The organism is Nonomuraea cavernae (assembly GCF_014646355.1).
In the GTDB taxonomy this organism is placed as follows: Bacteria; Actinomycetota; Actinomycetes; order Streptosporangiales; family Streptosporangiaceae; genus Nonomuraea; species Nonomuraea cavernae.
The window spans coordinates 449,131-504,232 of sequence record NZ_BMNH01000003.1 but is presented as its reverse complement, the minus strand read 5'-3'; the positions used below and the strand labels follow the sequence as shown (position 1 = coordinate 504,232).

Sequence of the window (55,102 nt, the reverse complement as noted above, 5' to 3'; positions counted from 1 at the left end):
CGGCACAGCGGATCCAGCAGGTCGCGGGCGGCGGCTTGGTCGCACGGGGCCGGCTGGGTGGAGGCGGGTGCCGCGTGCGTCCCAACGGCGGCTCTCCACTCGGCGAGCGCTTCCTCCGGCGAGGCGAAGACGGCAGCGTGCACGACCCGGTCTCCGGTGCAGCGGTCGATGTCCCAGCAGTACCAGTGCGGGTCTTCACCGCCCCAGGAGAAGGGGGCGAGGAGCGCGTACCGCGAGCCGTACTCGTCGGCCAGCAGCAGCGGCTCTCCGGCCGGAGTGGCCCAGAGAATCTCACTCGGCCACGCGGGAGCGATGCCGGCCTTGGCCAAGGCCGTCGTGGTGTCCTTGATGGCTTCGCGGACTGCGAGGCCGGGGTCACGGCGCAGCATCTCCCCGCTGGACGGCGGGGTCATCGCGGCGAGCCCGTGCAGCATCCGCCACAGGTCGTCCGTCTGCCCGCCGGTGCGCGCGGCGATCTGGATCTCGTCGTGGACGAGGTCGGCCAGGGAGGCCAGGTACTGGTCCCAGTGGAAACCCATGGTCTCGGTCTGCATGCGCGTCCACAGCTCCTCGCCGACCAGGTCCACGACGGCGTTCTCCAGCCGCAGCGGCGAGTGAGCGGGCAGGTCAGCGAGGCGCTCGATGATCGTATGCTGGGAGTCTGGCCACCACTGATCCCCAGCGGTCCCCAGCAGCGACTCGAAGAGCCCAGAACGAGAGTCGGGCGAGGGCTGACGGGCGGCGAGCTGCTGCGCGCGCCGGGCAGGATTGCCGCTGACTCCCCGCGTGGGGTTTGCCTTCGCTCTACGTTTCTTCGCCACAGCACCTGAGCCTACGGGTGTCTCATGGGCCAGAAGGACTCGTTCGCGATGCGGGCAGCTGAGGCCGGACGCCGCGCCATACTCTGAACGCTATGCGGGAAAAGTTGCGAGCGTTCACCGAGTGGGTGGGCGAAGGCCGGAAGCTGACCCAGACGGGGAACCTAACGCTGTCGGACGCGCGGGCGCTCGTAGCGCTGCTGGAGACCGGCGACGAGATCGACCCGAAGATCGGCGACCGGGTGTTCAGGACGAAGAGCAGCACCGAACTGCCCGGATTGAACCTGATCGTGGAATGGGCCAAGGCGGCTGGGCTGGTCCGGGTGGTCAAGGGGCGGCTGCTACCTGTGAAGAAGGCGGCGCCACTGCTGAAGGACTCGGAGCGGTTGTGGGAGGCGTCGTTCACCGCGTTGGGAAAGATGAGCGGGGCGCTCTTCCCTCAGAGCTACTGGTACACGTCGCTGGTCGGCGAGGAGTTCACGCTCATCTGGCCGGCGCTGCTGCGCAGGCTGTACGGCGGGCCGGTGCCCGTCGCGGATCTGCGTGAGCTGGCCTGGGAGATCGCGTCGCCCTACTACGAGATGCGCGACCCGCGATCGCAGCGGCGGATGACCGACCAGGACATCGATCGACTGCTGACCGTTCTGGTCCGGCTGGGCGCGGTCGAGCTCACGGAGGAGACGGCGGCTCTGACGCCGGTGGCGGTGAACGCCGTGCGGCGCAGCCTCGGTGAGGCCGCGCCGGGAGAGCCGATCTATCAGATCCGGGTGACGCTCCAGGAGAGTGCGGATCCGGTGATCTGGCGGCGCCTGCTCGTCTCCCCCGGGATCACGCTCGGCAGGCTGCACGCCATCCTGGTCGCGGCGATGGGCTGGGAGGACTGCCATCTCCACCTGTTCACAGAGGGCGGTGTCCTGTACGGCGAACCGTCACCCGAGTGGGATCTGGACATGGTGGACGAGAAGAAGACCTCGGTGGCGAAGGTGCTCGCACAGGTCGGGGCAGCCATGGAGTACGAGTATGACCTGGGTGACAGTTGGCGGCATGACATCGTGCTGGAGGAGATCCGCACCGCGGAGGAAGGGGTCCGTTACCCGGTGCTGGCGGACGGGGCGGGCGCTTGCCCGCCAGAGGACGTCGGCGGCATCGGAGGCTACGAATACCTCCGCCTGGTGCTGGCCGATCCCGGACACGACGAGCATGACGGATATGTCCACTGGGCGGGTCTGGAGAGCGCGCAGGAGTTCGACCCGGCCCGGTTCACCGTTGAAGCCGCCCGCCGAGCGCTGGCCTCGGCTGGGTGATCAGAGCCGCATCCATGGAGACCCGCGTGGAGACGGTATGGAGACGGCCCGCGCGCTGATCGCCTCCAACCCGGACGTGCTCGTCGTGGACGTCCGGACCCCCGCCGAGTTCGAGACCGCGCACATCGCCGGGGCGATCAACCTGCCGCTTGACCAGGTCGACACCCATCTGCGGCAGATCGTGACCGACGCCGGCGGCCGCATGCTGCTCATCTGCCAGTCCGGCGGCCGGGCCAGGCATGCGCACAAGAGGCTCTGCGACGCCGACAGCGATGGAGCCTGGAGCGTCAGGTTCGCGTGGTCGCCGGCTGCATCGTGCTGACGTCCATCGTGGCCGACCTGTGGCTGCCCGGGGCGCGCTTCGTCGGCGCCTTCGTCGGCGCGGGCCTGGTATTCGCCGGGCTGACCGACACCTGCGCCATGGGCTCACTGCTCGCCCACCTGCCGTACAACCGCGGCACGGGCGCCGACATGGACGCCGCGCTCGCCTGTATCCGCCGCCCCGGTCGCAACCCCGCCTGACGGGGCGGGACGAACGACATGACCGCTCTCATTCTGATCGGCGCCGTCACCGTCGGCCTGACCCTGGGCCTGTTCGGCGGTGGAGGATCGATCCTGACCGTTCCCTTGCTCGTCTACCTCGCGGGCGTCGGTGCGGGCGGCGGCTTCCTGGTCGTCCCCGCGCTGGTCCTGCTCGGCGGCATGCCGATGAGCATGGCCGTCGCCACCTCCCTGGTGGTGATCGCGATGAAGTCGTTCGCCGGGCTGGCCGGCTACCTGCAGACGATCCCGGTCGACTGGTCGATCGCCCTGCCCGCCACCGCGGCAGCGGTCGGTGGCTCGCCGGGCGCGTCCCCGCCGACCGCCTCCGCAAGGGATTCGGCTGGTTCGTCCTCGTGATGGGCGGCTTCGTGCTCATCCAGCAGGCCCCGCCCGCACTGTTCCACTCCACGTGGAGCATCGACTCCCTGCTGGCCGGCGCCGTGGCCGCCGCAGCGTGGCTCACGTACCTGCTCGTGCGCAGGGGACGGCCGTACGCGGCCGCCCGATACGGCATCGAGGTGCGGCTGCAGTCGGAACTGATCGCGATCGACGGCACTCGGCGACAACTGACCATCAAGGACGACACGACCGGCACGGATCGGGTCCTCTCCTACGACGTTGATCTCGGCCATTCAGTCGGGATTCACTGCTGAAGATCGGCGCCGTGGCCGTGCATACTGTCTCAATGACTGCTGAGTACGCCCAGAGTGACCAGTTCCGCGGTGCCCGCATCCACCTGTGCGACCTTGCCGGTCTGGAGATCCGCGATTGCGAGGTCAGCGGTCTGAAGATCGTCGACTGCTACGGGAGCGACGTCTATCTCGGTGGCGACTTCGAGCGTCTCGTCGTCAACGACGTCGACGTGACCGCCTACGTCGAGGCCGAGCTCGACCGCCGGCACCCCACGCGGGTGCTGGCGCGTGACGCCGCGTCCCCAGACGACTTTCGGGCTGCTTGGGATGCCATCGAGACGCTGTGGGCGGCGACGCTCGACCGCGCCAGGCTGTTGCCCGAGGCCAAGTTGCACGAGCAGGTCAACGGCGAGTGGTCGTTGGTCGAGACCCTGCGGCACCTGCTGTTCGCCGGCGACGCCTGGCTCGGCAATGCCGTGTTGGAGGAGAAAACGCCGTACCACCCGTTGGGCCTCCCTGCCGGCGGGATGCCGTCCGAGGCGATGGCGAAGCTTGGTCTCGCCCTCGACGCCACCCCGACGCTCGACGAGGTGCTCGCGCCGCGGCTCACCCGCATGGCCACGATGCGGCGGGTCGTCGACGGGCTCACCGAGGCCGAGCTCGATCGGGTATGCGGTCGCAAGCCAGCCGACCCGTATCCCGACCAGGAGTACCTCGTGCGCCGCTGCCTCAAGGTGGTGCTGAAGGAGGAGGCCGAGCATCACCGCTATGCGATGCGCGACCTCGCCGTGCTCGAGGCGGGCCGTCTTCCATCACGCGCTTGAGTACGCCGCGGAGCTGGAAGAGCTTACGGCGAATCCGCTGCACAAGGTCAAATTCTGCAAGGCCGAGGTGAGCGGCGAGATCGATCGGCGCTCGGTGGTCAGCCCCATCCCCCCGAACTCGTGGCCACCCTGCGGATCACATCGCGGCGTTCGGAGTCTGCGGGGATGACCGGCTCTTCCGTACGCGCACGGACGGTGCGATGTCGGGCTCGGCGTACGCGAAGGTCTGGCAGGAAGCCCGGACGTACGCCTTCACACCTGACCAGGTCGCCTCTCCCCTGGCGGACCGGCCGTACGATCTCCGGCACGCGGCTGTGTCGCTCTGGCTCAACGCGGGTGTGCACGCCCCAGAAGCGGCCGAGAGAGCGGGACACGGCGTGGACGTGATGCTCCGCGTCTACGCCAAGTGCATCGACGGCCAACAGGAGATCGCCAATCAGCGCATCCTGGAAGCACTCGCGGCGTGACACACGAGCCGTGGCAGGACCCCGGGACACCTCGGGGTCCTTTCGCCGTTCCGAGCTTCCGAACCCCCGCACTGACCTGGGAAAACGCGGCTGTGAGCATTCCGCGTATGTTCCGTGAACAGTGGCACAGGGCTGCTTTCGGTCGCCTCCCGCTGCCTACGGGGCAACCGGGCCGATCATGCAAAAGACCAGGTCAACTCGTGGATTGCTTGGTCTCGGTTGCGCGCCCTGCAGGATTCGAACCTGCGACCGTCGGATTAGAAGTCCGGTGCTCTATCCAGCTGAGCTAAGGGCGCCTGATGGAGTTGTGAAGGCGGACGACCAGGCGGGGACCCCGCACGGAAACGTCGCGCGCACGCTAAGGGTAAAGCATGCGATGCCAGGCATGCGCGCACCCCAAACAGGATAGATCACCACAACCCTGACGGCCCACTCGATTACCGTCTCTGGCCTGGGAGTCGCCGACCGGCTCCGGACGCCGCTGCGCGCCTACCGGGAACATCATTCCACGTCCCACCTTCGCGACACGCACCCCCGCCGGGGCAGGCCCAGAGGGCTCGTGAAGCCGCGAAGGGTTGACCGAAACTCCAGGCGGGAGCGGTACAAATAGGTCTAAGCTCTCGTCCCATGGTCGCGACGCTCCTGCATGAGATCCCCCTGCAGGGCGGGGACGTGACAGACGGTGTGGTGCGCGTGGGTGACACCGTGCGCCGGCCCGTCAGCCCGTCCACCCCCGCCGTGCACGCCCTGCTCCGCCACCTCGAAGCCGCGGGCTTCGAGGGCGCGCCACGCGTAGTGGGCATGGACGGGCTCGGGCGCGAGGTCCTCACCTACCTCCCCGGCACGACCGGGGTCACCCGCACGACCGTCACGGACGAGGCGCTGGTGGAGCTGGCCGGGCTGCTGCGCGGCTTCCACGACGCGACGGCGGGCTTTCCGCTGGGCGGCGACGGCTGGGAGGGCGGGTCGAACGACGACGCGCCGCCCGAGGTCATCGGTCACTGCGATCTGACCCCGGACAACGTCGTGTTCGAGGGGGCGACGCCGCGCGCGCTGATCGACTTCGATCTGGCGCGGCCGACGACCAGGCTGTTCGACATCGTCACGACGCTGCGGCACTGGGTGCCGATCGCCGATCCGGTCGACCTCCACCCGCTGCAGCGTGGCCTGGACGTGGGGGCGCGGGTGCGGCTGTTCTGCGACGCGTACGGCGTTCCGCCCCGCGAGCGGCGGCGGTTCGTGGAGCTGTCCAGGCTCCGCCTCCACCGCTCCTACGCGGTCATGCGCGACCGGGCGGCGGCGGGCGGCGGCTGGGGCAGGATGTGGGCGCAGGGCGCGGGCCAGCGCATCCGCCGGGCGGCCGCGTGGCTGGACACGCACGAAGATGAGCTGCATGCCCATCTGGTCTGATCATCCCCGCGCGCTCGGCCTGGCGATGGGCGTGGCGCTCGACGCGCTCGTCGCCGACCCGCGCGCCGGGCATCCGGTCGCGCTGTTCGGCCGGGCCGCCTCCCGGGTCGAGGAGTTCCTGTACGGCGACGCGCGGCCGAACGGAGTCGTGCACGTGCTCCTGTGCGTGGGCGGCGCGGCCGGGATCGGCGTCGCGGCCGAGCGCGTGGCCCATCCGGCCGGGCGGGCGGCGCTGACGGCGGTCGCCACCTGGGCCGTGCTCGGCGGCACCACGCTGGCCCGTGAGGGCGCCTACCTGGCCGGGGCGCTGGAGGCCGGCGACCTCGACCGGGCACGGGCCCGGCTGCCCCACCTGTGCGGTCGCGACCCCTCGGGGCTGGAGGCCGCCGAGATGGCCAGGGCGACGGTCGAGTCGCTGGCCGAGAACACCTCCGACGCCGTCGTGGCGCCCCTCTTCTGGGGTGCGGTGGCGGGTGTGCCGGGGTTGCTGGCGTATCGGGCGATCAACACGCTGGACGCGATGGTCGGGCACCGGTCGGCCCGGTACGAGCGGTTCGGCTGGGCCGCGGCGCGGCTCGACGACCTGGCCAACTATGTCCCGGCCCGGCTCACCGGGCTGCTCGCCGCGGTGGCCGGGCCCGATCCGCGCCGCGCGCTGGCCGTGCTCGCCAGGGACGGCCACCGGCATCCCAGCCCCAACGCGGGGCGATGCGAGGCGGCGTTCGCCGGAGCGCTGGACGTCACGCTCGGCGGCACGAATGTCTACGGGGGCCGGACCGAGCACCGCCCGGTCATGGGCGACGGCCCCGCGCCCGAGGTGCGGGACATCCGCCGGGCCGTGCGCCTCACGAGGGCGGTGGGGCTGGCCGCCGCCGCCATCGCGGTGGTCGCGGCGTGGCGGCTGCGGCGCTGAGACAACCCCGGATGTGGGTGAAGCCCGGAACGAGGGCGGGTGGAGCTAAAGTTCCCGATCATGCATATAAGTCATGGCAGGCGCGGTCTCGGCTTAACGATGGCCGTCGTGTTGGCCGCCACGATGGTCTTCATAACGGCACGGCGCGCGGAAGCCGTCAGCACCTGGGTGGAGAGTCGGTCCAGCGGTCCGACCACCTGGGAGCTGACCTGGTCGGACGAGTTCTCCGGGGCGGCGGGGACACTGCCCCGGGCCGACAAGTGGAACTTCTACGAGGGCGGCGTCGGCAACAACGAGCTTGAGCGCTACGTGAAGCTCGGCGATCCCGACGGCGCCGCCCAGAAACACGCCTCACTCGACGGCGACGGCCACCTCGTCATCACGGCGTACAAGAACACCGATCCGAACCTGCGCTGCCCCAACCAGGAGAGCCCGACCGTCTGCGCCGCCACCTCGGCGCGGCTGGACACCTTCGGCAAGTTCTCCCAGCAGGGCGGGCGGTTCGAAGCCCGGATCAAGGTGCCGGACGGACGAGGGCTCTGGCCCGCGTTCTGGGCCAAGGGCACCGGGACCCGGGTGAACGAGATCGACGTCATGGAGCAGATCGGCAACCGCGGCAGCGAGGCCGGCCGGGCCCACAGCGCGCTGCACGGGACCGACGACCTCCACCTGAACGGCACCTACACCCTGCCCAGCGGGAAGTTCGCCGACGACTATCACCTGTTCGCGGCCGACTGGTATCCCGACCACATCAACTATTCGGTCGACGGCGTCTCCTACCACACCATCTACAGGAACGCCGTCGAGCAGTCGGGACGGAAGTGGCCGCTGGTCGAGGACTTCTACCTGATCCTCAACCTCGCCGTGGGCGGTGACTGGCCGGGCCCGCCGGACGAGACCACACCGTTCCCCAGCAGGATGTACATCGACTACGTACGGGTGTTCAAGGCGACCACTCCCCTCGTCGACGCGATCGGCGCGATCACCAACCACAACGACCAGTGCGTGGACGTCGCGGCCGCCGGCACCGCCGACGGAACCGCCGTCCAGCAGTACGCCTGCAACCGCACCGGCGCCCAGACCTGGACCCTGGCCACCGACGGCACCGTCCGGGCGCTCGGCAAGTGCCTCACCGTGCTCGGCGGCGCGGCGGGGAGCGGAGCCGAGCTGCGCACCTGCGCGAGCGGCGCGGACACCCAGCAGTGGCGGGTGGAGGCCGCCGCCCAGTCCGCCACCGTGAAGATGGCCCAGCTCTACCACCTCGCGAGCGCCAAGTGCCTGCAGGTCCCCTCGACGGGCAGCCGGCTCGAAGTCCGGGAGTGCGGCCCGGCCCTGGCGCAGGGCTGGAGTCTCCCGACCGCCCCGACCGGCCGGTGGAAGCTCGACGACGGCGCCGGGACCACGGTTAAGGACGCTTCCAGAAACGCCGCCCACGCCACCTGCGCCTCCGGCGTGACGTGGGCGAACGACGCGGCCCGGGGGACCGTGGCCCAGTTCGACGGCAGCCGGTCCTGCGCGACCGCGACCGGGCCCGTCGTCGACACCTCCAAGAGCTTCACCGTGTCCGCCTGGGTCAAACTCACCGCCACGCCCACCCGGAATGTCACCGCGGTGAGCCAGGACGGCGTTCAGCAGAGCGGCTTCTACCTTCAGTACTCCAGGAGCATGAACGCCTGGGGGTTCACCCGCATGAGCGCCGACGTCGCCAACCCCGCCAACAACACCAGCACGTACGGGACGTCCCCTCCGACCACCGGCTGGACGCATCTCGCCGGTGTCTACAACGCCACCGACAGGACCGTCCGCCTCTATGTGGACGGTGCGCCCGCCGGCACCCCGGTCACCGTCGCCAACGCGTGGAGCGCCACCGGCCCTCTGGCCATCGGGCACGGGAAGTGGAACGGGGCCAGGACCGATTTCTTCCCCGGCCAGATCAGTGACGTCCAGGCCTGGCCCGTCGCCCTCGGCCCCGAGGAGGTCAGGGCCCTCCGGCGGTGACGCCCGGACCGGTGGGCCCCTGCGCGGGCCTCGCCACGGCCCTCCCCGCGTTGACGCGGGCCCACCGGTCTTCTATGGTTCATTAGTAGAGTAATGAACCATAGAAGTAGGTGCGATGTTCGACGACCGGAGCCCCATCTACCGGCAGATCGCGGAACGGATCAAGGCCGACATCCTGAGCGAGACGCTGAAGGGCGACGAGCAGGTGATGTCGACCACCCAGTACGCCGCCTTCTACCGGATCAACCCGGCCACCGCGGCCAAGGCGTTCCAGCACCTCGTCGACGAGGGCGTGCTCTACAAGAAGCGAGGTATCGGCATGTTCGTCAGCCCCGACGCCAGAGACGCGCTCAGGACCGAGCGCAGGCGGTCGTTCTTCACCGACGTGGTCGACCCGATGGTGGCCGAGGCCAGGACCATCGGCATCCCGCTGGACGACGTCATCCGGCGCATCGAGGAGCTGAAGGCATGAGGGTCGAGGTCGAGGACCTGGTCCTGCGCTACGGCGACGTCACGGCGCTCGACCGGCTCAGCTTCACGCTGGAGGGCGAGAAGATCCACGGGTTACTCGGCAGGAACGGCTCGGGCAAGACGAGCCTGCTGTCGGTGCTGGCCGCCTTCCGCAGGCAGTCGGCGGGCACCGTACGGATCGGCGGCCGGCCGGTGTTCGAGAACGGCGCCGTCACCCGCGACGTCAGCCTGATCCGTGACGCCGGGGAGACCGTCGATCTGGGCACCGCCGAGGACGCCCTCTACTTCGCCGAATGGCTGCGTCCCCGCTGGGACGCGGGCTACGCCCGTTCGCTGATGGACCTGTTCGGGCTCAGGCCCAAGATGAGCGTCAAGGCCATGTCCAAGGGGCAACGCTCGGCCATGGGCGTGGTGGTCGGGCTGGCCGGCCGGGCGCCGCTGACCATGTTCGACGAGTCCTACCTGGGCATGGACGCCCCGTCCCGCCGGGCGTTCTACGACGCGCTGCTGGCCGACTACCTGGCGCACCCGCGCACGATCATCATGTCGACCCACCTCATCCAGGAGTTCGGCCCGCTGTTCGAAGACGTGCTGATCATCGACCAGGGGCGGCTCGTGGCCCACGAGGACAGCGAGACGCTGCTGTCCAGAGGCACCGAGGTCATCGGCCCGGCAGCCCACGTCGAGGCGTTCACCACCGGGCTGACCGTGCTCGATCAGAGGCGGCTCGGCCCGACCTCCTCGGCCATGGTGTACGGCGAGCTCGACGAGGCCCAGCGTGCGAAGGCCGCGGCGGCCGGCCTGGAGCTCGGCCCCGTCGGCATGCAGGAGTTGTTCATCCACCTGACCGGAGGCTCCCGATGAGGTTCCCCACCCGCCTGCTGACGGCGTTGTCGTTCTTCGGGGCGATGGTCTGGGCGGGCTTCTACGTCCTGGTCGTCGTGATCACCGTGGCCATCGCGACCTTCGGGACGCTCACGCAGAGCGTGTGGGAGCAGGCCATGCAGGTGCCCCGCTGGTTCGTACTGTCCGTCGGGGTGTCGCTGGTGACCCGGTTCATGCCGATGTACATCGCGAACGGGCAGACCCGGCGCGTCTTCGGCCTGCACGCGGCCGTCACCGCGCTGCTGCTCTCCGGGTTCTACGCGCTGCTCATGGTCGTGGGCTATCTGCTGGAGTGGCTCCTGTACGACCTGGCCGGCTGGACGCAGGCGCTCGACCGGCCCCACCTCTTCACCGAGCCCACACAGGTGCCGCTGGTCCTCGTCGAGTACCTGACGGAGTTCCTGGCCTGGACCGGCGCCGGGATCCTCATCGCGTCCGCGTACTACCGCTGGCGGGCCGGCGGCTTGCTGCTGTCGATCCCGCTCGGCGTCGGCCTGATCGCTCTCGCCGCGGAGGGGCTGGGCACCTACTACGGTCTGCCCTTGAACAACTTCAGGTTCGGGCTGAACCTCTCGCCCACGCCCGCGGAGGCGATCGGGGCCGGATGCGTGGCGTTCGCCCTCGCGCTGGCGCTCAGCTGGCCGATCATCCGCGACGTGCCGCTGCGCGACAGGCTCACCTAGCCCGCTCGACGCCCACGGTGATCTCGTTGCCCAGCTTGTGGTCGCCCAGCAGGCCGAGGTCGTCGCCGCTCCAGAACCTGCCCGGGTCGTACCAGTTGGGGCGGCGGCCGGCCGGCAGCAGCCCCATCTCCTCGTAGGTGACGGCCACGACCTCGGCGCAGTAGGCGCGCTCCAGCGTGTGCTCGCTGATGCGGCGGCGCATGCGGGGGACGCGGCCGCGGGCCCAGCGCGCCGCCAGCCGCGCCGTGCTGGGGAACGGGGTGCCGTCGAGCCGGGCCACCGTGCGCAGGGCGGCGTCCTCCATCTCGGCCGTCGCCTGCGGCTCCAGCTGGCGCAGCCAGGCGCGCTGGCCGTAGCGGTTGGCCCAGACGGTGACCGCGTCGCGCAGGTCGTGCAGCTGGACCCCGCGGTGGTGGTCGCCGGCCCACAGGTCGGGCAGCGACCTGCCGAGCTCGGCGTGCCACATCATCGGCGGCAGATCCTCGATCACGATCGCCATGCCCACATGGTTGACCGGGCTGTTGGTCATCGTCTGGATGGCGCGGTCGGGCACCGAGCGCCCCCGGAAGACCCACAGATCGCCGGTCCTGGTCAGGTTGACGGCCTCGTCGAGAGTCAGCACACCGCTAGCCTAGGCACATGCGCTGGTGGAAGATACTCGGTCTGGCCGGGATGGCGGGGGTCGCGGCCACGGGCGTGGCGATCGCGCGGGCCGAACGCCGCCGCCGGGCCTACACGCCCGAAGAGATCAGGCAGCGGCTGCGCAGCCGCGTCGAGCCGCCTCAGCCCGATCAGCCCGATCAGCCCGAGGGCCGCAGATCGTAGACGAAGACCACGTCCGGGTAGGCCGGGTTGTCGTCGTAGCCCTGGACACCGCCGAGGAACGCCCGGTGATAGTTGACCACCCAGGGCAGGGCCGCGGCGGCCTTCTGGTCGAGCACCCGGGTCGTGGCCCTGACGAAGCCGCGCTGCGCCGCGGCCCGGTCGGTCACCGAGAGCTGGGGCAGCGTGTCCAGCAGCTTGTCCGTGGCCGGGTCGTTGAGGTAGGCCAGGTTGAAGACGGTCGGCGACTCGCTGTGGAAGACGTTGCCGAACCACGAGTAGCCGTCGGCGTAGTCGGGCCACCAGTACATGAGGAAGATGTCCTGCCCGCGCTTCTTGCCGAGGTCCCACTGTTCGAGCCAGGGCATCGCCCGGGCCTCCAGCGTGACGTTCAGCTCCTTGAGCGTCTCCGTCAGCAGGGTGGCCAGCACCTCCTGGTCGGCGTCGCCCTCGGCGTAGGTGAGGCTGAGCCGTAGCGGCCGTCCGGCGGGGCCGTAACCGGCCCGCTCCAGCAGCCGGGTCGCGGCCGCCAGGTCCTGCTTCGGCGCCCGGTCGGGCACGTGCCCGAACAGACCCTCCGGGATGACACCGCTGATCGGCGCCGCCGCGCCCCGGAGCGCCTTGATGACACCCCGGTAGTCGATGGCCTTCTGCACGGCCCGCCGTACCCGAAGGTCGGCCATCGGCCCGCTCTCGGTGTTGAACAGCAGCATCGCGGTCTGGAACGACGGGCGCCGTGAGGTCCGCACGCCGGGGTTGGCCTCGGCCTTGGCCTGCAGTCGCGGGCTGAGCCGGTCCACGAAGCTGACCTCGCCGCGCAGCAGGAGGCGCCAGGCCCGGTCCTCGTCGGGCACGACGCGGTACTTCACCGTGCCGTAGTGCGGGCGCTCCCACCCTCCCCAGTAGTCCTGGTACGAGGTGAGCGTGAGCTCCTCCTCCTTGCCCTTGGCCCAGGAGGCGACGGTGTAGGGGCCCGTGCCGGCGTCCCGGCCGGCCTTGAACCACGTGCTCAGGTCGGCGGCGGCCTGGGTGTCGTAGATGTAGGCGGCGTAGCCGGCGGAGGCGACCAGATCCAGGGGGACCGGATACTTCAGGGTGAACGTCACGGTCAGCGGGTCGTCGGCCTTGATGTCGGACACGGCGTCCCAGATGTAGGCGGCGCCCTCGCCGAGCTTCATCGTGCGTTCGATCGACGACTTCACCGCCGCCGAGTCGAAGGGCCTGCCGGTGTGGAAGGTCACACCGGGGCGCAGGGTGAACATCCAGACCTTGCCGTCGCCGGACGAGCGCCACGAGGTAGCCAGGCGGGGGCTCGCCTTCTTGGTCACCGGGTTCCAGACGGTCAGGGTCTCGTAGATGTTCTGGTGGGCGATGATCTCGTTGGAGTAGGAGGTGGCGGGGTCCCAGTCGGTGATGACGTCGAGATTCTGCACGATGACGAACGCCGACTCCGCCTTCGGCGCCTGCGCGACCTCTGCGGGGGCTGAGCACGCCGCGATGGAGAGCGCCAGCGCGGCAACCGCTACGAGACGACGGCGCAACGCAACTCCCTCTGTGACGGATGTAGGCGAAACCTACTGCAAGATCATATTGGAGTGCTCAAAAGTCCTGAAAAATTAGGACTTCCGGAGATCGAATTGCTATTCTCGTCCCGCTAGCCGAGATCGTCCCGTCCGGGGTTCACGTGCAGGGGACCGACCGGAAGAGGTGCCATGGGTCGCAGCCGCACGATCCGCATGAAGATCATCGGCCTCCTGCTGGTCCCACTGGCCTCGATGGTGGTGCTTTGGGGGGTTCTCACAGTCGTCACGGCAGGTGAGGGCCTTGAATTACGCCAGTACAAGACATTCTGGACCAATCTTCGTCATCCCGCCTACCAGCTCACCGCCGAACTCCAGCGCGAACGTCTGGGCTCCGTCCAGCTGCTCCGCTCCGGCGGCTCGACCGGCGAGTCGGCCCTCACCGCGCAGCGCTCCCGCACCAACACGGCCGTCGATCGGTTCCGGCAGCTCTCCAGCCGCTCCATGAACACCTCCGAGGAGATCGGCACCTCGGTGGAAGCGGTGCTCACGCAGCTCAACCGCCTCGACGTGTTCAGAGGCGAGATCGACGCGGGCCTGTCCGACCGCATGCACGCGATCGAGGCGTACAACGGCATCACCGACGCGCTGTTCGGCCTGCACCGGCACGTCGCGTTCATCGACGACATCCCGATCTACGAGCAGTCACGCGTCGTGATCGACCTCAGCTACGCCAGAGAGCTGCTGACCCGGGAGCAGGCCCTCGCCGCGGGGCCCACCACGGAGGTCGAGCGCCGCCTGTTCACCCAGCTGGTCGGCAACCGCCGATTCCTCATCGACCAGGCGTTGACCGAGCTCGACCCCGGCCTGCGCAACACCCAGGTCTCGATCATCACCTCGCCCGCCTACCAGCGCATGCGGTTGATGGAGGACCAGATCAGCGCGGGCGGCACTCCGCGCGCCTGGCTCAGCACGACCGAGGAGCTCAGCAAGGCGTTCCTGGAGGCCCAGATGCGGGCCAGCGCGCTGCTGTCCGAGCGGGCCGAGCCGGTGGCCGACTCGGTGCTCACGCGCGCCTTCGTGCTGGCCGGCACCTGTTTCGTGCTGGTGATCGTGTCGATCGTGTTCTCGCTGCGGATGGGCACCCGGCTGTCGAAGGAGCTGGGCGCGCTGCGGCTGGCCGCGCTCGAGGTGGCCGAGAAGCGCCTGCCGCAGGTCGTGGCGAAGCTGCGCAGGGGCGAGGCCGTCGAGGTGCCCGAGCTGTCGGTGGCCAGCACCACGGCCGAGATCGACGACGTGGGCAAGGCCTTCTCCACCGTCCAGCAGACCGCCGTCGAGGCCGCGGTCGGCCAGGCGCAGCTGCGCGAGGGCGTCGGCCACGTCTTCCGCAACCTGGCCAGGCGGAGCCAGACCCTGCTGCACCGCCAGCGCATCCAGCTGGAGGGGATGCAGCACCGGGCCACGGACCCGCACGACCTCGACGACCTGTTCCGCCTGGATCACCTGACCACCCGGATGCGCCGCCACGCCGAAGGTCTGATCATCCTGTCCGGCGCCACACCCGGCCGGGGCTGGAGCAAGCCCGTGTCGCTGCTCGACGTGGCGCGCGGCGCGACCGCCGAGGTCGAGGACTACCAGCGGGTCGTCATCGAACCGATGCCCGGCCACCGTTTGGCCGGACCGGTCGTAGGTGACATGATCCATCTGATCGCCGAGCTCATCGAGAACGCCACCGTCTACTCGCCGCCGCACACCACGGTCCACGTGCGCGGCGAGGTGGCGGCCCGCGGCTTCGCCTTCGAGGTCGAGGATCGCGGGCTCGGAATGAGCTCTGAGGAGCTGGCCGACTTCAACGAGCGGCTGGTCAGCCCACCGGAGTTCGACCTGGCCGACAGTGACCGGCTCGGCCTTTTCGTCGTCTCCCGCCTGGCCGCCAGGCATGACATCCGCGTAACGTTGCGCGGTTCACCATATGGAGGGACCACCGCCATCGTGCTGATCCCGGCAGAACACGTGAGCGCTCCGCCTGCCGAGCCGACGGAGCCCGCCAAGGAGCCCGGCCGTCCCATGCGGGTGGTGCAGGGTGAATGACGAGCGCTGGCTGGACGAGGCCGCGGGGCCGATCGTCCCCGCCTACCTGCTGACCAAGGGCCGTACCATCCCCGCGAGCGAGTCGATCGACCTCATCGCGGTGATCATCACGTCCGGCGGGCTCACCCCGCCGGTCGGCCTCGGCCCCGAACATCTGATCATCATGCAGAAGTGCACGAAACCGACCCGGCTCGTCGACGTGGCGGCCGAGCTCAACCTGCCGATCGGCGTGGTGCGGGTGCTGGTCGGCGACCTGCACGCGCAGAAGCTCGTCCAGGTCGAGCTGCCGCCGCCGGCGCCCGACGCCACCGTGCTGCTCGAGGTGATCAACGGGCTGAAGGCCCTCTGAGCGCCGCTCAGCCGCCCAGCACGTCCTCCGCGCGGTGGCAGGCCACCTGACGGCCCGCCACCTCCCGGAGGGCGGGCGCCCGCTCGCAGGCCGCCGCGGCCAGCGGGCAGCGCAGCCGGAAGGGGCAGCCCGTCTCGGCCGGCCTGGCCTCCGTCCGGCCCCGTGCCACGGGCGGCGGCCCGCCCAGCTTCGGTACGGCGTCGCGGAGCGCGAGCGTGTAGGGATGGGCCGGCCGGTCGAGCAGCTCGGCCGTGGGCCCGGCCTCGACGACGCGCCCCGCGAACAGGACGTGCGAGGTGCGGCAGAGCCGGCCGACCACGGCCAGGTTGTGCGTGATGAGCAGGCGTTCGGTGTCCAGCGAGGCGAGCAGGTCGAGGATCCGCGCCTGGACGGTGACGTCGAGCGCGCTGGTGGGCTCGTCCAGGATGAGCAGCCGAGGGCCGACCGCGAGCGCCCTGGCGATCACCACGCGCTGGCGCTGGCCGCCGGACAGCTGGTGGGGCCTGCGCTCGGCCAGCTCGGGAGCCAGGCCGACCTGGCGGAGCAGCTCGGGCACCCGGTGCCGCTCGCCTCTGGACAGGCCCTCGGCGACCGAGCCGCCGATCCGCATCCTGGGGTCGAGGGCCTCGGCCTGGAAGACGGGCTGGACGTCCTTGCGGAACCGCCTTTGGTCAGCTTTTTTCAGCGTTTGATCGCCGTACCAGATATTTCCGGACATGGGGGTTAGGAGGCCGAGGAAGGCGCGCGCCAGCGTGGTCTTGCCCGAGCCGCTCTCGCCGATCAGCCCCACGCCGCCCTCGGTGATGTCGAGGGTGACGTCGTGGACGACGGGGGTCCCGCCGTAGCCGAGCGTCACGCCCTCCGCCCTGAGCATCGTCACGGCAGCGCCTCCAGCAGCTCGCGGGTGTAGGGGTGGGACGGCTCCGCGAGCACGACGGCCGCCTCGCCGGCCTCCACGACCTCGCCGTCCTTCATGACCAGCACCCGGTCGGCGATCGTCGAGACGAGCGCCAGGTCGTGCGAGACGAGCAGCAGGGCCAGCCCGCGCTCCTCGCGCAGCCGCCGCAGCACGCCCACCACCTCGGCCTGCACGGTCACGTCGAGCGCGCTGGTGGGCTCGTCGGCCAGGATCACCTCGGCGCCGAGCGCGATGGCCAGCGCGATGGCGAACCGCTGCGCCTGCCCGCCGGAGATCTCGTGCGGATAGCGGCGCAGGATCCGGTGCTCCAGCATGACCGTCTCCATGGCGTCCCGCATGACCTGCTCGATCCGCCCGCCGCCGACGCCGTGCAGCTTGAGCGCGCGCCGCATCAGGGTGCCGAGGCGGGTCGCCGGGCTGAGCGCGGCCTGGGGGGACTGCATGACCAGGGCGACCCGGGCGCCGCGGATCTCGCGCAGCCGGCGCGGAGCGGCCTGGAGCACGTCGACGCCGCAGACCCGGACGTGTCCCGAGACGTGGGCGCCCTCGGTGAGGCCCAGCAGCGACAGCAGGGTGGTCGACTTGCCCGAGCCGCTCTCCCCCACGATCGCCACGCACTCCCCCTCACGCACGTCCAGTTCGGGGACCCGGGCGACCGTCCGCTCGCCGTACCTCACCTGGAGGTCGCGCACCTCGATCATGTCCGTACGCTCCGGGGGTCCAGGGCGCCCCGCAGGCCCTCGCCCAGCACGTTGAACGCGAACGCCGTCACCAGGATGGCCAGGCCGGGGAAGGTGACGGCCCACCAGTTCGTGGTGAACAGCGTCTGGCTCTGAACCACCATCAGCCCCCACTCCGCCGTCGGCTCCTGGGCCCCCACCCCCAGGTACGACAGCGCGGCCGCGATCAGGATGACGCCGCCCGCGTCCAGCGAGATCTGGACCAGCACGGGGGTGAGCGCGTTGGGCAGCACGTGCCTGAGGATGATCAGCGGCGCGGGCACGCCCAGGCAGCGCGCGGCGTCCACGTAGCCGCGGGTGGCGATCGAGGCGGCCGTCGACGCGGCCAGCCGGGCGTACCAGGGCCACCAGGTGACCGCGATGGCCACGATCACGGTGGTGACGCTCGGCCCGAGCACCACGGCCAGCGCCACCGAGAGCAGCAGCGCGGGGAACGCCAGGAACACGTCCGTGATCCGCATGATCACGTCGCGGATCCAGCCGCCCGCGTATCCGGCGACGACTCCCAGCGTGACGCCGACGCCGGCCGACAGGGCGAGCGTCGCCACGGCGATGATCAGCGAGGTCCGCCCGCCGTGCATGACCCTGGTGAGCAGGTCGCGGCCCAGGCTGTCGGTGCCGAACCAGTGCTCGGCGCTCGGCGGCGACAGCCCGAGGACCGGATCCAGCCGGTCGGCGGGATAGGGGGCGAGCCATGGCGCGAGGACGGCGGCCAGCGTGATCAGCACGATGAGCACCGCGCCGAGCAGCGCCAGCCGATCGGTGATCCTCGGCAGCGTACGGCGCAGCGGCACGTCCACCGCCGGCCCGAGCGCCCCCCTCACCGGGCCCTCGCTCTCGGGTCCACCACGCCCTGCAGGACGTCGACCACCAGGTTGGCCACCACGTACATCACCGCGACGAGCAGCGTGACGCCCGCGATCGCCGGCGTGTCCGCGTGGCTGATCGACTGGACGGCGTACCTGCCGAGCCCCGGCCAGTTGAACACCGCCTCCACCAGGAACCCGTTGACGATCGCGTACGCGAAGACCAGGGCGATCAGCGACAGCACCGGGCCGAGGGCCGGCCGCAGCGAGAACCTGGTCAGGATCGACGTCTCGGTGAAGCCGAGCGCGCGCTCCAGCCGGGTGTGGTCCTGGCCGGCCTCCTCGATGAGCGCGGCCCTGGTCATCTGCGCGATCACGCCCATCGGGTAGGCCGCGACGACCAGGGTGGGCAGCACCAGGTGTTCGAGCGTGCTGGTGAAGATGGGCCAGTTGCCGGTGATGAGCGCGTCCACGATGGTGATGTTGGTCCACAGGGTGAGCGGGCTCGTGGTGTCGAGGACGCGGTCGTACTCCCCGGCGACGGGAAACCAGTCGAGGTGGCCGGCGAACACCGTCTGCAGGGTCAGGGCCAGCCAGAACACCGGGACGGAGACGACCAGCATGCTGGTGACCCGTACCCCCAGGTCCGGAAATTTCGCCTTATAGCGGGCGGCGAGCACCCCGACCGGGACGCCCACCACGATCGCGAGGAGCAGGGCCGCGCCGACCAGCTCCAGTGAGGCCGGGAACGCCTGGAACAGGTCGTCCAGGACCGGCTGCCGGGTCCGCAGGCTGGTGCCCCAGTCGCCGGTCACGAGATCACGGACGTAGTTCCAGAGCTGCACCGGCAGCGGGTCGTCCAGCCCGAACCTCTCCCGCGCGGCGGCGAGCTGCTCGGGCGTGGCCTTCGGCCCGGCGAAGGCCACCGCCGGATCGCCCGGCACCACCCGCATGATGACGAAGGTGAGCGCGACCACGCCGGCCACGACCAGGAACGCCTGGCCGAGCCGACGGGTCAGGTAACGCGGCATCGGTCAGCCGGCGGACGAGAGCTCGTGGAAGAAGACCACGTTGGGGTAGGCCGGATTGTCGGTGTACCCCTGCACGTCGGCCGACAGCGCGCGCTGGTAGGTCTGCACGTACGGCACCGCCACGGCGGCCTCGTCCTGGATGATCTTCTTCTGCAGGTCCGTGTACGCCTGGCTCGCGGCCAGCGGGTCCGTGGCCGACAGCTCCGGCAGCGCGTCGATCGCCTTGTCGATCGCGGCGTTCTTCAGGTAGGAGAGGTTGAACTGCGGCTTGTCCGCGCTCCTGAAGACGTTGAAGAACCACGAGAAGGCGTCGGCGTAGTCCGGATACCAGTACATGACGAACACGTCCTGGCCCTGCTTCTTGCCGAGGTCCCACTGCGCGTTCCAGGCCATCGGCTTGGCCTGCAGGGTCACGTTGAGCTGCTTGAGCGTCGTGCTGAGCAACGTCACCAGCAGCTTCTGGTCCTCGTCGCCCTGGGCGTAGGTGAGGGTCAGCTTCAGCTCCTTGAGGTCGGGGCCGTAGCCCGCCTCGGCGAGCAGCTCCTGCGCCCTGGCCAGGTCCTGCTTGGGCTCCAGGCCCGAGGAGTGGCCGAGCAGCCCCTGCGGCACCAGGCCGGAGCCCTTCTGCCCGGCGCCCTTGAGCGCCGCCGTCAGGCCGTCGTAGTCGACCGCGAGCTGCAGCGCCTGCCGCACCTTGACGTCCTTGGCCGGGCCTGCCGCCGTGTTGAACAGCATCAGCAGGTTCTGGAACGACGGCCGCTGCGCGGTGCGCACGCCCTCGGTCATGCCGGCCTGCTCGAACAGCTGCGGGTTGAGCCGCTGGACGAAGTTCACCTCGCCCTTCTGCAGCAGCTGCCAGGCGGTGGTGATCTCCGGAGTGACGCGGAAGGCCACCTTCCTGTACTGCTCGGGCTTCCAGCCGCCCCAGTAGTCCTCGTACGCCTTCAGTGTGAGCTCGGTCTCCTTGCCCTTCTGCCAGCTGTCGATGGTGTACGGGCCGGTTCCGGCGTCGATCTCGCCCTTCTCCAGCTTGTCGGCGACCGCGGTGTCGTAGATGTAGGCCGCGTAGCCGGAGGAGGCGATCAGGTCGAGCGGGACGGCGTACTTGAGGGTGAACTTGAGCGTCGAGGCGTCGACGGCGTCGATCTTGTCGACCGCGGCCCAGATGTAGGCGGCGCCCGCGTTCGTCTTGATGGTGCGTTCGATGGCCTTCTTGGCCGCCTCGGCGTCGAGCTTCGCGCCCGTGTGGAACGTGACCCCCTCGCGCAGCTTGAACGTCCACTCCTTGCCACCGGCGGCCGACGACCACTCGGTGGCCAGGCGCGGCTCGGGCTTCTGCGACTCGGCGTTGTACCTGGTCAGGCCCTCGTAGATGTTGGACATGGCGACGATCTCGTTGGAGTACGAGCTCGCCGGGTCCCAGTCGGTCACGACGTCGAGGTTCGGCGCGTAGACGAACGTGGCGTCGTTGGCCTGCGCGGCCGCGGACTGCGTGGTGCTGCCGCTCGGCTGGGGTGTGCCGCCGGCGCCCCGGACCTGGCCGCCCGCGCACGCGGAGGCTGCCAGAACCACGGCCCCGGTCACTCCGGCTACGAGCAGACGCTTGTGCCAGCGCATGGTGGGGGGATCCTTTCGATTCGTCACCGGGCGAGAGGTCCGGCGGCTTTGACGTGTACCCGCACGGCGGGTTCCGAGAGGTAGCTCAGCGGCACCTCGAGCAGGTCGACGATCTCGACCTGGCCGGGGTCCGCGCCGGCGGCGACCGCTCGGGCCGCCGCCTCCTCCTTGACCCTTTCGATCGCCTTCGACCGGCTTTCGCCCGCAGGCAAGATCGTATCGATTCTGCCGCTCGCCAGCGCGATCGCGGCCCCCACGGCATTGGCCACCTCGGCGTGCTCCGGCCGGACGACGCGGCTCGCGCCGGGGAGTTCCGCGGGCAGCAGGAAGGCCCCGCCCCCCACCGCCACCAGCGGCCGGTCGGCCCGACGCAGGGCCATGCGGTCCACCGCGTCGCCGACCATGCCGTCGGCGATCGCGATCGCCCTTTCCACAGTGTCTCTGAATATTTCCGACATGTCGGATATCTGGCCAGTCGGGGCACCGCCGGTGGCCGCCCTGGCGGCCACCCGCAGGCGCTCGCGCCAGCCGGACGTGCCGGGAGGGGTACGGCCGGCGGCCACGGCCACGTCCGTCATCGTGATCGTCGTCCCGCCGAACACCAGCGCCTCCTCGGCGATCCGGTAGCCCACGGAGTCAGGGCCGACGCCCTCCGGCCTGACCACGGTGCCGCCTCCCAGCGCGATGGCCAGGATGTCTGGCATGCGGAAGTTGGTGAGCACCCCGCCGATCTCCACCGCCGCCGCCGACTCCCTCGGGAACCCGCCGACCAGCACGCCCAGGTCGGTGGACGTCCCGCCCACGTCGGCCACGATCGCGTCGCCCACGCCCGACAGGAACGCCGCGCCGCGCAACGAGTTGGCCGGGCCGGAACCGATGGTCGACACCGGCAGCCGCGCCGCGTGCTCCACCGTCATCAGCGTGCCGTCGTTCTGCGCGAGGTACGGCCGCGCCGCCAGCCCGCGTTCGGCCAGCGCGGTGACCAGGGCCTCGGTGACGTGGGCCGCCACGCCGTACAGGGCCGCGTTGAGCACCGTCGCGTTCTCGCGCTCCAGCAGGCCGAGCGAGCCGATCTCGTGGCTCACCGAGACGGGCAACCCGTACTCCCGCCTGACCAGCTCCTCGACCGCCCGCTCGTGCTCCGCGCTCGCCGGGCTGAACACGCCGGTCACCGCGACCGCGTCCGCCTCCAGGCCGTCCAGGAACCGGCGGATCGCGCCGAGGTCGAGCGGCCCGATCTCGCGGCCGTCGACGTAGTGTCCGCCGGGGACGATCGCCTCCCCCGCCGACACCGCCGCGCGGAGGTCAGCCGGCCAGTCGCAGAGCGGCGGCACGGCCGTGGTGGCGGGGGCGCCGAGCCTCAGCACGGCCACCCGGCCCAGGTTCCGCCGCTCCAGGATCGCGTTGGTCGCGTGCGTGGTGCCCAGCATGACCCGCGAGACCCGCCCCCAGGAGCCGCGCGGATCCGAGGCGCCCTGTCCAGACCCGAGCGGGTCTAAGGCGGCCCGTCCGGACACGAGCGGATCCGAGGCGGCCCGTCCGGGCAGTTCCGCGAGTACGGCGTCCAGTGCGGCCCGCAGCCCCTCGGTCACGTCCGGGGTGGTCGGCCGCTTGGCCTTGGCCACCACCCGGTCGGCGGCGTCGAGGATCACCGCGTCGGTGTTCGTGCCGCCGACGTCGATCCCGATGCGCAGCGCCCCCTCAGCCACCCGACTCCTCCTTGGCCAGTTCCTCGATCGGCACGTAGTCCAGGTCGTAGCCGAACGCCCTCGGCCCCGCCGTGTCGAGGCCCTTCGGCGTGCGCCAGAGCGGATCGCAGGGCCAGGCGAGCACCGTGACGCGCTGGCCGTACCTGAGCCCCTCAGTCGGGACGGCGGCGGCCGTCTCGGTGTCGACCACCGTGATCAGGTCCGGCACCATGGCCTTGACCTGGCCGTCCTCCAGGGCGACGAGGTTCTCGTTCTGGAGTTCCAGGGTGAGGACGCGGTCGCGGTCGTCGCCGGTGCCGTCGATCGTGGCCGTGCCTCTGACGAACCCGCCGGCGGTGCGGCGTTCGACGTCGGTCAGCTTTCCGGTGATCAACCTGACGGCGCCGAGTTCGGCGCGCAGCGCGCGCAGCGGCTCCGCCGTACGCTCCGTGGATCTGCCGATGGCGATCGCGCGCGAGACCGTGCCCTCGATGACCGCGCCGCGTGCTCCGGCGGCGGTGAGCACGTAGTCGGCCATCAACGCGTGCGAACCGGCGGCCACGCAGACGGCCCGCGCCAGCCGTTCCGACCAGAGACCGTCGATGGGGCGGATCGTCACGACGTTCCCCACGATGTCCGACATGATGACCAGGTCGGCGGGGAGCCCGGCCACGTACATCGACACCATCTGCACCTCGGGGAAGGCCCGCCCCATGCCGTCGGCGTCCAGCAGCGGCAGGCCGAGTTGCGCGGCCCAGGCGACGGGCGCGACACCGTTCGAGCCACCGATCTCCGACGACATGACCGCGCTCGGCGGCCGGCCGAAGATCCGCTCGACCTCCTCGGCGATCCGCCGGGGCTCGTCCTCGCCGTGGATCATCTCCTGGCTGACGGTCGGCGCGCCGATGCCGGACAGCGGCACGACCAGCGCGTCGTCGGGCAGCTCCGCCAGCGCGACGAGCGGCACCTCCCCGTACGCCTGGATCGCCCGTTTCGCCGCCAGCGCTCCGGTGCGAACGTCTCCCCCGCCTCCGGTGCCCAGCACGGCGCATCCTCGGGCGAGCGCCGGAATGTCATCCACATCAATGGTGCTCATATGGCGACACAACCAAGCACAAACCAACTCATTACGCCAGTCGGGCAATCGCCCTCGGAGCCGACTTAAGCCCGTGAACTCCCGTTTCTCCGTCTGGGATGACCACCGGCTGGGACTCTTGTCAGGCCATGTCCGAAGCCAGTGACGCGTTCCGCCGGGTCGCGCTGCTCGCCGCCCACCACCACACCGATCTCGACGCCGCGGCCCGGCTCATGACCGCGCACGCCTGGGTCGGAGGCGGCGCGCCGCACTTCGCCGCCTCCCTCGCCACCCACCGCGGCTCCCTCCAGTCGGCGCTCACCCTCGCGCTCTCCTCCCTGTCCCAGGCCGTGACGCGAGCGGGCGCGCCGGCGCCCGCGATCCCGAACCTCGTCACCCGGCCGCCCCAGGTGGCGGTCGCCCCCGCCGCGCACGGGCCGTTCCGCGGCATCGACACCCGGGCCATGTCCGGCCTGGTCAGCGCGCTCGACTCCGCCGCCGATCGCCTCACTGCGGCGGGCGAGCGCCTCCGGGCCGAACTGACCGCCCTCGCCCTTCCCGCCTCCCCCGCCTGGACCGTCCTGCGGGCCGCCGAATGGTCGGCCACCCAGTCTCCCGACCTGCGCCGCCGCCTGGCGAAGATCCAGCGCACCCACCCCTGGATCCCCTCCGGCGTGGCCGCCCACGACCTCTTCGGCTCCCACTCCCTCCCCTGCGACGCCCTCCTGTCCAGGCTGGCCGCGGGAGACCCGGCGTCCCTGCCCGAGCTGCTCGCCGTCCGCGACGCCGCACTGCCCGCCCGGGTCAACGCCTGGTGGCACGCGCTCGCCCCCGGCACGCGGCTACGGCTCACGACCCTGCCCGGCTTCGGCTCGCTCGACGGCCTGCCCGCCGCCGTACGCGACCAGGCCAACCGCCACCGGCTCGCCACCGAGAAGGCCCGGCTCACGGCCCTGCTGGACACCGTCTACGGCCCGGCCGCCTTCGCCTCGATCGCCGCCGACCTGCGCGCCCTGGCCCCGCCCCGCGCCCTGCTGGCCCACGAGGAGGCGGCACGGCGCCTGGCGAGCATCTCCATGATCGAACACGCCCTCGCGGTGGCCGGTGCCTCCGGCCATCCCCCCGCCTACCTGCTCTCCTTCGACCTCACCGGCACCGGCCGGCTCGTGGTCTCCTGGGGCGACCCCGACGCCGCCGACATCACCGTCACGTACGTGCCCGGCCTCAACAGCAGGCTGAGCGGCTTCGCCGGCGACATCGACCGCGCCCGCCTGCTGTGGCAGCAGTCCCAGGCCACCGCCGGCGCCCGTACGATCGCCTCGATCGCCTGGCTCGGCTACGACGCCCCCCAGCTCGCCGGCACCTTCACCCCGGGCGCCTCGGTGGCCGGCGACGCCCCGGCCGCACGCGGCGCCGTCGAACTGGCCGCGTTCGCCGACGGTCTGACGGCGGCACGCACCTCCCCCGGGCGACACGTCGTCCTCGGCCACAGCTACGGCTCCCTCGTCACCGGCAAGGCCGCCCGGCTCCGGCCCGGCAAGCTGGCCGACGAGCTCATCTTCGTCGGCAGCCCGGGCGTGGGCGTCGACCACGCCGGCGAGCTGGGCGTGCCCCGCGGGCACGTATGGGTCGGCGAAGACGCCAACGACCCCGTCGCCAAACTCGGCCGTTTCGGCCGAGACCCCGGCTCCGCGGCCTTCGGCGCCCGCCACTTCCCAGTAGGCCGCAACCTCCTCCAAGACGCCCACTCCTCCTACTGGAACGTTGATTCGGCATCGCTTCATAATCTCGGCCGCATTACCAATGGACAGTATGGGAGCCTCCAGAATGCGCATTCGCTGCCCTCGGTCCCTCAAGTCCTCATGCCTCAACTGGATCCTCGGACCAAGGGATAGTGACAAGCCTCATACCACTGCAATTATCAGCCTTATCGCCCTACTAGCTACCGTGAGCGCCTGCATGTCTCCACACCCAGTCGACAAATCAGCCACCCAGACACAGGCCCTTGGGCGTGTTGAACACCTCATACGCGCAAGCGCCGACGCCCTGAAACCTAGACCGGACCTCGAACTCATCCCTTATTCCGTTCCCCCCAATCCATGCGCATACTCAGCGGATGGCATCCCGATACGTTTCACGATCAATCGGAAATACTACTTGCGCGGAATCGACACATCAGAGATCACTACAGTGGCACGAAAGATCCAACAGCATTGGGAAAATAGTGGTTATACCATCACGTCGGTCGGCGGCTTTGACGTAGGGCACCCGACCATCAACGGCATCTCTCAGCCGGACGGCTACACGCTGGCTCTGGTCTGGACCGAAGGGGATGGGCTTTATCTTGCCGCCACGTCTCCCTGCCTGTGGCCGGACGGCAAGGCACCGGACCCGGCGGGATAAACCCGTTGCCCCGCCAGCCCAGGCCCGGCAGGCTGAAGAGCACCAGCCCCCGAAAGGACCCCGTCATGACCGAGCGGCGAATGCGACGACGCACCGCCGCACCGGCGTGCCTGGAGAGCACTCGAAGCTGAAGTATCCAGGGACCCGGCGGGTGGGGGCGCTGGCGTGCCCGGCGGTTTCATAAGCCGCTCCAGGCGGGTTCGATTCCCGCACCCGCCACCAGGCCTTCGTGGCGCAGTGGATAGCGTGCCTGCTTGCGGAGCAGGAGGTCGCTGGTTCGATTCCAGCCGGAGGCGCGGGGAAGGGAAGACAGGCATGCGGATCGCGGTGGCAGCCGACAGTGTGGACGGTGTCGCGCGGCGGGTGGTCGAGAGGCTGCGCGACGGCGGGCACGAAGTGATCACCCATGGGGCGCTCAGCGCCGACGAGCGTGACGACTGGGCGTGGGCTTCCGAGGCGGCGGCCCGCGACGTGAGCGAGGGACGGGCCGATCAGGCGGTCGTGTGCTGCTGGACCGGCACGGGGGCGTCGATCGCGGCGAACAAGGTGCCCGGAGTGCGAGCCGCCCTCTGTGTCGACGCCTATTCGGCGGGCGGCGCGCGCAAGTGGAACGACGCCAACGTGCTGGCGCTCAGCCTGCGGCTCACCTCCGAGGTCGTGCTCGACGAGATCCTCGACGCGTGGCTCGCCGGCCGTCCGAGCACGGACGACGCCGATCGGGCGAACGTCTCCCACCTCGACGAGATCTGAGCTGTCCCCGGTGCTCCCCTGTGGGCGGGTCTATGCTCGTCCGGTGGCTGACCTACGGTGCACACACTGCGGCGCGAACGGCCTTGAGGCCGGGTTCATCATGGACTCGGGGGAGCACGGCAAGGGCTTCTCCCGATGGGTCGAGGGCCGGTTGGAGCGGGGCATCTTCGGCGGCGCCAAGCTGCTGGGTCGGACAAAGCGGGAGATAACCGCTTATAGGTGCCCGCATTGCTTCCATCTCGAGCTGTTCGCGGACAACCCGTCCTGAGCGATGGCCGACACGGCCGACCGTGTTTCGCGCCCAGCGGCGCGGGAGGCCGGGCAGGCAACGCGGATCCGGCTCGGCGGGGCATCGGAAATCGTCGGTGGCGCCCTTTAGGGTTCTCGGCATGACCGATGTGCTGCTGCGGGGCGGTCGCCCCTGGGGGCAGGAGTCCTCTGCCGACATCCTGATCCGTGGCGGGCAGATCGACCACGTGGGCTCCGGCGTGGACGCCCCCGACGCGAGCGTCATCGACATCACCGGCCAGCTGGTCCTGCCCGGCCTGGTCGAGGCCCACTGTCACCTTGACAAGACCCTCTACGGCGGGCCATGGGTGCCACACTCCGCCGACGACACGCTGGCAGGCCGCATCGGCAACGATCTGAGCCGCCGGGCCGAGCTGGGTGTGCCCAGCGTCGAGCGCGTCACCGCGCTGCTGCGGCGGATGAGCGCCTATGGCACCACGCAGGTGCGCACGCACACCGACATCGATCCGCTGGTGGGTCTGCGCGGAGTGGAGGCCGTCCGCGAGGCGGCGGCGGGCGTCCCGGTCGACGTGCGTCAGGTGGCGTTCCCCCAGCACGGCCTGCTCACCAATCCCGGCACCGCGGAGTTGCTGGAGGAGGCGCTGAAGGGCGGCGTCGAGGCGGTCGGCGGCCTCGATCCCGCGGGGATCGACCGTGACCCCGTCCGCCATCTCGACCTGATCTTCGGCCTGGCCGAGAGATACGGCGCCCACCTCGACATTCACCTGCACGACGGCGGCTCCCTCGGCGGCTGGGAGCTGGAGCTCATCACCGAGCGCACCAGGGTCCTCGGTCTGGGGGGCAGGGTGACGGTCAGTCACGCCTACGCGCTCGGCCAGCTCGACGACGCCCATCTCGACCGGTTGGCGCACGGCTTCGCCGAAGCCGGGGTGGCCCTGGCCACCGCCGCCGTCTACAGCTTTCCCGTGCCCCCGCTCAAGAGGTTGCGCGCGGCGGGGGTCACGGTCGCCTGCGGCCACGACGGCGTCCGCGACCTGTGGGGGCCCTACGGCAGCGGCGACATGCTGGAGCGGGCCATGCACCTCGCCTATCGCAGCACGTTCCGCGCCGACGACGACATCGAGCTGGCTCTGGAGGCCGCCACCTACGGGGGCGCGCGTGTCCTCGGGCTGGACGGCTACGGGCTCGCCCCGGGCGATCGGGCCGATCTCGTCGTGGTGCCGGCGAGCGGGCCGGCGGAGGCGGTGGTCGTTCACCCAGCGCGCACTCTGGTCATGAAGGACGGCACGGTCCTGCACAATTGACCGGCGGGACCATCGAAAGGCAGGCAAGTGCTCTCTATTCACCAGCGGATCGCGGAAGAGCTCGGCGTACGCGAGGGGCAGGTGCGCTCGGCGGTCGAGCTGCTTGACGGCGGGGCCACGGTTCCGTTCATCGCCCGCTACCGCAAGGAAGCCACCGACGCCCTCGACGACGCGCAACTGCGCACCCTCGAGGAACGGCTGCGCTACCTACGCGAGCTGGACGAACGCAGGGCGGCGATCCTCGAGTCGATCGAGTCCCAGGGCAAGCTCGACGATGAGCTGCGCGCGCAGATCATGGCGGCCGAGACCAAGGCCCGCCTCGAGGACATTTACCTGCCGTACAAACCCAAGCGGCGCACCAAGGCGCAGATCGCCCGTGAGCTGGGGCTGGAGCCACTGGCCGACCAGTTGCTCGCCGATCCCTCGCTCGACCCGGCGACCGTGGCCGAGGGGTTCGTCTCCGAGGGCGTGGCCGACGCCGGGGCGGCGCTGGAGGGCGCGCGGGCGATCCTGATCGAGCGGTTCGCCGAAGACGCCGACCTCATCGGCGGGCTTCGCGAGCAGCTGTGGAGCCGTGGGCGGCTGGTCTCCAAGGTGCGCGAGGGCAAGGAGGAGGCGGGGGCCAAGTTCTCCGACTACTTCGAGTTCGGTGAGCCGTTCACCAAGCTGCCGTCGCACCGCGTCCTGGCGATGTTCCGGGGCGAGAAGGAAGAGGTTCTGAGCGTCACGCTGGAGCCCGACGACAGCCCCGAGTACGAGCTGCGCATCGCGTCCCGCTTCGGCGTCTCCGATCAGGGCCGCCCCGCCGACCGCTGGCTCAACGAGACCGTCCGCTGGGCCTGGCGCACCCGCATCCTGGTGCACCTCGGCATCGACCTGCGGATGCGCCTGTGGCAGGCCGCCGAGGACGAGGCGGTGCGGGTGTTCGCCACCAACCTGCGCGACCTGCTCCTCGCCGCTCCTGCCGGCACGCGCGCCACCATGGGGCTCGACCCGGGCCTGCGCACCGGCGTGAAGGTGGCCGTGGTCGACGCGACGGGCAAGGTCGTCGACACGGCCACCATCTATCCGCACGAGCCCAAGCGGCAGTGGGACCAGTCGCTGGCCGTGCTCGGCGCGCTGGCGCAGAGGCACGGGGTCGAGCTGATCGCGATCGGCAACGGCACGGCTTCGCGCGAGACCGACAAGCTCGCGGCCGAGCTGGTCACGAAGATGCCGTCGATCACCAAGGTCGTGGTCTCCGAGGCGGGTGCCTCGGTCTACTCCGCTTCGGCCTACGCCTCGCAGGAGTTGCCCGAGCTTGACGTCTCGCTGCGCGGCGCGGTCTCCATCGCGCGCCGCCTGCAGGATCCGCTGGCCGAGTTGGTCAAGATCGACCCCAAGTCGATCGGCGTCGGCCAATACCAGCACGACCTGGCCGAGACCAAGCTGTCGCGGTCGCTCGACGCGGTGGTCGAAGACTGCGTCAACGCCGTCGGCGTCGACGTCAACACGGCCAGCGCCCCGCTGCTCACACGCGTGTCGGGCATCGGCTCCACGCTGGCGGAGAGCATCGTGCGGCACCGCGACGGCAACGGCCCGTTCCGGTCGCGCACGGCGTTGAAGGAGGTGCCGCGGCTCGGGCCCAAGGCGTTCGAGCAGTGCGCGGGGTTCCTGCGCATCCCCGACGGCGACGACCCGCTCGACGCGTCCAGCGTGCACCCCGAGGCCTACCCGGTGGTCCGCCGCATCCTGGGCTCGGTCAAGTCCGACCTCAAGTCGCTGATCGGCAACACGGCGACGCTGCGCTCGATCAAGCCGCAGGAGTTCACCGACGACACGTTCGGCCTCCCCACGGTCACCGACATCCTGCGCGAGCTGGAGAAGCCCGGCCGGGACCCGCGCCCCGCCTTCAAGACGGCCACCTTCAAGGAGGGCGTGGAGAAGATCTCGGATCTGGAGCCCGGGATGATCCTGGAGGGCGTGGTCACCAACGTGGCGGCGTTCGGCGCGTTCGTGGACATCGGCGTGCACCAGGACGGCCTGGTCCACGTTTCGGCCATGTCCCGAAATTTCGTCCAGGACCCGCGAGAAGTCGCGAAGCCTGGCGACATCGTCCGGGTCAAGGTTCTCGGCGTCGACATCCCGCGCAAGCGCATCTCTCTCACCCTGCGGCTGGACGACGAAATCGCCCAGTCCTCCGACGGCCGTCCTGAGCGAGGCGGCCAGCGCACCCGGCCCGAGGGCGGACGGGGCCAGGCGAATCAGCGTGGCGAGCGTGCTCGGGGTGACGGCCGGCGCGGCAGCGGCGCGGCCGGCCAGCGGGCGGACGGCCAGCCTGCAGGCAGTCAGCGCGCGGACAGTCAGCGCGCGGACAGCCAGCGCGCGGACAGCCAGCGCGCAGGCGGCCAGCGGGCGGACGGCGGTGAGAGCCGGAGCGGGCGTGCTGACGGTGACCGGCGCGCACAGGGTGACAGCGGCCGGCGCGGCCGAGGCGACGGCACGCAAGGCGGGCGGGGCGAGGGCGGCCAGCGCCGCCAGGACCGTCCGGCTCCCGGTGGCGCCATGGCCGAAGCCCTCCGCAAGGCGGGTCTCACCGGCGACGGCAGGTAACACTCGACCAGCTTGGCCTGGCTCCGGAGCCGGGCCAAGCAGCCTCCTCTTCCCGGCAGACCCGGCCAAGTGGGGAGCAGGCCCGCCCAGGCGGGGAGCGCCATGCACCACCCTCCGTGCTGGGACTCCCCCACCAGCGATCCATCGGCGACGGATCCACATTTCCAAACGATCCAGACGGCAACGGGACTGCGCTTCCAGACGATCCCTGCGGCAACGAGTCTGGACCTCCGAACGATCCACACGGCGACCGGACTGCGCTTCCAGCGGAACGTCAGCCCAGGGGCAGCGTCCCTGGAAGCGATACGGTCGAAGGGTGAGCACAACAGCGTTTACCACGGCGATCACCCAGGCCCGCGACCTGCTCCGGTGGCGCTCACCGTTGCGCACCGAGTTGTGGGCGGCCCGGCTCGCGGCCGGGCTGGAGCCGGATGCGGCGGCGCTGTTCGCGCGAGAGCTGGTCAATGACGGCACTCCCGAGGCGCGGCTCACCCTGGCCGCGCTGTCCGTTGTCGACATGGCACCGCTCGCGGACCCGGACGATGTCGACACAGGTGACGTTTTCGCCGACCCGGACATCCTGCCCGACAGGCTCCGCGCCCTCGGCCAGCCCGACATGCTGTCCGAGGCGTCCGAAGGCCGCGACGGGCCGGACCACTCCGAGGCCCCCGACGAGGCACTCGGCGAACGCGACGATGTCGGTGAGGCACTCGGCAAGAGCGAGGATGTCGGTGAGGCACTCGGCAAGAGCGAGGATGTCGGTGAGGCACTCGGCGAAATCGACGATGTCGGTGACCGTGGCGAGGCGAGCGCGTACACGACAATGGGACGGGCGGCGATGCGCACCCTGCCCGCGTGGGTGGCACGCATGGGGCGGGTGACCTGCGATGGCGCCTGGTACGGCTGTGCCGACCGGTATGGGCAGCAGACTCTAGCCGCGCTGCGGTTCCGCTACGACAACGGCAAGGAGCCCCACCTGCTGGTCGTGGGCATCGACCAGGTCAACGGCGGTTTGGCGGTCGACGCGCTGGTCGAGGAGGTGAAGTTCCTCGACGATCTGGATCTTCAGCCGGCGGATCCGGCGGTGGTGGCGGGGCGGGTCCTGGACGCGTTCGAGCTGACGGGGCGGGTCATGGGCGCGATGGTCGCCGACACCCTGCCGGCCGTCCGCCCCCTGGCGCTGGCGCGTGCGCGCGTCGTCCCCCATCCAATACGGCAGGCGCCCGACGAGACCGTCACCGCCTTCCAGGACCTGCCGGACCTGCCGGGAGCACGGGAGGCGTTCGAGAAGCTGGTGGAGTTCGTAGGCGATCGTCCTCGGTGGTGGAGTCCGGGCAGAGTGTCCACGTTCTTCACGTCGTGGCTGCCCCGCGAGGCCGTCCTCTCGGACGAGGCGATCGCGGCCATGCCTGCCGTGGCGCGTGCCTGGACCCGGTTCCACGGTGACCATCCGGAGGTGCTCGCCCAGGTCGACGCCGATGCCCCGCGTCTGCCCGCCCTGATGGCCGACGATTCTCTGGCCGGTCTGGCCAAGCGCATCGCCCTGACCCAGCGCCCCTCCGCACCCGACCGGTAGCAGGGTGGCGGGACGGTGCGCTGGGCGGGTGCGGCTATGCTGCGCAGTGACGTGTACGCCGCCCCCGCGACGGGCGTGACGAGGGAGATCTGCGCAAATGTACAAGGAGTTCGCCGCCGAAGCCGTGGTCTGGCTGGTGCCGATCGTGGTTCTCATCGGACTTGCCCTGCTGGTCACGGCCTGACACGTCCAGGGGCCGAGCACGGCTCGTCCCCTGGCGTTCGATCAGCGGTAGTACTCGTAGTGCACGGTCGTGTTGACCTTGCGGTCCCAGCGGATCTCACCGTCGAGCCAGCGATTCCACATCTTCGCCAGTGTGCTGGAGCGGACGGTGCAGCCCGCCCAGCGGTGGCGCTTCGCGCGGATGGTGCCCACGTGGTCGTAGCATGATCCGACGTTGCGTTTGTTGACCTTCAGCCGTGCGTTGAGGCTCACCGCATAGAGATTTCTGCGGGAGACGTTCGTGATGCGGACCTTGATGCGGCACGTGTCCTTGCACCGGCCCCAATAGATCTTGTAGCGGACCAGGTGCGGAGCGGTCGACGAGATTGTCGTGGCGCTCGTACCGACGGCCGCCCAGTACGTGACCGTGGCCGCCTGGTGGGTCGTTGCGGCCGCCTGGTGAGTGGATGTCGCGTGGGCAGCGAGCGGGGCCGTGACCACACAGGCGGTCGTGACCGAGGTTAATAAGAGCATGCCGGCGAGACGGTTGCCCATGGTGCCCCCAGAGCGATGAGCGGTCGCTTCCCCCGTTGAAAGCGATCCCCGGAATTATGATCTATCACCAGAAAGGCGGATAGGTCAATAAATCAACGGACATATCAACATATGGTTATGATGCCCAGGCAAACAGCCGACTTCTCCGCCTGAGCCGCTTCAACGCCTGTTTCTCCAGCTGCCTAATGCGTTCCCTGGTAAGTCCGAGACGTTCGGCTATTTCGGCATAAGTCCTCGTTTCCAGGCCCGCCAAGCCGTACCGGTGCCTGATGACGAAGGCCTCTCGTGGCGGCAATGACGTGAGCACCTCGTGCACCTGGTCGCTCATCGCGCGGCGTTCGGCCACTTCCTGCACCTGCGGGCCGTCCTCGTCGGCCAACACGTCGCCGATGCTGCCCTCGCCGTTCGCTCCGACGGGGATGTCCAGGCTGACCGTGTCGAGGGCCAGCCGGCGCAGCCCGCTCACTTCGGCGGCGGTGCGTTCGGCGGCCGCGGCGAGCTCTCCGATCCGTGGCTCGCGTCCCAGGTCGACGGAGAGTTGCCGCTCGATCCTGGCCAGCCGAGCCAGTTCCTCCCCGATGTGCGTGGGCAGGCGTACGGTGCGACTCTTGTCGTGGATGCCCCGCTCGATGGCCTGCCGGATCCACCACATCCCGTACGTCGAGAACTTGTAGCCGCGTTTGTAGTCGAACTTCTCCACCGCCCGCATGAGCCCCAGGTTGCCCTCCTGGATGAGGTCGAGCAGCGGCAGCCCGCGGTGGGCGTAGCGTCTGGCGGCGGCCACCACCAGCCGGAGGTTGGACCTGATCAGCAGGTCCAAGGCGCGCTGCCCTTCGCGGCGGACGTGCGGAAGCTCGGGCATGGCCGCGCCGCGATCGATCAGGTGGCCCGCGTACAGGCCGGCCTCGATCCGCTTGGCGAGGTCCACTTCGTCCGCGGCGGAGAGCAAGGGGGTTCTGCCGATCTGCTCGAGGTACATGCCGAGCAGATCAGGCTCTTCAGCCGACATGCCACGGCGACTACCCGGTGAACGGCGGCGAATTCCCGGCGTCGTTGAGTTCGGCGATGGCGAGCTCGGCAGTGGTGCGGATATCGAAGAACTTGTCCAGAGCGGTGATCGCGAACAGGTGCTTGCACCTGCCGTTGAGCCCGGACAGCAGCAGCCGGCCGCCGGACGCGGTCACCGCCTTGTGCAGGTAGACGAGCACCGACAGGCCGGACGAGTCGCACACGCTGACGGCCTGCATGTCGATGACGAGCAGCGGAGGCTGGGTCAGGTCCAGTGCTTTGGTGACGCGATCACGCACCTCGGCCGCGGATCCGAAGTCGAAGTCCCCCGTGAGCCTCGCGATGACACAGGGCCCCTGGAGCCCCAGACTGATCGACAAGGCCTGCTCCGCAGTCACCCAGCTCCACCTGCCCGCATTGCCGTTTCGATCCCCCCACTTTACGCAAAGTGGTTTCTGGGGTTGAACACCAGCATCTGCTCAATGTGATCTTCGCTCACACCCGCGTCGAGCAGTGCGGCCAAGACGTCGTCGTGGATGTGATCGTAGCGCCAGTTGGGCGCCAGCGTGCCGAGGGCTTCGTCCCAGGCGCCGCCGAAGTAGTCCATGAAGCAGGCGGCGTCGTGGCTGAGCACCAGCCGATCGGCGTATCCGCGCTGACAGAGGGCGGCGATGGTGGCCACCCGCTGAGCGGTCGGATTGTAGACATCCAGCCCGAAACGATCCATGCCGAGCGTCGCACCGGTGTCGGCCAGCCTCATCAGGTAGTCGAGATCGTTGCTGTCCCCCGCGTGCCCGACGACCACCTTGGCCAGATCGACGCCCTCCTTGGCGAAGAAGTCGAGTGCGATCAGCCCGCTCTGCGTGAACGAGTTCGTGTGCACGGTGATCGGCGCACCCGTGCGCAGGTGCGCCTGGGCGACCGACCGGCAGATGCGTTCGACGCCGGGCGTCAGGCCCTTCTGCTCGACCACGCACTTGAGGAACGCCGCCTTGACCCCGGTGTCGGCGATGCCGACGGTCAGGTCACGGACGAAGTCGTCGATCATCGGATCGGGAACGTCCATCAACAGGCCCGGACCGCGATGCTCGTACTGGTGGGGCAGCTCCTCGAAGCTGTAGATGCCGGTGGCGACGATGATGTTCAGGCCGGGCACCTCGGCGGCGATGCGCTGGACGCGCGGAACGTACCTGCCGAGCCCCCACACCGTCGGGTCCACGATCGTCCGGACCCCCTTGGCCGCCACCGCGTTGAGCTTCCTGATGGCGTCGGCGACCCTGAACTCCTCGTCCCACCAGGCGCCCCTGCCGTAGTTGTCCAGGTGTTCGGTGGCGACGACGAACACATGCTCGTGCATCAGGGTCTGACCGAGTTCGTCGAGATCGACGGGACCGCGGACGGTGTTGACGGTGGGCATGCGCGCCTCCATACCGACTGGTCTGCTCGCGCCAACCTAGGCCGCGCCCAGACCTCCGTCAACCGTCCGGCCCAGGAGCCGGGCGCGCCCGCCTGGGTGAACGACCCGGCGCGAGTCGCGACCGATCATCCCCGCGGGCGCCGCGCCGCGTACACGGCGAGACCGGCGGCGAAGACGGCGAGGCCGGCCAGTACGGACGTCACCGGCAGGGTGGCCGCGAGGACCAGGCAGAGGGCGAGGCCGAGCGCCGGGACCACTCTGGCCGGCGCGCCCTCATCGCGGGACAGGGTGAGCGCGGCGGCGTTGGCGATGGCGTAGTAGACGAGCACGCCGAACGACGAGAACCCGATCGCGCCTCGCAGGTCGGCCACCAGCAGCAGCACGATCACTGCCGCGCCCACGGCCAGCTCGGCCCGGCGCGGCACCTGCCGGGCGGGATCGACCGCGGCGAGCGCGGCGGGCAGGTCACGCTCCCGCGCCATGGCGAGGACCGTACGGGAGACGCCGAGGACCAAGGAGAGCAGGGCGCCGAGCGCCGCCACGGCCGCGCCCGCGCCGACGACCGGCCCGAGCCACCCGAAGCCGGACTCCGTGACCACGTCGGCGAGCGGAGCCGGCGACGCGGCGAGCCCCGTGGAGCCCAGCACACGCAGGCCGGTGGCGGCCACCGCCGCGTACACCACCAGCGTGATCCCCAGCGCGATGCCGATCGCGCGCGGGATCGTCCTGGCCGGATCGCGGACCTCCTCGCCGAGCGTCGCGATCCTGGCGTATCCGGCGAACGCGAAGAACAGCAGACCGGCCCCCTGCAGCACCCCCCACAGATCGACGTGTCCCAGCCGGTCCGCGCCGAGAGCGGGTCCGGACTCCGGGGCGCCCGACAGGCCCGCCACCACGACCAGGGCCAGCACGGCCAGTACGAAGGACACCGTGATCCGGGCCGCCATGGCCGAGCGGTGCACGCCGTAGAGGTTGAGCGCGGTCAGCGCCACCACGGCGGCGACGGCGAGCGGCCTGGCCGCCCCGGGGGCCACGTAGGCGCCGAAGGTCAGCGCCATCGCGGCACAGGAGGCCGTCTTTCCCACCGTGAAGCCCCAGCCGGCCAGGTAGCCCCAGAGCGGGCCGAGGCGCCGCCTGCCGTACACGTAGGTGCCACCGGACTCCGGGTAGAGCGCGGCGAGGCGGGCGGAGGAGGTGGCGTTGCAGTAGGCGACGACGGTGGCCAGGGCGAGGGCGGCGAGCAGCCAGGAACCGGCGGCCGCGGCGGCGGGGGCGAACGCGGCGAACACGCCGGCGCCGATCATCGCGCTCAGTCCGACGACGACCGCGTCGGTCGTGCCCAGCCTCCTGGCCAGCCCTTCGCTCACCAACCGCGCCCTTCCGCCGGCGCCCCGGCCCATCAGAGAAGAACCCCCGCCAAGCTCAGGAAGTCTCCGGGGAGGGGACGACCAGGACGGGGCGGCCGGCGTGGTGGAGGACCCTGTCCGAGGTGCTGCCGAGGAGCAGCGACCGGACCCCGCCCAGCCCACGGGTGCCGGTCACGATCAGCGCCGCGTCGAGTTGCGCGGCCACGTCCACGATAGTGGACCACACGGCGACGGAGTCGATCTCGACCCGGGGAACGGCGTCCAGGCCGGCCTGCCTGGCCAGGGCGGCCCCTTCCTCGGCCAGCTCTGTCATGGCCTTCCCGATCGCCTCGTCCTCGATCGCGGAGTTGTCGATGGTCATCAGCAGACCCGCCGACGAGCGGGCCGCGGTCAGTGCCAGACGTTCCCACACGGTGAGTACGACGGCCGGCCGCGCCTTCAGGACGGTGGCCGCGAAGGCGATCGCCGCCTTGGCATCATCCGAACCGTCATAGGCGATCAGAACGGTCATAACCTGCTACCCCCTAGTCAGCTTTCCCCCTTTTCTACCTACGCCCCTCGGTTTCAGTCCTGGCGCGGGGTATCCGGACAGTGCTCCCGCGCGCCGTCTTCTCGGCAGCCGCGATCATGGACGGCGCGAGGGGCGGCATCGACCTCCCGGAGGGCGACGTCGCGGGCGTCGAGGACCACCTGGCGCGCTACTACGCCAAGATGGGCGAGGCCCCGCCCTGGGAGCGCTGAAGCGAGGGCCTGAGCAGCGACAGACCGGCCAGCGCCAGCACGCCCAGCTCGGTGATCACCACGACCCGCTGGGTCAGCCCGGCCGGGATGTCGTCGTTGGTCAGCGGGATGCCGAACATACGCAGCACGTACGGGACGACGACGAGCAGCAGCGCGCCGAGCGCCACCGCGCTCAGGACCCTTACGGTCCGGGCGTACCTGGCCTGGTCGCGGGCCAGCAGCATGCCCGCCGCGGGCATCACCAGGAACGCGGCGAAGGCGGCGTAGCGGTGGATGCCTCCGGACATGGACAACGGCACGCCCGGCCGGTCCGTGGGGAACGCGCCGATCAGGAACATGCTCACCGCCCAGGCCACCAGCAGCATCACGATCCAGCGGCCGGCGCCCGCCCTGCGCAGCGCCTCCGCGGTCAGCACCCCGCCGGCCGCGAACAGCGTCAGCGCGGTGGGCAGCAGCCAGCCGTCGGAGTGGAAGGCGTACTCGCTGATCACGGTGTGCATGGGGTCGAGCCCGGCCCGGGCGTGCAGGATGAGCATGGCGCCGGTGCCTGCGCCGGTGGCCGTGAGTCCGCTGACGAGCAGTGCCTTCATGCTTCAAAACTGCTGGAACACGGTCTCGCGGAATATCGGAGATCGGCCCGAAGGAGCCCTGAACGACCCCTTACTACCTTGGTCGTACGACTTCGGACTCGACCGGGCTGACCTGGTCGGACCCGACCCCGGGTAGGGCCTGCCCCCTCAGGGTGGATCCGGCGCGCGCTACGCGGGCATGACGGGCATCGAGGCGCGGGCCGGGAGGTCGAAGTAGGTGCGGATCGTGGTGCCGCCCGCGCGGGTGTGCACCCGGACCAGGTCGCTGACCAGGTTGACGATCAGCAGCCCGCGTGAGCCCGCGATGCCCGCGTCGACGGGCTGGCGCCCGGCCAGCGGGTCGGTGATGTGACCGGTGTCGCTGACCTCGCAGACCAGCCGGCCGGCCTCGGTCCAGATCCTGATCAGGCCGCTGCCTCCGCCGTGGTCGAGGCTGTTGGCGCCGAGCTCGGCGATCACCAGGCGGATGTCGTCGAGCCGGTCGCCGCCGAAGCCGAGCTCGATGGCCCGCTCGGCGGCCAGCCCGCGCGCCCCGGCCAGGTTGGTGCGGTCGAACCGGAGCGAGACGAACGCGCCGGGCTCGCCGAGGGGCTGGTTGTGGCGGTCGACGACCTGGTCGGGCGCGTAGCCGTGGCTGCGCCGCTCACCGCCGCCGCCGTCGCGGAGCACCGGGTGGGTCAGCTCCGCGTCGTGGAGGACATCAGGACCGAGCCGCACGGCGTCGTAGGGGCACAGGATCGTGGCGGCGCGGCCGGAGAACGCGTGGTTGATCAGCGCCTCGTGCTGCACGCACGCGGGGTATTCGGTCGTCGTGCGGCCGGGCCAGATGGGCTCGCCGACGATCCGGACGTGGTCGCCGGGGTGCCGGTCGGCGAAGTCACGCAGCACGCCGGGGATGATGCGGCCGGGGTTGCGGCCGGCCCGCGTCATGTCGAGCAGGTGGACACGGGCGGCCTCGTCGCCCAGCTCCGCCTCGATCAGCTTGAGGTTGGCCTCGGGCACCGCCACCGCTGTCGGGTCACCGGACTCCAGTCCTTCGCGGACGAAAGCGGTGACGGCACTCGTGTACTCCCGCTCCCCCTGGTAGAAGAGGGCGGTGTGCACGAAAGGATCTCCCGACATCGGTTTCCACCGTACCCTCTCGTGAGGACTTCCCTGCCATTCGTTGGGTATCTGTCTGCTGTGACCAGACTCCAGATCGTTCGCCGTCCCCAGCCGGTTCGACGTCCGCTCCCCCTCGATCTGCGCACCCCCTCCGGACGGCGCCTGCCGTTCTGATCCTCGCGAACTATGCTCATGACATGTCGGATTTGGAAATGCGCGTCTCCGACGAGGATCGGGAGCGCGCCGCGCAGCAGTTGCAACGCGCATTCACCGAGGGTCGTCTCAACCAACTGGAGCTGGAGGACCGGCTCGAGGTGGCCCTCACCGCCAAGACCTACGGCGATCTGGCCGGGCTCATCGCCGACCTTCCCCACGAGTCGCCCGTCGTCGACGACGTGGTCCTGCTGGAGTCGAAGAGCGGCCACATCAAGCGGTCCGGCGACTGGGCGGTGCCGCGGCGCCTGCGGGTGGTGTCCAAGTACGCCAGCGTCGAGCTCGACTTCTCGCAGGCCGCCATTCCGCATCCGGTCGTCGACCTGGACCTGGACCTCAAGTACGGCTCCGCCACGATCGTGCTGCCCGAGGGCGGCGCCGCGAACGTGGACCGGTTCCAGAACACGTGGGGCAGCACGAGCACCACGGACGTCCCGGGCAGGCCCCGCCCCGGAGCCCTCTACGTCGTGGTGACCGGGGAGAGCAAGTACGGCCAGCTGGTGGTCCGCTATCCGCGCAGGCGCTGGTTCACCCATTGATGGAAGATCGAGATGTGGTGCTCGCTCGGCACCAGCACGCCGCCCCGGCGGTAGGCACGTGACGACATCCCGGGCTGCGTGCGCTCGCAGGCGTCGAAGTCCTGCAGGTTGACCCGGTGGAACAACTCCACCGAGCGTGACAGGTCGGCGCCCGCGGCCACCACGTCGGGGTGGTAGAGCCAGTCGCACTCCACCACCGTGCGGTCGGCCGCCAGCGGGAACATCCGGTGCAGGATCACGTGGTCGGGCACCAGGTTGACGAACACCTGCGGCTTGACGGTGATCGCGTAGTAGCGCCGGTCCTGCTCGGCCGGCACGTCGGGCAGCTTGCCGAAGCCGGGGCCGCCGTCCACGGTGAACCCCTCGGCCTTCGCGGCGAACTCCGCGCCGTGGCCCACGTAGTACTGCGCCGCGAAGCCCCCGGCGAACTCCGGCAGCACGGCCGTGAGCTCCGGGTGGATGGTGGCGCAGTGGTAGCACTCCATGAAGTTCTCGACGATGAGCTTCCAGTTGGCCTGGACGTCGTAGACGACGCGGCGGCCGAGGGCGAGCCGGTCGACCTGGTAGTGCTCGATCGCGGCCGGGTCTCCCAGCCGTTCGGTGGCGGCGTGGATCACCGTCTCCTCGAACGAGGGCGGCTCGTCGGCCAGGCAGACCCAGGCGTATCCGAGCCATTCGCGCAGCCGCACCGGGATCAGCCCGTACTCGGTCCGGTCGATGTCGGGCATCTTCGCCAGGTTGGGCGCGGCGGCCAGCCGCCCGTCGAGGTCGTAGGACCAGGCGTGATAGGCGCACCTGATCGTCCGCTTCACCTCGCCGGACTCCTCCGGGCACAGGCGGGCGCCGCGATGCCTGCAGACGTTGAGGAAGGCCCGCAGCGCGCCGTCGCGCCCCCGGACCACGATCACGTTCTCCCTGCCGACCTGGACGGTCCTGAACGCGCCCGGCGCGCGGAGGTCGCCGGACCGGACCGCGCAGAACCACAGGGACTCGAAGATCTTCGCCTGCTCCTCCTCGAACACCGCGGGATCGGTGTAGGAGGGGCCGGAGAGCGTGGGGATCAAGCTTGACGTACTGGCCAATCGACACCTCTTGTTGCGTAATACGCACCGAGTTGCCCTACATGCGCCATGGTCAGGTCGGGCTCACGAGGCTGTCAAGAGGCCGCCCAGGATCGGCCTGACGCCTGGTAGCGCGCGGTTGATCACAGTTCATAAGGAAGTTGTTAGTTTCGTGCAAGCGGCCAGCAAGAGGAGATCCATAATGTCCCCTTCATTCCATCCCAACGAAGGGCATGACCATGACTCCCCCTCGTCGTCGGATCGCGCTGACGATCGCGACGTTCGCTCTCGCCGGCCTCACCACCGCGTGCGGCGCCATCGGCAACGCGGTCGACTGCAACGCGGTCGCCCAGGAGATCACCACGATCTCCAACGAGTTCAGCACCTCTCTGGGCAGCGCGGCCACGGACCCCGACGCGCTGAAGAACGCCGCCACCGTCGCCTCCGACAAGGCCAACGCGCTGGCGGGCAAGTACGACGGTGAGCTCGGCTCCTCACTCAAGGAGTTCGCCGGGATATTCGACAGCTTCAAGAGCAACGACGTCAGCGAGATGACGGCCGCGACGTCCAAGCTCTCCAGCTTCCAGACCAAGATCACGAGCGCCTGCTCCTGATCGGATAGCCGGCCGTCGCGTCGCGTGTGGTCTGTGTGGGGGCACAGCGACGCGGCGGTCATGACACGCTCCAGGGCAAATCGGTCTACTCTTGCTGCCCGTGACGGGCGACATCATGGCGGCCGAGACGGGAGCCACCACCGCTGCCGACCCACCCCGGAAGGTCGCGGTGCGCGGTCGTCGGCCGTGGATCGCGGTGCGCGGACATCGGCTGTGGGTCGGGCTGATCGCGCTGACCGCCGCCACGGCGTACGCGGTGCTCGGCCTGGTGAAGCTCGCCACCTTCCGCGCCTCCACCTTCGACCTGGTCATCGTCGACCAGGCGGTGCGCAACTACGCCCGGTTCCGCCCGCCGTACGTCCCGGTGATGGGGGCCTGGCACGACCGGGGGCTCGACTACGTCCAGCTGGCCGACCACTTCTCGCCGATCTACGCGTTGCTCGCGCCGTTCTACTGGATCCACGACGGCCCGGCGACGCTGGTGGTGGTCCAGGCGCTGCTGTTCGCCGCGGCCATCCCGTTCATCTGGCTGTTCACCCGGCGCGTGCTGGGCACGGTCCCGGCCTACCTGGTCGCGGTGGCGTACGCGCTGTCGTGGCCGGTCGCGCAGGCGGTCGCGTTCGACGCGCACGAGGTGATGTTCGTGCCCGTGCTCACCGCGATCATGATCGAGCGCTACCACGCGGACCGCCCGCTGCCCGCCTTCGTGGCGATGTTCGCGCTCCTCCTGATCAAGGAGGACATGGGGCTGATGGTGATCGGTTTCGGGCTCTACCTGCTGCTCACCGGCGACCGGTTGCGGGGGCTCTGCTGCGCGGTGGTGGGCGTCTGCGGGGTGCTGCTCACCCGGGGCGCGCTCATCCCGATGCTGGGCGGCGACACCGGTGACTTCTGGGCCTACGGCCACCTGGGCCCCGACCTGCCCGGCGCCGCCCTGGGGCTGCTGTCCGACCCGCTCGGCTCACTGCTGTTGCCGTTCAGCGACGAGGCCAAGGTCGACACGTTGTTCCTGCTGGTGTGGCCCACGTTGCTGCTCTGCCTGCTGTCGCCGCTGTCGGTGGTCGCGCTGCCGCACGTGCTCGAACGCATGCTGTCCGACCGCGCCCTGTGGTGGCAGGCCGACTTCCAGTACAGCGCGTTCACCGTGGTGATCCTGCTCCTGGCCGGGGTGGACGGCCTGGCCCGGCTGCTGCGCCGGATCAGACGGCCGGACGACCGCTCGTTGAAGCTGGTCTGGTCGGCGGCCGTCTACGTGGTCGCGCTGACGCTCGTGCCGAGGTTCGCCCTGGACCAGCTCTACCACCCGGACTTCTACAAGGGCGACGAGGTCAAGATCGCCGCCGCCCGCGCGGCCGTGGCCCAGGTGCCGTCCGGCGTCACGGTGGAGGCGGTCAACTCGCTCGGCCCCGCGCTGACCTCGCGGACCACGGTCATGCTGTGGACCGGCGAGTCTCACGGCGCGCCCTGGGTGGTGGCCGACACGGCGCGCTGGGAGTTCCCGTTCGGCTCGGCCGAGGACCAGGCGGCCCAGGTCGACCGGCTGGTGAGCGAGGGCTACGCGAAGGTCTTCGAGCGCGACGGCTACGTGGTGCTGCGCCGGTGACCGGCCGCCGGGCCGATCCGGCGTACCCGGCGTACCCGGCCTACCTGCTCCCGCGAGACCGCTGGGCCGCCTCGGCGTAGGCGCGGTCGAATCCGGCCAGCACCGTCGACCACGAGCCGGTGGCCGGCGCGTCGGCCCGGTTGTGGGCGGTGATGCGCTCACGCAACTCGTGATCGGCGCACAGCCGGGCCAGCGAGTCGGCCAGCTCGCCGAGGTCACGCCCGAGCAGCCCCTCGGTGCCCTGCCGGACGAAGTCGGCCACACCGCTCTGCGCCCGCGCCACCACCGGCAGCCCGGCGGCGCGGGCCTCCAGCGCCGCGATGCCGAACGACTCGCGCGGCGCGGGCGCCACGAACACGTCGGCCGACTCGAGGACCTTGGCGATCTGCTCACGGGTGTGCCGGCCGGGCAGCGACACCCAGCCGGACATGCCGTGCCTGGCCAGGTAGCGCTCCATCGACGCGCGGGCCGGCCCGTCGCCCACCACGGTGGCGCGCAGCCGGATGGACGCGGGGACCCGGGCGCGCACCATGCCGAGCAGCCGCAGCAGGCGCACCGGCTGCTTGCGGGGCGCGAGCCGGCCGACGGCCACGATGTGCACCTCCGCCCGCCGAGGCTCCTCCCCCCGCCCCGGCGCGCCGGTGGACGGTGCGGGCCGCCAGCCCGACAGATCGAGGCCGTTGGACACGACGTGCACCGGCACCCGCGGGCCGGCGACCGCGCGGATCGGCGCCGCCGCCGCGTTGCTCACCGTGGTGGCCACCAGGCCCCAGCGCTGCCAGCCGTACACCAGGCGCAGCAGCCGGTAGGCGCCGCGCGTGATCGGGTCCCACATGCTGTGCACGGTCACCACGCACGGCACCCCGGCTCGTACGGCGGCGCGCACCCCCATCCAGGCGAACGGCGAGACCGCCCCCGCGTGCACGTGGACCACGTCGGGCCGCGACGCGGTCATCCGCCGGGTGAGGTGACCCACTCCTAACGGGTGCACCGGCAGATCGAACGGCATCCTCGCGACGATCCGGTGCACCCCCGGCCGTGCCTCGCCAGGTGTCGCGGTGGCCACCTCGACTTCGTGGCCGGCCTCTCGCTGGGTGCGCACGAGATCGGCCACCTGCACCTCGATACCGCCGAGTCGTGGCAGGTAACAGTCGCTCACGTGAAAGATCCGCACCCTTCCCAGACTAATCTGGGCATGTGCCTCCACGTACCGCTGTGTTCTTCCACGCTCATCCCGACGACGAGGCCCTGCTCACGGCGGGCACCATGGCGATGCTCGCGGCCGAGGGGCATCGCGTGGTGCTCGTGGTGGCCACGGCGGGCGAGCGCGGTCTGGCCGCCATGGAGCCGGGCGACGAGCTCGGCCGCACCAGGCTCGAGGAGCTGTACGAGTCGGCCGCCCTGCTGGGGTGCGCCCGCGTGGAGTGCCTGGGCTACGGCGACTCGGGGCTGAGCCCCGCGGGGGGCGTCGCCGACGAGCGGCCCGACAACGCCTTCATCGACGCCGACACCGAGGAGGCGGCCGGCAGGCTGGCCGCGATCCTGCGGGAGGAGCAGGCCGACCTGCTGTCGATCTACGACCCGGCGGGCGGCTACGGGCACCCCGACCACGTGCAGGTGCACCGGGTGGGCAGGCGGGCCGCGGAGATCGCCGGCACGGAGATCGTCCTGGAGGCGACCGTCAACCGCGATCCGCTGGTCAAGCTGCTGCGGATGGCGGGCAAGGTCTACAGGTTCCCGCCGGAGTTCGACGTGCGCACGTTCGAGAGCGCCTACTCGCCGGGCGAGACCATCACCCACCGGGTCAACGTCCGCAGATTCGCGAAGCAGAAGCGGGCCTCGATGTCGGCGCACGCCTCCCAGGCCAGCGGCGGCGAGAGCGACCGCACGCTCGCGGTCATGCTGAAGGTGCCCTATCCGCTCTACCGGCTGGTCTTCGGCACCGAGTGGTTCGTCCGGCGCGATGTCCCGCCCGGCACCCGCCTGCGTCATCCTCTGGACCCGGGGCCGAAATGACACCCCAGGATGATCCGGAGCGGCGCGCGGGCGGGCAGACTGGTGGGCCGATGAAGAAAAAGTGGCTCCAGATCACCTTGTCCGCCCTGTCGCTCGCGCTGGCGGTGGCGCTGGTCGTCTACCTGCCGCAGATCGTCCAGTCGCTCACCGGCAAACCGGTCTCCTGGCAGCAGATCGGCCAGGTGTTCGGCGGACTGGGCGCCGGCATGATCGCGTTGATGGCCGTGGTCTGGCTGCTCAGCCTGCTCGCCTACACGTTCGTGCTCACCGGGTCGCTGCCGGGGCTGACCCACCTGCAGGCCCTCACGCTCAACGCGGCGGGCAGCGCGGTCAGCAACCTGCTGCCGTTCGGCGGTGCGGCGGGGGTGGCGCTGACCTTCGGGATGACCAGGGGCTGGGGGTTCGCCAACCGCCCGATCGTCGTCATGACGCTGGTGAGCGGCATCTGGAACACCTTGTTCAGGTTCATCCTGCCGGCCGTCGGCATCGTCGCGCTGCTGATGGCGGGCGAGGTGCCCAATCCGGACGTGGCCAGGGCCGGGTGGGTGGGCGCGGGGTCGATCCTGGCACTGTGCGCGGTCGTCGCGGCCGCGCTCTACTGGGACCGCGCCGCCGTGCTCCTCGGCCGGGCGCTCGACTTCCTGGCCCGCCTGGTACGCCTCAAGGTGCACGCCTCCGAGGCGCTTCACCGGCTGCGCAAGGACACCGCCGAGATCCTGCGCACCAGATGGCTCGGCCTGTCGCTGGGCATGGTGTTCTTCCTGGGCTTCCAGTGGGCGATCATGGTGATCTGCATGAAGGCCGCCGGGGCCTATCCCGGCCTGGCCCAGTCGATCGCGGTCTTCGCCCTTTCACGCGTGCTGACCAGCGCACTCGTCACGCCCAGCGGCGCGGGGATCATGGAGACCGGGGTGGCGGCGCTGCTGCTCGCGTTCGGGGTCGACGCTCCGCAGGCCACGGCCACCGCACTGCTCTTCGGCTTCTGGACTTACACTATCGAGATCCCGTTCGGCGGCCTCGCGTTGGGTGCGTGGGCGCTCCTGCGCAGACGCAACGGCCGGAGTGCCGCCGCGGAGCCCCCGTCAGCGATCTCGAAGGCCTCCCCGTGACGATCCGAAACAGAACATGTGTCAATCATCCACGGGCCTTGTGCGTGATTCGAAAGCCCGCATAGCGTGGCGGCTGACATGGTGGCGTTCCGGGTTCTGGGGCCAGTCGAGGCGTACGAAAACGACGAACTCGACCTCGGCGGGTTGCGGCAACGGGCCGTCCTCGCCCGACTTCTCGTGGCCAGAGGTCAGGTCGTGCCGGTCGACACGCTCCTCTACGACCTGTGGGACGACGACGCGGCCAAGGGCGCCCAGTCGGGCCTGCAGGTCTACATCTCGCGGCTGCGCAGGGTCCTGGAGCCGGGCCGGCCGCGCGGCGGCCCCAACCGGCTGCTGGTGACGGTCGCCTCCGGCTACGCGCTGCGGGTGGCGGCCGACCAGGTCGACGCGCTCCGGTTCGAGCAGCTCGTCCGGGCGGCCGGCGAGCATCTGGAGGAGGGCGACCCGCCGTCGGCGCGCGGCCGGCTGGAGAAGGCGCTCGGCCTGTGGCGCGGCACCCCCTACTCCGACTTCGCCGACCAGCAGTGGGCCGAGGCCGAGGTCAACAGGCTGACAGAGCTGCGGTTAGTGGCCCGCGAGCGCCACGCCGACACCGGGCTGCGCCTCGGCCTGCCCGCCGAGACCGTGCCCGACCTCGAGGCGCTGACCACCGAGCACCCGTTGCGCGAGGAGGGCTGGCGGCTGCTCGCGCTCGGCCTCTACCGCTGCGGCCGGCAGGGCGACGCGCTCGCCGCGCTGCGCCGCGCCAGGGGCATCCTGGCCGACGAGCTGGGCATCGATCCCGGTCCCGCGCTGCGCAAGCTCGAGTCCGACATCCTGGCCCAGTCGCCCGAGCTGGAGCTGGCGGTGACGCCCCGCTCGACCAGGCCGGTGCCGGTCACCGACACCTGGCCGCCCCGGCCCGCCACGCCCGTGGAGCCGCCGCCGCTGGAGCCCGAGCCGTTCGTCGGCCGCGACGCCGAGCTGGCCCGGCTGACCACCGCCGCGGGCCGCACCGGCAGACTCCAGGTCGCGATCGTCACGGGCGTCGCGGGCGCGGGCAAGACCACGCTGCTGCGCCAGCTGGAGAGCAGGCTCAGCGGCGACGGCTGGATCACCGCGTCGGGCGCCTGCCCCGACTCCAGCGCCACCCCGCCCGGCTGGGCCTGGGTCGAGATCCTTCGCTCGCTCGTCGGGCGCACCGGCGCGGGCGAGTACGCCCATCTGCTGGCTCCCCTGCTCGACGACGCCGACCCCGATCCCGACGACGACGAGGCGTCCGGCGGCTTCCGGCTGCACCGCGCGGTCGGCGGCTATCTGGCCGGGGTCTCGCACCGCGCTCCCGTGCTGATCACGCTCGAAGACCTGCACTGGGCCGACGACCAGACCCTCGCCCTGCTCCGGGCGCTGCCCAGCCTGCTCGCCACCAGCCGGGTGCTGCTCGTGGTGACCTGCAGAGAGAGCGAGCTCGACGACCGCCAGTCCGACGTGCTGGCCGCGCTGGCCCGCCTCGGCCCGCTGCGGGTGGGCCTGAGCGGGCTCGACCCCAAGGCCGTGGCCGAGCTGGTCAGGGCGACGTGCGTGCGCGAGATCGACGAGGACGCGGTCGAGTCGATCGTCGAGCGCACCGGCGGCAACCCGTTCTTCGTCCGCGAGACGGTGCGCCTGCTCGACTCCGAGGCCGCCGCCGATCGGGCCAGCGCCACCGAGGTGCTGTCGCGCGTGCCCTCGGGCGTGCGCGACGTGCTGCGGCGGCGCATCTCGCGGCTGCCCGCCGGGGCGCAGCAGATCCTGCTGCAGGCCGCGGTGATCGGCCGCGACGTCGACGTCGACGTGCTCGTCGACGTCGCCGGCGAGGAGGACACGGTGGTGGAGGCGGTCGAGGCCGCGCTGCTGGCCGGGCTGGTGACCGAGCCGGGCCCCGGGCTGCTCAGGTTCGACCACGACCTCGTGCGCGACACGATCTACTCCGACGCCTCGCGGCTGCGCCGCACCCGGCTGCACGCGGCCGTGGCGGCGGCCATCGAGCGGCGGGCGCCCTCCGACGTGGCGGCGCTGGCCCACCACTACTTCCTCGCCGACGCCGCCGAGAAGGCCGTGCACTACGCCAGGCTCGCCGCAGAGCAGGCCGAGCGGCGTTTCGCGCACCGCGAGGCGGCCACGCTGTGGGAGCAGGCCATCGCGGCGTTCGAGCGCCGGAGCGCGCGCCGCGAGACCGACGACGGCCACGACCGCGCGAGCGCCGACACCCGCGAACGCCTGCAGCTGATGCTGCGCCAGATCCGGGCGCTCGCGCTGTGCGGCGACATGTCCGCGGCCCGGCTGCTGCGGCGCGAGGCCATGGACGCCGCGCTGCCGCTGGGCGACCTGGAGATCACGGCGCGGGTGGCGGCGTCCCTGGCCGTGCCGCACAAGGGCATGGCGCGCGACTTCACCCGCACCGCGTGGGAGATCGTCGACGTCACCGAGCAGGCGCTGATGGCGCTGCCCGAGGGAGAGCAGACGCTGCGTGCGAGCCTGCTCACCACCCTGGCCCTGGAGCTGGAGGGCTCCTCCTCCCCCGAACGTGGCCGGCAGGCGTCGCTGGAGGCGCTGGAGCTGGCCCGGCAGAGCGGCGACCCGGTGCTGCTCGCCGCCGCGCTGAGCGGCCGGCTCCGCCAGTCCTACGACATCCCGGCGGTCGACACCCGCGAGAGCATCGGCCGCGAGTTGCTGGAGGTCGCGCAGCGCTCCGGGCAGATGGCCACCCAGGCGCTGGCCCACCTGGTGCTGCTGGAGTGCGCCGCCGCCCGCGGTGAGTTCGCGGTGGCCGACGAACACGCCGCCGCCGCCAACGGGCTGGCCAGACAGTATGACCTGTCGGCACCGGCCGCCGTCTGCGCCTGGTATTCCGGGCAGCGGCTGATGATCGCCGGCGACTACCAGGGCGCCGAGCGGGCCTACCGTGACGCCGCCCGGATGACCGCGCGGGCCGGCATGCTGGAGGGCCGCCAGGACCTCCCGCTGATCGCCCGGTTCTGCCTGCACCTGGTCGACGGCCGGGCGGCCGAGACGGTCGAGCTGCTCGCCGAGGCCCACCAGCGCGGCGCCAAGTGGACCCTCGACGCCTACGCGCTGGCGCTCGCCTCCGCGGGCCACCTGGCCGACGCCAACGCCGTGGCCGCGACCCGGCCGCCCGTGCGGCCCGACTTCCTCTACGAGCTGGCGATGACGTGGCGGGCGCTGGCCGGGATGCTGCTCGACGACCGGGAGCGGATGGTCGACTGCTACGACAAGCTCAAGCCGTTCTCCGACCGCGTCGCGGGCGCCGGCACCGGGGTGGTGGCCCTGTGGCCGGTGGCGCTGACGCTGGGAGATCTCGCGATCCGGCTGGGCCAGCCCGACGCCGCGCGTGACCACTACACGAAGGCTCTGGAGGTGGCCGAGCGGGTCGGTGTGCCCCGCTGGGTGGAGGCGGCGCGGCGGTCGGTCAGCAACTTACCTGGAAACGCCGGCTCTTGACGGTCTTGGCACCGTCCACGGTCAGCTCGACGCGATACCAGCCCGGGTTGCCGGTGAGCCTGGGGTGCCAGGCGACGGTCTCCTGCGACCCGGCGAATCCGGAGTAGTCGACCAGGTAGGCGTCCCAGGTGTTGGTGCCGGGGTGCCAGCGGGACAGCTTCCAGCCGTAGAGCACGGTCCGGTCGGGCGCCGGGTTGACCACGAGGGTGCGGGCCTCGTACGTCTTGACGCATCCCGCCTCGGCCTGCCGCTGGCTGACGCTGATCCGGCCGGCGGCGGCCGGGGCGGCCTCGTAGGAGGCGGGCGCCGTGATGGGCACCGCCCGGGCCGACAGGGTGACGGTCTGCGTAGGCTGAGGAGCGGAGTTGGCGGTGTCGTAGGCGGACAGTCCCACGTAGGCACCGGTGAAGGCGAGGGCCGCCGCGAACAGCTTGGCTGTGCTCGCCGAGCCGGTGGCCAGGACCGCGGTGCTTCTCGTCGCCATGATCAACTCTCCTCTTTGCTCACCTATAGAGATAAGCGAGGGTGGTTGAGGTCCGCTTGTCGGCTGCTTGCACCCTTTGCGGCCCACTTGCGGGCGGGTGTGGCGACCGGGTAACCGGTGAACTAAGGTAAGGCTGACCTTTGTACACGAAGGGGGGCGATGTCGTTCATGCGATCGTTCGCGCTGGCCGTACCCGCCCCCACCGAGCCCTTCTGGCTCGGCCTGCCGTACTGGCTCGTGGGTGTCGTCCTGATGATCGCGCTTTTCGGCGTGTTCCAGGTCTACTACTGGGTCGGCCGCAGGCTCGGCGAGCGCCTCTACGACTCGCGGATGGGCGTCAAGCTCGGCCGTGAGCGCATCGCGAAGGTGGAGCGGATCGTCGGCCGATGGGGGGCGCTGGCCGTCTACGGGTGCTTCTGGGTGCCGATGCTCCGCCACACGCTGCCGTGGGTCGCGGGAGCGCTGCGCGTCTCCTATCCGTGGTACATCGTGGCCAGCGCGCTGGGCTGCGTGACCTGGGCGCCGCTGTGGTGGTTCGGCCTGACCGCGCTGGTGTGGGGCTGGCTGCAACTGGCGGCGCGCTCGCCGGCCGGCGCGGCGGTCGTGGCCGTCGCCGCGGTCGTCGCCTTCTTCGTCTGGCGCAGGAGGCGGCGCACCGAGAAGCCCTTCGTCGCCTGAGGGCCCTGGCCCGATCCGGCCGGTTTTCCGCGGCTTCGGCGCGTGGTTCGGCCGATCGATCACCGATGACCTGTCACCATGTCGGGCATGCGTATTGGGGGTTTCATCGGCTCTGCCATCCTTGCCCTGATCCTGTGGATCCCGTCGCCCGCCGTGGCGGCGGACACGCCCGCGGTGGGCGCCGGGGTGGCGTACGTGATCGATTCGGCGGGAACGATCCACTACGGCAAGCGGCAGACCCGCCGGGTGCCGGTCGCCAGCCTGGTCAAGGTCATGACGGCGTACGTGGTGCTCAACGAGGCCAAACTGGGCGACCGGATCACCGTGACCTCGGCCGACGTCCGCCACGCGGTCGCCAACGGGGCCACCACCGCCGCGCTCGCCAAGGGTGAGCGGCTGACGGTCAGGGATCTGCTGTACGGGCTCATGCTGCCGTCGGGCGGCGACGCCGCCAACGCGCTGGCCAGGACGTACGGGCCGGGCAAGACGGCGTTCGTGGCCAAGATGAACGCGGCGGCCAGGCGACTGGGCCTGCGCGACACCTGGTACACCAACGCCGACGGCCTGCCGGCGCCCGCCGGTGGCCACTCGACGGCCGTCGACCAGGTCAGGCTGGCCAAGGCTGCCCTGGCGAATCCGACGTTCCGCACGATCGTGGCGCGCGAGAAGCACGTCGTCCCCCGGACGTCGCTGCACCGCGCGCACACCTGGCGCAACACCAACAAGCTGCTCCAGCGGGCCGAGGGCGTGCTCGGCGTCAAGACCGGCTACACGCGGGAGGCGGGGTTCTGCCTGCTGTTCGCGGGCGAGCGGGGTGGCCGCCAGGTGATCGGTGTGCTCCTCGGCGACCAGGACGCCCGCCGCTTCACCACGGCGGAGAAGCTGCTCGACTACGCGGACGACCGGATCTCCCGCGGCTGACCGAGGTCAGGAGCCCGCGACGAGCGGGTCGAGGCGGTCGGCCGTCCAGCGCAGTGTGCACGCGAGCCGCATGCGGACCCGTGTCCGCTCGCGGGAGGGCCGCACCGGTGCGCCCGGAAGAGCCTCGTGGACCGTCTCCCGGTGGCCCATCGCCGTCTGGTGTGCGAGAACCTGCATGGCTTCCATGTCTCCTCCTTAATCCATTAAGAGCTTAATCCATTAAGGAGCGCCCGGCAAGGGGTTCGATACGGTGGACGGATGGCCAGAGTCACGCTGCAGACGATCGCCGACAGGCTGGGCGTGTCCCGGGCCACCGTCTCCTACGCCTTCTCCCGGCCCGACCAGCTCAGCGACGGCCTGCGACGGCGGATCATGGAGGTGGCCGACGAGCTCGGCTACGGCGGCCCCAACCCCACCGCGCGCTCACTTCGCCTCGGACGGGCCGGCGCGCTGGGGCTGCTGTTCAGCGAGACCCTGCCCTACGCCTTCGCCGACCCCTACGCCATCGGGTTCTTCCAGGGCATCGCCACGGCCGCCGAGGACGCCGGCGTCGGGCTGCTCATCCTGCCGCTGCCGCACGGCGACCGCCGCAGCGACACCGTGCGCGACGCGGTGGTCGACGCCTTCTGCGTGGTCTCGCTGCCCGACGGGCATCCGGCGCTCGCCGAGGTGTTCGCCCGCAAGGTGCCCGTCGTCGTGGTCGACGAACCGTACGTGCCCGGCCACCCGTTCCTGGGCATCGACGAGCCCGCCGCGGGGGCGCTGGCCGCGCGGGGGTGGCCATGGTGGGCCTGCACGACGACGGCCACACCGGCTGGGCGGGCGTCGCCCGGCAACAGGGCGCGGTCTTCGAGGCCATGCGCCGCCGCCGGAGCGGCTACCAGGAGGCCTGCGAGGAAGCCGGGCTCGACTGGGGGGACGTGCCGTTCTTCGAGGTGGCCCGCAACTCCCGCGAGGCCGGCCGCAAGGCGGGGCACGCGTTGCTCGGCCGCGAGCCGCGCCCGACCGCGATCCTCACCAACACCGACGTGCTGGCGCTCGGCGTCCTCGACGCGGCGGCCGACCTCGGTCTGACCGTGCCGGCCGACCTGTCCGTGGTGGGTTTCTCCGACAGCGCCGCCGAGGAGGCCGGCCTCACCACGATCAGGCAGGCGAAGAAGGAGATCGGCGAAGCGGCGGGCCGTTTGCTCCTGTCACCGCCCGCCGACGCGCCCGAGCGGACGATCTTCCCGCACGAGCTGATCGTCCGCGGCTCCACCGCTCCCCCGCCCGCCTAGTCTCCCGGCGTCCCGTGCCGGAAGGTCTGCGCGCCCGCGCGGTGCACGGCCGCCTTGACCAGGCCGAAGATCGCTCCCTGCACCGCCGCCGCCACGAGGACCTCCGTCCAGCCGCGATCCAGGTCGTCGGCGTCCGGCGCATCGTCATCGCCGGACACCAGCTTCCACACCTGCTTGAACATCGAGGCCGCCAAGGCGCCGCTCAGCATGCCCATTCCCAGTGACGTGACCTTCTCCACAGACCGCATCTCGCCTCCTTACGACGGCTCTGCCCGTGCCCCGTGTCAGCCCGCTAAACCCCCGTCCGCGACGGCCCGGTCTTCGGACCCGGGGAAGAATCCACCCTGACGCTGGTTCGTGATCTTTCCCTCTGATACTGGTCTCGCTCGTACGGCACAGTCAGCCAAGGAGGAACCCGGGTGGAGGCCAAGGGGCCCACGGCCGAGATCATGATCGCTGAGGCCCGTAAGGCGTTGTGGGTGATGGTCGGCTTCCTGGCTGTCATCTGGACCGCGCAGATCGCCAACTGGGCGTCCGGCTACGCGTTGAGCTACCACTACGGTGTGCAGGCGTGGAACCCCGGGAGCCTGCCGGGCATAGTGTCGTCACCGTTCCTGCACTGGAGCTGGGAGCACATCCAGGCCAACTCGGGTCCGCTGTTCATCTTCGGATTCCTGTCCGCGTACCGGGGCGTCACCAAGTTCCTCAGCGTGACGGGACTCATCATCCTGGTCAGCGGCCTCGGCGCCTGGTTCACCTCCGCCCCCGACGGGATAGGAGCGGGCGCGAGCGGCGTGGTCTTCGGCTACTTCGGCTACGTACTGGTGCGCGGCGCGTTCGACCGGCATCTGATCGACATCGTGGTCGGCCTGGTCATGGCCCTGTGCTTCTCCTATCAATTCACCGGCCTGCTTCCCCAGGAGGGCATCGGCTGGCAGGCCCACCTCTTCGGCTTCCTCGCCGGGGTGCTGGGCGGTTGGGTGTTCCGCGACCGTGGCAGAGGTCCGCGGCCGACCGCGGCCTCCCCACGGCAGAATCCCAGGGCGGCGCTGCTGAAGGAGCTCGACGATCTCGGCCTCTGACAGAGCTACGACTCGCGCCCTCCACCGGTAGGCGCCGGGCGAGGGCCGCCGCCTCCTCGACGCCGAAAGGAGGCGTCACCTCTGGACCGCTTCGTCGTTGGACAGATCGTGTCATCGAACGGATCTTCAGTGGATGCGAGGAGGACCATGATGCCCGAGATCAGGCTGACAGGACGAGCCGTGGCGCTGGTGACGGCGAGCGTGCTGGCCGGCGGCATGCTCACAACAAGGACACCAGCGCGTGGCGGGTCGGCGTCATGAACCACAGCGAGACGGCGACCTACGTCTTCGGGACATACGCGTCCTGCGTGCCACTTCCCGCTGCTCAGTAGGGATGCCGGCCACTCGCCGGCGACCCCGTCCACCTAACCGCTCCGCCCGTGGCACTGTCACCCTCCGTCGCTCGCATGCTGGTTCAGCGTGATCTGGCGTGGAACCCCGGGCGTTTACGCCCGGGAGGAAACGACAGCGCGGGAGGGCCGCCAAGGCCCGAGCGGTGCGGTGACCGGTAGGCCGTGGAGCGGCTCAGGGTGAAGATCACATGCGCGTGAAGCGCGCGGACGACGCGTCCGCCCTCTTCTCACGCCGGGGTTCGGTTTCC

Annotated in this window: 56 protein-coding genes, 3 tRNA genes and 1 pseudogene (1 of these 60 cut by a window edge); 36 read left to right on the top strand and 24 right to left on the bottom strand. The window is 70.7% G+C overall.

Annotated features, from left to right (window positions below; all coding sequences use genetic code 11):
• Positions 1 to 821, bottom strand: the 5' portion of a protein-coding gene (locus IEY82_RS09215) for a hypothetical protein (protein ID WP_189123565.1). The gene continues 478 nt to the left of window position 1, outside the view; the window shows 821 of its 1,299 coding nt (coding positions 1–821); the start codon lies at positions 819 to 821; its stop codon lies beyond the left edge, outside the window.
• 92 nt (positions 822 to 913) lie between these two features.
• Between IEY82_RS09215 and IEY82_RS09210 the strand changes: the two genes are divergently transcribed.
• The 7 genes from IEY82_RS09210 (at position 914) to IEY82_RS09190 (ending at position 4,588) form a co-directional block, all read left to right on the top strand.
• Complete coding sequence (locus IEY82_RS09210; protein ID WP_189123564.1) at positions 914 to 2,122, top strand: plasmid pRiA4b ORF-3 family protein; 1,209 nt, start codon at positions 914 to 916, stop codon at positions 2,120 to 2,122.
• Between the two features lie 37 nt (positions 2,123 to 2,159).
• Positions 2,160 to 2,444 carry a rhodanese-like domain-containing protein gene (locus IEY82_RS40265; protein ID WP_372459693.1) on the top strand — a complete coding sequence of 95 codons (285 nt, stop codon included), beginning with the start codon at positions 2,160 to 2,162 and terminating at the stop codon, positions 2,442 to 2,444.
• Entirely contained in the window at positions 2,438 to 2,644 is a 207-nt protein-coding gene (locus IEY82_RS40260; protein WP_372459692.1) for a hypothetical protein, read from the top strand. Before IEY82_RS40265 ends, IEY82_RS40260 begins: the two co-directional genes overlap by 7 nt.
• 18 nt (positions 2,645 to 2,662) lie before the next feature.
• Positions 2,663 to 3,022, top strand: a complete 360-nt coding sequence (locus IEY82_RS38980) for a sulfite exporter TauE/SafE family protein (RefSeq protein WP_308015943.1) — start codon at positions 2,663 to 2,665, stop codon at positions 3,020 to 3,022.
• A complete protein-coding gene (locus IEY82_RS40130; RefSeq protein WP_308015942.1) occupies positions 3,019 to 3,318 on the top strand; it encodes a hypothetical protein in 300 nt (99 codons plus the stop codon). Before IEY82_RS38980 ends, IEY82_RS40130 begins: the two co-directional genes overlap by 4 nt.
• 32 nt (positions 3,319 to 3,350) lie before the next feature.
• Complete coding sequence (locus IEY82_RS09195; RefSeq protein WP_189123563.1) at positions 3,351 to 4,121, top strand: DinB family protein; 771 nt, start codon at positions 3,351 to 3,353, stop codon at positions 4,119 to 4,121.
• Positions 4,122 to 4,321: 200 nt separating this feature from the next.
• Positions 4,322 to 4,588, top strand: coding sequence for a site-specific integrase (locus IEY82_RS09190; RefSeq protein ID WP_189123562.1), 267 nt, complete (start codon positions 4,322 to 4,324; stop codon positions 4,586 to 4,588).
• Positions 4,589 to 4,810: 222 nt separating this feature from the next.
• Here the strand turns inward: IEY82_RS09190 and IEY82_RS09185 are convergent.
• A tRNA-Arg gene (locus tag IEY82_RS09185) sits at positions 4,811 to 4,884 on the bottom strand.
• 331 nt (positions 4,885 to 5,215) lie between these two features.
• Between IEY82_RS09185 and IEY82_RS09180 the strand changes: the two genes are divergently transcribed.
• The 6 genes from IEY82_RS09180 (at position 5,216) to IEY82_RS09155 (ending at position 10,948) form a co-directional block, all read left to right on the top strand.
• Positions 5,216 to 5,998 (top strand): aminoglycoside phosphotransferase family protein, encoded by a 783-nt coding sequence (locus IEY82_RS09180; RefSeq protein ID WP_189123561.1) that lies wholly within the window; start codon positions 5,216 to 5,218, stop codon positions 5,996 to 5,998.
• A complete protein-coding gene (locus IEY82_RS09175; protein WP_189123560.1) occupies positions 5,982 to 6,911 on the top strand; it encodes a cobalamin biosynthesis protein in 930 nt (309 codons plus the stop codon). Before IEY82_RS09180 ends, IEY82_RS09175 begins: the two co-directional genes overlap by 17 nt.
• A 99-nt stretch (positions 6,912 to 7,010) precedes the next feature.
• Positions 7,011 to 8,909 carry a LamG-like jellyroll fold domain-containing protein gene (locus tag IEY82_RS09170; RefSeq protein ID WP_189123559.1) on the top strand — a complete coding sequence of 633 codons (1,899 nt, stop codon included), beginning with the start codon at positions 7,011 to 7,013 and terminating at the stop codon, positions 8,907 to 8,909.
• Between the two features lie 115 nt (positions 8,910 to 9,024).
• Positions 9,025 to 9,381 carry a GntR family transcriptional regulator gene (locus IEY82_RS09165; RefSeq protein WP_189123558.1) on the top strand — a complete coding sequence of 119 codons (357 nt, stop codon included), beginning with the start codon at positions 9,025 to 9,027 and terminating at the stop codon, positions 9,379 to 9,381.
• On the top strand, positions 9,378 to 10,244 hold the full coding sequence (locus IEY82_RS09160; protein WP_189123557.1) for an ATP-binding cassette domain-containing protein: 867 nt from the start codon (positions 9,378 to 9,380) through the stop codon (positions 10,242 to 10,244). The genes IEY82_RS09165 and IEY82_RS09160 overlap by 4 nt, the downstream gene beginning before the upstream one ends.
• On the top strand, positions 10,241 to 10,948 hold the full coding sequence (locus tag IEY82_RS09155; protein WP_189123556.1) for a hypothetical protein: 708 nt from the start codon (positions 10,241 to 10,243) through the stop codon (positions 10,946 to 10,948). Before IEY82_RS09160 ends, IEY82_RS09155 begins: the two co-directional genes overlap by 4 nt.
• Here IEY82_RS09155 and IEY82_RS09150 read toward each other — a convergent pair.
• On the bottom strand, positions 10,941 to 11,567 hold the full coding sequence (locus IEY82_RS09150) for a hypothetical protein (protein ID WP_225262499.1): 627 nt from the start codon (positions 11,565 to 11,567) through the stop codon (positions 10,941 to 10,943). The two genes, IEY82_RS09155 and IEY82_RS09150, sit on opposite strands and share 8 nt — an antisense overlap.
• A 20-nt stretch (positions 11,568 to 11,587) precedes the next feature.
• On the opposite strand from IEY82_RS09150, the gene IEY82_RS09145 reads away from it, so the two are divergent.
• Positions 11,588 to 11,773: a hypothetical protein gene (locus tag IEY82_RS09145; RefSeq protein ID WP_189123554.1), complete on the top strand. Its 186-nt coding sequence runs from the start codon at positions 11,588 to 11,590 to the stop codon at positions 11,771 to 11,773.
• Here IEY82_RS09145 and IEY82_RS09140 read toward each other — a convergent pair.
• On the bottom strand, positions 11,749 to 13,311 hold the full coding sequence (locus IEY82_RS09140; RefSeq protein ID WP_189123553.1) for an ABC transporter substrate-binding protein: 1,563 nt from the start codon (positions 13,309 to 13,311) through the stop codon (positions 11,749 to 11,751). The two genes, IEY82_RS09145 and IEY82_RS09140, sit on opposite strands and share 25 nt — an antisense overlap.
• Positions 13,312 to 13,482: 171 nt before the next feature.
• Here IEY82_RS09140 and IEY82_RS09135 point away from each other — a divergent pair, with 171 nt between their 5' ends.
• Together IEY82_RS09135 and IEY82_RS09130 are read left to right on the top strand one after the other, a co-directional pair.
• On the top strand, positions 13,483 to 15,381 hold the full coding sequence (locus tag IEY82_RS09135) for a sensor histidine kinase (RefSeq protein WP_225262482.1): 1,899 nt from the start codon (positions 13,483 to 13,485) through the stop codon (positions 15,379 to 15,381).
• A complete protein-coding gene (locus IEY82_RS09130) occupies positions 15,374 to 15,730 on the top strand; it encodes a DUF742 domain-containing protein (RefSeq protein ID WP_189123552.1) in 357 nt (118 codons plus the stop codon). Before IEY82_RS09135 ends, IEY82_RS09130 begins: the two co-directional genes overlap by 8 nt.
• 7 nt (positions 15,731 to 15,737) lie before the next feature.
• Here the strand turns inward: IEY82_RS09130 and IEY82_RS09125 are convergent, their stop codons facing one another.
• Genes IEY82_RS09125 through IEY82_RS09095 form a run of 7 tightly spaced genes read right to left on the bottom strand, consistent with a single transcriptional unit; the run spans position 15,738 to position 23,627 of the window.
• A complete protein-coding gene (locus IEY82_RS09125; RefSeq protein ID WP_225262497.1) occupies positions 15,738 to 16,604 on the bottom strand; it encodes an ABC transporter ATP-binding protein in 867 nt (288 codons plus the stop codon).
• Positions 16,605 to 16,606: 2 nt separating this feature from the next.
• A complete protein-coding gene (locus IEY82_RS09120; protein WP_189123550.1) occupies positions 16,607 to 17,350 on the bottom strand; it encodes an ATP-binding cassette domain-containing protein in 744 nt (247 codons plus the stop codon).
• A complete protein-coding gene (locus IEY82_RS09115; protein ID WP_189123549.1) occupies positions 17,347 to 18,213 on the bottom strand; it encodes an ABC transporter permease in 867 nt (288 codons plus the stop codon). Before IEY82_RS09115 ends, IEY82_RS09120 begins: the two co-directional genes overlap by 4 nt.
• Positions 18,210 to 19,226, bottom strand: coding sequence for an ABC transporter permease (locus IEY82_RS09110; RefSeq protein ID WP_189123548.1), 1,017 nt, complete (start codon positions 19,224 to 19,226; stop codon positions 18,210 to 18,212). The genes IEY82_RS09115 and IEY82_RS09110 overlap by 4 nt, the downstream gene beginning before the upstream one ends.
• Positions 19,227 to 19,229: 3 nt before the next feature.
• Positions 19,230 to 20,843 (bottom strand): ABC transporter substrate-binding protein, encoded by a 1,614-nt coding sequence (locus IEY82_RS09105; RefSeq protein WP_189123547.1) that lies wholly within the window; start codon positions 20,841 to 20,843, stop codon positions 19,230 to 19,232.
• Positions 20,844 to 20,866: 23 nt separating this feature from the next.
• Complete coding sequence (locus IEY82_RS09100; RefSeq protein WP_189123546.1) at positions 20,867 to 22,552, bottom strand: hydantoinase/oxoprolinase N-terminal domain-containing protein; 1,686 nt, start codon at positions 22,550 to 22,552, stop codon at positions 20,867 to 20,869.
• Complete coding sequence (locus tag IEY82_RS09095; RefSeq protein ID WP_189123545.1) at positions 22,545 to 23,627, bottom strand: S-methyl thiohydantoin desulfurase family protein; 1,083 nt, start codon at positions 23,625 to 23,627, stop codon at positions 22,545 to 22,547. The genes IEY82_RS09100 and IEY82_RS09095 overlap by 8 nt, the downstream gene beginning before the upstream one ends.
• A 128-nt stretch (positions 23,628 to 23,755) precedes the next feature.
• Here IEY82_RS09095 and IEY82_RS39820 point away from each other — a divergent pair, with 128 nt between their 5' ends.
• From IEY82_RS39820 to IEY82_RS09055, 8 genes are all read left to right on the top strand, one after another.
• Positions 23,756 to 25,501 (top strand): alpha/beta hydrolase, encoded by a 1,746-nt coding sequence (locus IEY82_RS39820; protein ID WP_189123544.1) that lies wholly within the window; start codon positions 23,756 to 23,758, stop codon positions 25,499 to 25,501.
• A gap of 295 nt (positions 25,502 to 25,796) precedes the next feature.
• On the top strand, positions 25,797 to 26,009 hold the full coding sequence (locus tag IEY82_RS09085; protein ID WP_189123543.1) for a hypothetical protein: 213 nt from the start codon (positions 25,797 to 25,799) through the stop codon (positions 26,007 to 26,009).
• A 146-nt stretch (positions 26,010 to 26,155) separates the two neighbouring features.
• Positions 26,156 to 26,231 (top strand) — tRNA-Met (locus tag IEY82_RS09080).
• 1 nt (position 26,232) lies between these two features.
• Positions 26,233 to 26,305 (top strand) — tRNA-Arg (locus IEY82_RS09075).
• 19 nt (positions 26,306 to 26,324) lie between these two features.
• Entirely contained in the window at positions 26,325 to 26,759 is a 435-nt protein-coding gene (locus IEY82_RS09070) for an RpiB/LacA/LacB family sugar-phosphate isomerase (RefSeq protein ID WP_189123542.1), read from the top strand.
• A gap of 389 nt (positions 26,760 to 27,148) precedes the next feature.
• On the top strand, positions 27,149 to 28,312 hold the full coding sequence (locus IEY82_RS09065; protein WP_189123541.1) for an amidohydrolase: 1,164 nt from the start codon (positions 27,149 to 27,151) through the stop codon (positions 28,310 to 28,312).
• A 27-nt stretch (positions 28,313 to 28,339) separates the two neighbouring features.
• Complete coding sequence (locus IEY82_RS09060) at positions 28,340 to 30,904, top strand: Tex family protein (protein WP_189123540.1); 2,565 nt, start codon at positions 28,340 to 28,342, stop codon at positions 30,902 to 30,904.
• A 316-nt stretch (positions 30,905 to 31,220) separates the two neighbouring features.
• Positions 31,221 to 32,480, top strand: a complete 1,260-nt coding sequence (locus IEY82_RS09055; protein WP_189123539.1) for a hypothetical protein — start codon at positions 31,221 to 31,223, stop codon at positions 32,478 to 32,480.
• Positions 32,481 to 32,705: 225 nt separating this feature from the next.
• Here the strand turns inward: IEY82_RS09055 and IEY82_RS09050 are convergent, their stop codons facing one another.
• The 6 genes from IEY82_RS09050 to IEY82_RS09025 all read right to left on the bottom strand — a co-directional run bounded on the left by IEY82_RS09050 (position 32,706) and on the right by IEY82_RS09025 (position 37,500).
• Complete coding sequence (locus IEY82_RS09050) at positions 32,706 to 33,197, bottom strand: hypothetical protein (protein ID WP_189123538.1); 492 nt, start codon at positions 33,195 to 33,197, stop codon at positions 32,706 to 32,708.
• Between the two features lie 115 nt (positions 33,198 to 33,312).
• Positions 33,313 to 34,206: a sigma-70 family RNA polymerase sigma factor gene (locus tag IEY82_RS09045; RefSeq protein WP_189123537.1), complete on the bottom strand. Its 894-nt coding sequence runs from the start codon at positions 34,204 to 34,206 to the stop codon at positions 33,313 to 33,315.
• Between the two features lie 10 nt (positions 34,207 to 34,216).
• Positions 34,217 to 34,603 (bottom strand): STAS domain-containing protein, encoded by a 387-nt coding sequence (locus IEY82_RS09040; RefSeq protein ID WP_189123536.1) that lies wholly within the window; start codon positions 34,601 to 34,603, stop codon positions 34,217 to 34,219.
• 41 nt (positions 34,604 to 34,644) lie between these two features.
• Positions 34,645 to 35,622 (bottom strand): phosphotriesterase family protein, encoded by a 978-nt coding sequence (locus IEY82_RS09035; protein ID WP_189123535.1) that lies wholly within the window; start codon positions 35,620 to 35,622, stop codon positions 34,645 to 34,647.
• 125 nt (positions 35,623 to 35,747) lie between these two features.
• Positions 35,748 to 37,022 carry an APC family permease gene (locus IEY82_RS09030; protein WP_189123534.1) on the bottom strand — a complete coding sequence of 425 codons (1,275 nt, stop codon included), beginning with the start codon at positions 37,020 to 37,022 and terminating at the stop codon, positions 35,748 to 35,750.
• Positions 37,023 to 37,044: 22 nt separating this feature from the next.
• On the bottom strand, positions 37,045 to 37,500 hold the full coding sequence (locus IEY82_RS09025) for a universal stress protein (protein WP_189123533.1): 456 nt from the start codon (positions 37,498 to 37,500) through the stop codon (positions 37,045 to 37,047).
• 80 nt (positions 37,501 to 37,580) lie between these two features.
• Between IEY82_RS09025 and IEY82_RS09020 the strand changes: the two genes are divergently transcribed.
• Positions 37,581 to 37,730: a hypothetical protein gene (locus IEY82_RS09020; RefSeq protein WP_189123532.1), complete on the top strand. Its 150-nt coding sequence runs from the start codon at positions 37,581 to 37,583 to the stop codon at positions 37,728 to 37,730.
• Here the strand turns inward: IEY82_RS09020 and IEY82_RS09015 are convergent.
• Positions 37,691 to 38,320 (bottom strand): DUF998 domain-containing protein, encoded by a 630-nt coding sequence (locus IEY82_RS09015; protein ID WP_189123531.1) that lies wholly within the window; start codon positions 38,318 to 38,320, stop codon positions 37,691 to 37,693. The genes IEY82_RS09020 and IEY82_RS09015 overlap by 40 nt on opposite strands.
• Positions 38,321 to 38,488: 168 nt before the next feature.
• Entirely contained in the window at positions 38,489 to 39,442 is a 954-nt protein-coding gene (locus IEY82_RS09010; protein WP_189123530.1) for an anti-sigma factor RsbA family regulatory protein, read from the bottom strand.
• Between the two features lie 179 nt (positions 39,443 to 39,621).
• Between IEY82_RS09010 and IEY82_RS09005 the strand changes: the two genes are divergently transcribed.
• Complete coding sequence (locus tag IEY82_RS09005) at positions 39,622 to 40,176, top strand: DUF1707 SHOCT-like domain-containing protein (RefSeq protein WP_225262478.1); 555 nt, start codon at positions 39,622 to 39,624, stop codon at positions 40,174 to 40,176.
• On the opposite strand, the gene IEY82_RS09000 is transcribed toward IEY82_RS09005, so the two are convergent.
• Positions 40,146 to 41,240: an aromatic ring-hydroxylating oxygenase subunit alpha gene (locus IEY82_RS09000; protein WP_225262476.1), complete on the bottom strand. Its 1,095-nt coding sequence runs from the start codon at positions 41,238 to 41,240 to the stop codon at positions 40,146 to 40,148. The genes IEY82_RS09005 and IEY82_RS09000 overlap by 31 nt on opposite strands.
• A gap of 236 nt (positions 41,241 to 41,476) precedes the next feature.
• Here IEY82_RS09000 and IEY82_RS08995 point away from each other — a divergent pair, with 236 nt between their 5' ends.
• Entirely contained in the window at positions 41,477 to 41,851 is a 375-nt protein-coding gene (locus tag IEY82_RS08995; protein ID WP_189123528.1) for a hypothetical protein, read from the top strand.
• Between the two features lie 100 nt (positions 41,852 to 41,951).
• Positions 41,952 to 43,454 (top strand): DUF2079 domain-containing protein, encoded by a 1,503-nt coding sequence (locus tag IEY82_RS08990; RefSeq protein WP_225262474.1) that lies wholly within the window; start codon positions 41,952 to 41,954, stop codon positions 43,452 to 43,454.
• Positions 43,455 to 43,494: 40 nt separating this feature from the next.
• Here the strand turns inward: IEY82_RS08990 and IEY82_RS08985 are convergent, their stop codons facing one another.
• A complete protein-coding gene (locus IEY82_RS08985; protein ID WP_189123527.1) occupies positions 43,495 to 44,628 on the bottom strand; it encodes a glycosyltransferase family 4 protein in 1,134 nt (377 codons plus the stop codon).
• A gap of 23 nt (positions 44,629 to 44,651) precedes the next feature.
• Between IEY82_RS08985 and IEY82_RS08980 the strand changes: the two genes are divergently transcribed.
• The 3 genes from IEY82_RS08980 to IEY82_RS08970 all read left to right on the top strand — a co-directional run bounded on the left by IEY82_RS08980 (position 44,652) and on the right by IEY82_RS08970 (position 50,059).
• Positions 44,652 to 45,470 (top strand): PIG-L deacetylase family protein, encoded by an 819-nt coding sequence (locus IEY82_RS08980; protein ID WP_225262472.1) that lies wholly within the window; start codon positions 44,652 to 44,654, stop codon positions 45,468 to 45,470.
• 50 nt (positions 45,471 to 45,520) lie between these two features.
• A complete protein-coding gene (locus tag IEY82_RS08975; RefSeq protein WP_189123526.1) occupies positions 45,521 to 46,579 on the top strand; it encodes a lysylphosphatidylglycerol synthase transmembrane domain-containing protein in 1,059 nt (352 codons plus the stop codon).
• Positions 46,580 to 46,645: 66 nt separating this feature from the next.
• The gene (locus IEY82_RS08970) at positions 46,646 to 50,059 is read left to right on the top strand and encodes an ATP-binding protein (RefSeq protein ID WP_225262470.1); all 3,414 of its coding nucleotides are present in this window, start codon (positions 46,646 to 46,648) and stop codon (positions 50,057 to 50,059) included.
• Here the strand turns inward: IEY82_RS08970 and IEY82_RS08965 are convergent.
• Positions 50,028 to 50,543, bottom strand: a complete 516-nt coding sequence (locus IEY82_RS08965) for a hypothetical protein (protein ID WP_189123525.1) — start codon at positions 50,541 to 50,543, stop codon at positions 50,028 to 50,030. The two genes, IEY82_RS08970 and IEY82_RS08965, sit on opposite strands and share 32 nt — an antisense overlap.
• A 159-nt stretch (positions 50,544 to 50,702) precedes the next feature.
• Between IEY82_RS08965 and IEY82_RS08960 the strand changes: the two genes are divergently transcribed.
• On the top strand, positions 50,703 to 51,221 hold the full coding sequence (locus IEY82_RS08960) for a DedA family protein (protein WP_225262468.1): 519 nt from the start codon (positions 50,703 to 50,705) through the stop codon (positions 51,219 to 51,221).
• Positions 51,222 to 51,308: 87 nt separating this feature from the next.
• Complete coding sequence (locus IEY82_RS08955; RefSeq protein WP_225262466.1) at positions 51,309 to 52,142, top strand: D-alanyl-D-alanine carboxypeptidase family protein; 834 nt, start codon at positions 51,309 to 51,311, stop codon at positions 52,140 to 52,142.
• 6 nt (positions 52,143 to 52,148) lie between these two features.
• Here the strand turns inward: IEY82_RS08955 and IEY82_RS08950 are convergent, their stop codons facing one another.
• The gene (locus tag IEY82_RS08950) at positions 52,149 to 52,328 is read right to left on the bottom strand and encodes a hypothetical protein (protein WP_189123523.1); all 180 of its coding nucleotides are present in this window, start codon (positions 52,326 to 52,328) and stop codon (positions 52,149 to 52,151) included.
• A gap of 72 nt (positions 52,329 to 52,400) precedes the next feature.
• On the opposite strand from IEY82_RS08950, the pseudogene IEY82_RS39815 reads away from it, so the two are divergent.
• Positions 52,401 to 52,529: pseudogene (locus IEY82_RS39815) on the top strand (LacI family DNA-binding transcriptional regulator); the annotation flags it as partial.
• Between the two features lie 395 nt (positions 52,530 to 52,924).
• Positions 52,925 to 53,419, top strand: coding sequence for a substrate-binding domain-containing protein (locus tag IEY82_RS38960; RefSeq protein WP_229697563.1), 495 nt, complete (start codon positions 52,925 to 52,927; stop codon positions 53,417 to 53,419).
• Here IEY82_RS38960 and IEY82_RS08935 read toward each other — a convergent pair.
• Positions 53,416 to 53,667: a DUF4235 domain-containing protein gene (locus IEY82_RS08935; protein ID WP_189123521.1), complete on the bottom strand. Its 252-nt coding sequence runs from the start codon at positions 53,665 to 53,667 to the stop codon at positions 53,416 to 53,418. The two genes, IEY82_RS38960 and IEY82_RS08935, sit on opposite strands and share 4 nt — an antisense overlap.
• Before the next feature lie 171 nt (positions 53,668 to 53,838).
• Between IEY82_RS08935 and IEY82_RS08930 the strand changes: the two genes are divergently transcribed.
• The gene (locus IEY82_RS08930) at positions 53,839 to 54,501 is read left to right on the top strand and encodes a rhomboid family intramembrane serine protease (RefSeq protein ID WP_225262463.1); all 663 of its coding nucleotides are present in this window, start codon (positions 53,839 to 53,841) and stop codon (positions 54,499 to 54,501) included.
• Positions 54,502 to 55,102: the final 601 nt, after the last annotated feature.

What these genes read in the sequence shown, in the direction of transcription:
- IEY82_RS09210 (WP_189123564.1), top strand. Translation starts at nt 914, where the DNA reads ATGCGGGAAAAGTTGCGAGCGTTCACCGAGTGGGTGGGCGAAGGCCGG.
- IEY82_RS40265 (WP_372459693.1), top strand. Translation starts at nt 2,160, where the DNA reads ATGGAGACGGCCCGCGCGCTGATCGCCTCCAACCCGGACGTGCTCGTC.
- IEY82_RS38980 (WP_308015943.1), top strand. Translation starts at nt 2,663, where the DNA reads ATGACCGCTCTCATTCTGATCGGCGCCGTCACCGTCGGCCTGACCCTG.
- IEY82_RS09195 (WP_189123563.1), top strand. Translation starts at nt 3,351, where the DNA reads ATGACTGCTGAGTACGCCCAGAGTGACCAGTTCCGCGGTGCCCGCATC.
- IEY82_RS09190 (WP_189123562.1), top strand. Translation starts at nt 4,322, where the DNA reads ATGTCGGGCTCGGCGTACGCGAAGGTCTGGCAGGAAGCCCGGACGTAC.
- IEY82_RS09180 (WP_189123561.1), top strand. Translation starts at nt 5,216, where the DNA reads ATGGTCGCGACGCTCCTGCATGAGATCCCCCTGCAGGGCGGGGACGTG.
- IEY82_RS09175 (WP_189123560.1), top strand. Translation starts at nt 5,982, where the DNA reads ATGCCCATCTGGTCTGATCATCCCCGCGCGCTCGGCCTGGCGATGGGC.
- IEY82_RS09170 (WP_189123559.1), top strand. Translation starts at nt 7,011, where the DNA reads ATGGCCGTCGTGTTGGCCGCCACGATGGTCTTCATAACGGCACGGCGC.
- IEY82_RS09165 (WP_189123558.1), top strand. Translation starts at nt 9,025, where the DNA reads ATGTTCGACGACCGGAGCCCCATCTACCGGCAGATCGCGGAACGGATC.
- IEY82_RS09160 (WP_189123557.1), top strand. Translation starts at nt 9,378, where the DNA reads ATGAGGGTCGAGGTCGAGGACCTGGTCCTGCGCTACGGCGACGTCACG.
- IEY82_RS09155 (WP_189123556.1), top strand. Translation starts at nt 10,241, where the DNA reads ATGAGGTTCCCCACCCGCCTGCTGACGGCGTTGTCGTTCTTCGGGGCG.
- IEY82_RS09145 (WP_189123554.1), top strand. Translation starts at nt 11,588, where the DNA reads ATGCGCTGGTGGAAGATACTCGGTCTGGCCGGGATGGCGGGGGTCGCG.
- IEY82_RS09135 (WP_225262482.1), top strand. Translation starts at nt 13,483, where the DNA reads ATGGGTCGCAGCCGCACGATCCGCATGAAGATCATCGGCCTCCTGCTG.
- IEY82_RS09125 (WP_225262497.1), bottom strand. Translation starts at nt 16,604, where the DNA reads ATGCTCAGGGCGGAGGGCGTGACGCTCGGCTACGGCGGGACCCCCGTC.
- IEY82_RS09120 (WP_189123550.1), bottom strand. Translation starts at nt 17,350, where the DNA reads ATGATCGAGGTGCGCGACCTCCAGGTGAGGTACGGCGAGCGGACGGTC.
- IEY82_RS09110 (WP_189123548.1), bottom strand. Translation starts at nt 19,226, where the DNA reads ATGCCGCGTTACCTGACCCGTCGGCTCGGCCAGGCGTTCCTGGTCGTG.
- IEY82_RS09105 (WP_189123547.1), bottom strand. Translation starts at nt 20,843, where the DNA reads ATGCGCTGGCACAAGCGTCTGCTCGTAGCCGGAGTGACCGGGGCCGTG.
- IEY82_RS09095 (WP_189123545.1), bottom strand. Translation starts at nt 23,627, where the DNA reads ATGAGCACCATTGATGTGGATGACATTCCGGCGCTCGCCCGAGGATGC.
- IEY82_RS39820 (WP_189123544.1), top strand. Translation starts at nt 23,756, where the DNA reads ATGTCCGAAGCCAGTGACGCGTTCCGCCGGGTCGCGCTGCTCGCCGCC.
- IEY82_RS09070 (WP_189123542.1), top strand. Translation starts at nt 26,325, where the DNA reads ATGCGGATCGCGGTGGCAGCCGACAGTGTGGACGGTGTCGCGCGGCGG.
- IEY82_RS09065 (WP_189123541.1), top strand. Translation starts at nt 27,149, where the DNA reads ATGACCGATGTGCTGCTGCGGGGCGGTCGCCCCTGGGGGCAGGAGTCC.
- IEY82_RS09050 (WP_189123538.1), bottom strand. Translation starts at nt 33,197, where the DNA reads ATGGGCAACCGTCTCGCCGGCATGCTCTTATTAACCTCGGTCACGACC.
- IEY82_RS09045 (WP_189123537.1), bottom strand. Translation starts at nt 34,206, where the DNA reads ATGTCGGCTGAAGAGCCTGATCTGCTCGGCATGTACCTCGAGCAGATC.
- IEY82_RS09035 (WP_189123535.1), bottom strand. Translation starts at nt 35,622, where the DNA reads ATGCCCACCGTCAACACCGTCCGCGGTCCCGTCGATCTCGACGAACTC.
- IEY82_RS09030 (WP_189123534.1), bottom strand. Translation starts at nt 37,022, where the DNA reads ATGGGCCGGGGCGCCGGCGGAAGGGCGCGGTTGGTGAGCGAAGGGCTG.
- IEY82_RS09025 (WP_189123533.1), bottom strand. Translation starts at nt 37,500, where the DNA reads ATGACCGTTCTGATCGCCTATGACGGTTCGGATGATGCCAAGGCGGCG.
- IEY82_RS09015 (WP_189123531.1), bottom strand. Translation starts at nt 38,320, where the DNA reads ATGAAGGCACTGCTCGTCAGCGGACTCACGGCCACCGGCGCAGGCACC.
- IEY82_RS09010 (WP_189123530.1), bottom strand. Translation starts at nt 39,442, where the DNA reads ATGTCGGGAGATCCTTTCGTGCACACCGCCCTCTTCTACCAGGGGGAG.
- IEY82_RS09005 (WP_225262478.1), top strand. Translation starts at nt 39,622, where the DNA reads ATGTCGGATTTGGAAATGCGCGTCTCCGACGAGGATCGGGAGCGCGCC.
- IEY82_RS08995 (WP_189123528.1), top strand. Translation starts at nt 41,477, where the DNA reads ATGACTCCCCCTCGTCGTCGGATCGCGCTGACGATCGCGACGTTCGCT.
- IEY82_RS08975 (WP_189123526.1), top strand. Translation starts at nt 45,521, where the DNA reads ATGAAGAAAAAGTGGCTCCAGATCACCTTGTCCGCCCTGTCGCTCGCG.
- IEY82_RS08965 (WP_189123525.1), bottom strand. Translation starts at nt 50,543, where the DNA reads ATGGCGACGAGAAGCACCGCGGTCCTGGCCACCGGCTCGGCGAGCACA.
- IEY82_RS08960 (WP_225262468.1), top strand. Translation starts at nt 50,703, where the DNA reads ATGTCGTTCATGCGATCGTTCGCGCTGGCCGTACCCGCCCCCACCGAG.
- IEY82_RS08955 (WP_225262466.1), top strand. Translation starts at nt 51,309, where the DNA reads ATGCGTATTGGGGGTTTCATCGGCTCTGCCATCCTTGCCCTGATCCTG.
- IEY82_RS08950 (WP_189123523.1), bottom strand. Translation starts at nt 52,328, where the DNA reads ATGGAAGCCATGCAGGTTCTCGCACACCAGACGGCGATGGGCCACCGG.
- IEY82_RS38960 (WP_229697563.1), top strand. Translation starts at nt 52,925, where the DNA reads ATGGTGGGCCTGCACGACGACGGCCACACCGGCTGGGCGGGCGTCGCC.
- IEY82_RS08935 (WP_189123521.1), bottom strand. Translation starts at nt 53,667, where the DNA reads ATGCGGTCTGTGGAGAAGGTCACGTCACTGGGAATGGGCATGCTGAGC.